The organism is Aquabacterium sp. OR-4 (assembly GCF_025290835.2).
GTDB lineage: Bacteria > Pseudomonadota > Gammaproteobacteria > Burkholderiales > Burkholderiaceae_C > Pseudaquabacterium.
This window is the reverse complement of the sequence record NZ_JAOCQD020000001.1, coordinates 570,029-625,476: the sequence shown is the minus strand read 5'-3', so window position 1 is coordinate 625,476 and position 55,448 is coordinate 570,029. Positions and strand designations below refer to the sequence as shown.

The 55,448-nt window shown below is 72.7% G+C and carries 52 protein-coding genes (2 of these 52 running past the window's edge); 36 read left to right on the top strand and 16 right to left on the bottom strand.

Translation table 11 applies throughout. The annotated features are described in order from the left end of the window. The 5 genes from N4G63_RS02525 to N4G63_RS02505 form a co-directional block, all read left to right on the top strand. Positions 1-246, top strand: partial view of a nucleotidyltransferase family protein gene (locus N4G63_RS02525; protein ID WP_260788921.1) — the final stretch only. 459 nt of this gene lie to the left of the window's left edge; 246 of the gene's 705 nt are visible here — the last part of the coding sequence; its start codon lies off the left edge, out of view; its stop codon occupies positions 244-246. 137 nt (positions 247-383) lie between these two features. Next, positions 384-1,865, top strand: a complete 1,482-nt coding sequence (locus N4G63_RS02520; protein WP_260788922.1) for a sensor histidine kinase — start codon at positions 384-386, stop codon at positions 1,863-1,865. Continuing rightward, positions 1,862-2,590, top strand: coding sequence for a hypothetical protein (locus N4G63_RS02515; protein ID WP_260788923.1), 729 nt, complete (start codon positions 1,862-1,864; stop codon positions 2,588-2,590). Before N4G63_RS02520 ends, N4G63_RS02515 begins: the two co-directional genes overlap by 4 nt. Continuing rightward, entirely contained in the window at positions 2,587-4,137 is a 1,551-nt protein-coding gene (locus N4G63_RS02510) for a sigma 54-interacting transcriptional regulator (protein WP_260788924.1), read from the top strand. The genes N4G63_RS02515 and N4G63_RS02510 overlap by 4 nt, the downstream gene beginning before the upstream one ends. A 190-nt stretch (positions 4,138-4,327) precedes the next feature. Continuing rightward, complete coding sequence (locus tag N4G63_RS02505; protein ID WP_260788925.1) at positions 4,328-4,675, top strand: BON domain-containing protein; 348 nt, start codon at positions 4,328-4,330, stop codon at positions 4,673-4,675. Positions 4,676-4,726: 51 nt separating this feature from the next. Here the strand turns inward: N4G63_RS02505 and N4G63_RS02500 are convergent, their stop codons facing one another. Continuing rightward, complete coding sequence (locus N4G63_RS02500) at positions 4,727-5,707, bottom strand: potassium channel beta subunit family protein (protein ID WP_260788926.1); 981 nt, start codon at positions 5,705-5,707, stop codon at positions 4,727-4,729. A gap of 256 nt (positions 5,708-5,963) precedes the next feature. On the opposite strand from N4G63_RS02500, the gene N4G63_RS02495 reads away from it, so the two are divergent. Then, positions 5,964-7,193, top strand: a complete 1,230-nt coding sequence (locus tag N4G63_RS02495; RefSeq protein WP_260788927.1) for an FAD-dependent monooxygenase — start codon at positions 5,964-5,966, stop codon at positions 7,191-7,193. A gap of 384 nt (positions 7,194-7,577) precedes the next feature. Here N4G63_RS02495 and N4G63_RS02490 read toward each other — a convergent pair whose 3' ends face one another. Together N4G63_RS02490 and N4G63_RS02485 are read right to left on the bottom strand one after the other, a co-directional pair. Continuing rightward, the gene (locus N4G63_RS02490; protein WP_260788928.1) at positions 7,578-8,741 is read right to left on the bottom strand and encodes a helix-turn-helix domain-containing protein; all 1,164 of its coding nucleotides are present in this window, start codon (positions 8,739-8,741) and stop codon (positions 7,578-7,580) included. Between the two features lie 133 nt (positions 8,742-8,874). Beyond that, positions 8,875-10,014 carry an ROK family transcriptional regulator gene (locus N4G63_RS02485; RefSeq protein WP_314599306.1) on the bottom strand — a complete coding sequence of 380 codons (1,140 nt, stop codon included), beginning with the start codon at positions 10,012-10,014 and terminating at the stop codon, positions 8,875-8,877. Positions 10,015-10,388: 374 nt separating this feature from the next. Here N4G63_RS02485 and N4G63_RS02480 point away from each other — a divergent pair, with 374 nt between their 5' ends. Beyond that, positions 10,389-11,327: a carbohydrate kinase family protein gene (locus tag N4G63_RS02480; RefSeq protein WP_260788929.1), complete on the top strand. Its 939-nt coding sequence runs from the start codon at positions 10,389-10,391 to the stop codon at positions 11,325-11,327. Here N4G63_RS02480 and N4G63_RS02475 read toward each other — a convergent pair. The 4 genes from N4G63_RS02475 to N4G63_RS02460 form a co-directional block, all read right to left on the bottom strand. After that, on the bottom strand, positions 11,275-12,390 hold the full coding sequence (locus N4G63_RS02475; protein WP_260789533.1) for a PEP-CTERM sorting domain-containing protein: 1,116 nt from the start codon (positions 12,388-12,390) through the stop codon (positions 11,275-11,277). The genes N4G63_RS02480 and N4G63_RS02475 overlap by 53 nt on opposite strands. A gap of 89 nt (positions 12,391-12,479) precedes the next feature. Beyond that, on the bottom strand, positions 12,480-14,348 hold the full coding sequence (locus N4G63_RS02470; protein ID WP_260788930.1) for a PAS domain-containing sensor histidine kinase: 1,869 nt from the start codon (positions 14,346-14,348) through the stop codon (positions 12,480-12,482). A 105-nt stretch (positions 14,349-14,453) separates the two neighbouring features. Then, on the bottom strand, positions 14,454-15,272 hold the full coding sequence (locus N4G63_RS02465; RefSeq protein WP_260788931.1) for a carbon-nitrogen hydrolase family protein: 819 nt from the start codon (positions 15,270-15,272) through the stop codon (positions 14,454-14,456). Between the two features lie 77 nt (positions 15,273-15,349). Next, on the bottom strand, positions 15,350-15,784 hold the full coding sequence (locus tag N4G63_RS02460; protein WP_260788932.1) for a hypothetical protein: 435 nt from the start codon (positions 15,782-15,784) through the stop codon (positions 15,350-15,352). Positions 15,785-16,049: 265 nt separating this feature from the next. On the opposite strand from N4G63_RS02460, the gene N4G63_RS02455 reads away from it, so the two are divergent. Next, positions 16,050-16,970 (top strand): MmyB family transcriptional regulator, encoded by a 921-nt coding sequence (locus tag N4G63_RS02455; protein ID WP_260788933.1) that lies wholly within the window; start codon positions 16,050-16,052, stop codon positions 16,968-16,970. Here N4G63_RS02455 and N4G63_RS02450 read toward each other — a convergent pair. Continuing rightward, complete coding sequence (locus tag N4G63_RS02450; RefSeq protein WP_314599305.1) at positions 16,953-21,206, bottom strand: YhdP family protein; 4,254 nt, start codon at positions 21,204-21,206, stop codon at positions 16,953-16,955. The genes N4G63_RS02455 and N4G63_RS02450 overlap by 18 nt on opposite strands. 127 nt (positions 21,207-21,333) lie before the next feature. Between N4G63_RS02450 and glnE the strand changes: the two genes are divergently transcribed. From glnE to N4G63_RS02430, 4 genes are all read left to right on the top strand, one after another. Then, on the top strand, positions 21,334-24,093 hold the full coding sequence (glnE, locus tag N4G63_RS02445; RefSeq protein WP_314599304.1) for a bifunctional [glutamate--ammonia ligase]-adenylyl-L-tyrosine phosphorylase/[glutamate--ammonia-ligase] adenylyltransferase: 2,760 nt from the start codon (positions 21,334-21,336) through the stop codon (positions 24,091-24,093). Next, a complete protein-coding gene (rrtA, locus tag N4G63_RS02440; protein WP_260788935.1) occupies positions 24,086-24,688 on the top strand; it encodes a rhombosortase in 603 nt (200 codons plus the stop codon). The genes glnE and rrtA overlap by 8 nt, the downstream gene beginning before the upstream one ends. Further along, entirely contained in the window at positions 24,685-25,611 is a 927-nt protein-coding gene (locus N4G63_RS02435) for a DMT family transporter (RefSeq protein WP_260788936.1), read from the top strand. Before rrtA ends, N4G63_RS02435 begins: the two co-directional genes overlap by 4 nt. Before the next feature lie 140 nt (positions 25,612-25,751). Next, positions 25,752-26,417 (top strand): glutathione S-transferase, encoded by a 666-nt coding sequence (locus N4G63_RS02430; protein ID WP_260788937.1) that lies wholly within the window; start codon positions 25,752-25,754, stop codon positions 26,415-26,417. Between the two features lie 54 nt (positions 26,418-26,471). Here the strand turns inward: N4G63_RS02430 and N4G63_RS02425 are convergent, their stop codons facing one another. Beyond that, positions 26,472-27,341, bottom strand: a complete 870-nt coding sequence (locus N4G63_RS02425) for a ferritin family protein (RefSeq protein ID WP_260788938.1) — start codon at positions 27,339-27,341, stop codon at positions 26,472-26,474. Positions 27,342-27,403: 62 nt separating this feature from the next. Between N4G63_RS02425 and N4G63_RS02420 the strand changes: the two genes are divergently transcribed. The 9 genes from N4G63_RS02420 (at position 27,404) to N4G63_RS02380 (ending at position 35,715) form a co-directional block, all read left to right on the top strand. Then, a complete protein-coding gene (locus tag N4G63_RS02420) occupies positions 27,404-27,973 on the top strand; it encodes a glutathione peroxidase (RefSeq protein ID WP_314599303.1) in 570 nt (189 codons plus the stop codon). 321 nt (positions 27,974-28,294) lie between these two features. Then, positions 28,295-29,692 (top strand): NAD(P)/FAD-dependent oxidoreductase, encoded by a 1,398-nt coding sequence (locus tag N4G63_RS02415; protein WP_260788939.1) that lies wholly within the window; start codon positions 28,295-28,297, stop codon positions 29,690-29,692. 113 nt (positions 29,693-29,805) lie between these two features. Further along, entirely contained in the window at positions 29,806-30,552 is a 747-nt protein-coding gene (locus tag N4G63_RS02410) for a DUF1365 domain-containing protein (protein WP_260789534.1), read from the top strand. 97 nt (positions 30,553-30,649) lie between these two features. Continuing rightward, the gene (locus N4G63_RS02405) at positions 30,650-31,888 is read left to right on the top strand and encodes a class I SAM-dependent methyltransferase (RefSeq protein ID WP_260788940.1); all 1,239 of its coding nucleotides are present in this window, start codon (positions 30,650-30,652) and stop codon (positions 31,886-31,888) included. 50 nt (positions 31,889-31,938) lie between these two features. Then, positions 31,939-32,496, top strand: coding sequence for a chalcone isomerase family protein (locus tag N4G63_RS02400; protein WP_260788941.1), 558 nt, complete (start codon positions 31,939-31,941; stop codon positions 32,494-32,496). 11 nt (positions 32,497-32,507) lie between these two features. Continuing rightward, positions 32,508-33,824, top strand: a complete 1,317-nt coding sequence (locus tag N4G63_RS02395) for an MFS transporter (protein WP_260788942.1) — start codon at positions 32,508-32,510, stop codon at positions 33,822-33,824. Continuing rightward, complete coding sequence (locus N4G63_RS02390) at positions 33,821-34,405, top strand: DUF3833 domain-containing protein (RefSeq protein ID WP_260788943.1); 585 nt, start codon at positions 33,821-33,823, stop codon at positions 34,403-34,405. Before N4G63_RS02395 ends, N4G63_RS02390 begins: the two co-directional genes overlap by 4 nt. A gap of 10 nt (positions 34,406-34,415) precedes the next feature. Continuing rightward, positions 34,416-35,201 (top strand): SDR family NAD(P)-dependent oxidoreductase, encoded by a 786-nt coding sequence (locus N4G63_RS02385; protein WP_260788944.1) that lies wholly within the window; start codon positions 34,416-34,418, stop codon positions 35,199-35,201. A gap of 97 nt (positions 35,202-35,298) precedes the next feature. Then, complete coding sequence (locus N4G63_RS02380; protein ID WP_260789535.1) at positions 35,299-35,715, top strand: nuclear transport factor 2 family protein; 417 nt, start codon at positions 35,299-35,301, stop codon at positions 35,713-35,715. Positions 35,716-35,734: 19 nt separating this feature from the next. On the opposite strand, the gene N4G63_RS02375 is transcribed toward N4G63_RS02380, so the two are convergent. The 4 genes from N4G63_RS02375 to N4G63_RS02360 all read right to left on the bottom strand — a co-directional run bounded on the left by N4G63_RS02375 (position 35,735) and on the right by N4G63_RS02360 (position 38,465). Beyond that, positions 35,735-36,196 (bottom strand): energy transducer TonB family protein, encoded by a 462-nt coding sequence (locus N4G63_RS02375; protein WP_260788945.1) that lies wholly within the window; start codon positions 36,194-36,196, stop codon positions 35,735-35,737. Between the two features lie 102 nt (positions 36,197-36,298). Next, on the bottom strand, positions 36,299-37,261 hold the full coding sequence (gene corA, locus N4G63_RS02370) for a magnesium/cobalt transporter CorA (protein WP_260788946.1): 963 nt from the start codon (positions 37,259-37,261) through the stop codon (positions 36,299-36,301). Positions 37,262-37,483: 222 nt separating this feature from the next. Then, positions 37,484-37,855, bottom strand: coding sequence for a response regulator transcription factor (locus N4G63_RS02365; RefSeq protein WP_260788947.1), 372 nt, complete (start codon positions 37,853-37,855; stop codon positions 37,484-37,486). 16 nt (positions 37,856-37,871) lie between these two features. Continuing rightward, positions 37,872-38,465, bottom strand: coding sequence for a response regulator (locus N4G63_RS02360; protein WP_260788948.1), 594 nt, complete (start codon positions 38,463-38,465; stop codon positions 37,872-37,874). A gap of 455 nt (positions 38,466-38,920) precedes the next feature. On the opposite strand from N4G63_RS02360, the gene hpf reads away from it, so the two are divergent. The 3 genes from hpf to hprK all read left to right on the top strand — a co-directional run bounded on the left by hpf (position 38,921) and on the right by hprK (position 40,931). Continuing rightward, positions 38,921-39,268, top strand: a complete 348-nt coding sequence (gene hpf / locus N4G63_RS02355; RefSeq protein WP_260788949.1) for a ribosome hibernation-promoting factor, HPF/YfiA family — start codon at positions 38,921-38,923, stop codon at positions 39,266-39,268. 207 nt (positions 39,269-39,475) lie between these two features. Continuing rightward, positions 39,476-39,946 (top strand): PTS sugar transporter subunit IIA, encoded by a 471-nt coding sequence (locus N4G63_RS02350; RefSeq protein WP_260788950.1) that lies wholly within the window; start codon positions 39,476-39,478, stop codon positions 39,944-39,946. 31 nt (positions 39,947-39,977) lie between these two features. Further along, the gene (gene hprK, locus N4G63_RS02345) at positions 39,978-40,931 is read left to right on the top strand and encodes an HPr(Ser) kinase/phosphatase (RefSeq protein ID WP_260788951.1); all 954 of its coding nucleotides are present in this window, start codon (positions 39,978-39,980) and stop codon (positions 40,929-40,931) included. A gap of 7 nt (positions 40,932-40,938) precedes the next feature. Here hprK and fur read toward each other — a convergent pair whose 3' ends face one another. Beyond that, on the bottom strand, positions 40,939-41,391 hold the full coding sequence (fur, locus tag N4G63_RS02340; RefSeq protein ID WP_260788952.1) for a ferric iron uptake transcriptional regulator: 453 nt from the start codon (positions 41,389-41,391) through the stop codon (positions 40,939-40,941). Between the two features lie 78 nt (positions 41,392-41,469). On the opposite strand from fur, the gene N4G63_RS02335 reads away from it, so the two are divergent. The 7 genes from N4G63_RS02335 to holA are packed head-to-tail and all read left to right on the top strand — an operon-like array spanning position 41,470 to position 48,411. Then, positions 41,470-42,045 (top strand): outer membrane protein assembly factor BamE, encoded by a 576-nt coding sequence (locus N4G63_RS02335; protein ID WP_260788953.1) that lies wholly within the window; start codon positions 41,470-41,472, stop codon positions 42,043-42,045. Then, a complete protein-coding gene (dapB, locus tag N4G63_RS02330) occupies positions 42,042-42,878 on the top strand; it encodes a 4-hydroxy-tetrahydrodipicolinate reductase (RefSeq protein WP_260788954.1) in 837 nt (278 codons plus the stop codon). Before N4G63_RS02335 ends, dapB begins: the two co-directional genes overlap by 4 nt. A 4-nt stretch (positions 42,879-42,882) precedes the next feature. Then, entirely contained in the window at positions 42,883-43,524 is a 642-nt protein-coding gene (locus N4G63_RS02325; protein ID WP_260788955.1) for a MotA/TolQ/ExbB proton channel family protein, read from the top strand. A 55-nt stretch (positions 43,525-43,579) separates the two neighbouring features. Continuing rightward, a complete protein-coding gene (locus N4G63_RS02320; RefSeq protein ID WP_260788956.1) occupies positions 43,580-44,002 on the top strand; it encodes an ExbD/TolR family protein in 423 nt (140 codons plus the stop codon). A gap of 50 nt (positions 44,003-44,052) precedes the next feature. Further along, complete coding sequence (leuS, locus tag N4G63_RS02315; protein ID WP_260788957.1) at positions 44,053-46,737, top strand: leucine--tRNA ligase; 2,685 nt, start codon at positions 44,053-44,055, stop codon at positions 46,735-46,737. A 14-nt stretch (positions 46,738-46,751) separates the two neighbouring features. Beyond that, positions 46,752-47,255, top strand: a complete 504-nt coding sequence (locus tag N4G63_RS02310) for an LPS-assembly lipoprotein LptE (protein WP_314599302.1) — start codon at positions 46,752-46,754, stop codon at positions 47,253-47,255. Positions 47,256-47,313: 58 nt separating this feature from the next. After that, the gene (holA, locus tag N4G63_RS02305; protein ID WP_260788958.1) at positions 47,314-48,411 is read left to right on the top strand and encodes a DNA polymerase III subunit delta; all 1,098 of its coding nucleotides are present in this window, start codon (positions 47,314-47,316) and stop codon (positions 48,409-48,411) included. Between the two features lie 9 nt (positions 48,412-48,420). On the opposite strand, the gene N4G63_RS02300 is transcribed toward holA, so the two are convergent. Beyond that, on the bottom strand, positions 48,421-48,978 hold the full coding sequence (locus tag N4G63_RS02300) for a GNAT family N-acetyltransferase (RefSeq protein WP_260788959.1): 558 nt from the start codon (positions 48,976-48,978) through the stop codon (positions 48,421-48,423). A gap of 13 nt (positions 48,979-48,991) precedes the next feature. Further along, entirely contained in the window at positions 48,992-49,426 is a 435-nt protein-coding gene (locus N4G63_RS02295; RefSeq protein ID WP_260788960.1) for an Lrp/AsnC family transcriptional regulator, read from the bottom strand. Positions 49,427-49,568: 142 nt separating this feature from the next. Between N4G63_RS02295 and N4G63_RS02290 the strand changes: the two genes are divergently transcribed. The 5 genes from N4G63_RS02290 to N4G63_RS02270 form a co-directional block, all read left to right on the top strand. Further along, a complete protein-coding gene (locus N4G63_RS02290; protein ID WP_260788961.1) occupies positions 49,569-50,678 on the top strand; it encodes a saccharopine dehydrogenase family protein in 1,110 nt (369 codons plus the stop codon). A gap of 42 nt (positions 50,679-50,720) precedes the next feature. Then, positions 50,721-52,298 carry an L-piperidine-6-carboxylate dehydrogenase gene (amaB, locus tag N4G63_RS02285; RefSeq protein ID WP_260788962.1) on the top strand — a complete coding sequence of 526 codons (1,578 nt, stop codon included), beginning with the start codon at positions 50,721-50,723 and terminating at the stop codon, positions 52,296-52,298. A gap of 247 nt (positions 52,299-52,545) precedes the next feature. Further along, positions 52,546-53,493, top strand: coding sequence for a sugar kinase (locus tag N4G63_RS02280; RefSeq protein ID WP_314599301.1), 948 nt, complete (start codon positions 52,546-52,548; stop codon positions 53,491-53,493). 52 nt (positions 53,494-53,545) lie between these two features. Beyond that, the gene (locus N4G63_RS02275; RefSeq protein WP_260788963.1) at positions 53,546-54,460 is read left to right on the top strand and encodes a DUF3667 domain-containing protein; all 915 of its coding nucleotides are present in this window, start codon (positions 53,546-53,548) and stop codon (positions 54,458-54,460) included. A gap of 93 nt (positions 54,461-54,553) precedes the next feature. Beyond that, positions 54,554-55,448, top strand: the 5' portion of a protein-coding gene (locus N4G63_RS02270; RefSeq protein ID WP_260788964.1) for a YjgN family protein. It continues 311 nt past the right edge of the window; the window shows 895 of its 1,206 coding nt (coding positions 1-895); it begins with the start codon at positions 54,554-54,556; its stop codon lies off the right edge, out of view.

The following is a 55,448-nucleotide window of genomic DNA, read 5'->3' as shown; positions in this document are numbered from 1 at the left end:
GATTTCGCGCTGGATGCGGCCGGCCGCGTGCAGCGCCCGGCCGAGGGCCATCCGACGCCGCTGACCTATGCCAACCTGGCCCTGGTGCGCGCCAGCCTGGTGGCCGGGGTCACGCCCGGCACGCATGCGCCACTGGGCCCGCGCCTGTTTGCCGCCGCCGCGGCCGGGCGCCTGGGCGGCAGCCTGTGGCCCGGCGCCTGGCAGAACGTGGGCACGCCGGCCCAGCTGGCCGCGCTGCAGGGTTGACAGGCTGGGGGTCTGACAGGCCCTCAATCGCATCCAGACGCAAGCTTGCGCTGCAGCTTGCAACAAGTGCAAGCAGGCGCCAGCGCCGGCGCGCGGCAGCGCCGCAGAACGCGCCGTTCGTGGCTTAGGCTGCGGCTGTGTCCGCCGTTCTGCCCAAGTTCTCGCTGCAGCGGCCCACCCTGGGGCCGGCGCCCTGGGGCCGGGGCCTGTCGTTTCGCCAGCTGCTGCTGGCCGCGCTGCTGCTGATCACCGCCCTGATGGGTGGCGCCGCGGTGCAGGCCTTGTCGGCGCTCGACCGCTCGGCCTGGCAGGGCCGCCAGGCGGCGCAGGACGCCGTGGCGCTGACCGCACGCGCCCAGTCGCTGGCCGAGCTCACCGTGGCCATGGAGCGCAGCGCGCGCCAGTACCTGGTGCTGGAGGACCCCGGCCTGCGCCAGCGCTTCGACGCCGCGCTGCGCGAGGCGCGCACCCAGGCCGGCGGCATGGCGGCCGCGCCCGATGCAGCGCTGCAGGCCTGGGGCCAGCAGGCCGACGCGGTGGTGGCCATCCTGCAGCAGCCCGGGCGCCGGCCGCGCGAGGCCCTGGCCCAGCTGGGCCCGCGCTTTGTGCGCCTGCATGCCCTCAACGAGACGCTGGGCGCGCAGGGCCGCCAGGTGCTGCAGCAGCGCCAGCGCGAGCAGCTGGCCGCGCTGGAGCGCCAGCAGCGGCTGATCAGCGCGCTGGTGCTGGGCACCCTCGTGCTGGGCGCCGGCCTGGCCTGGGGCCTGGCGCACTGGCTGGCGCGGCCGATGGCCCAGCTGGTGCAGGCCATCGGCCGGCTGGGCAACAACCAGCTCGAGGCACCGATCCAGGTGCGCGGGCCGGCCGATCTGCGCCAGCTGGGCCGGCAGCTCGACTGGCTGCGCCTGCGCCTGGCCGAGCTGGAGTCGGACCAGGCGCGCTTCGTGCGCCATGTCTCGCACGAGCTCAAGACCCCGCTGGCCGCCATCCGCGAGGGCGTGGCGCTGCTGCAGGACGGCGTGGCCGGCCCGCTGGCGGCCGACCAGGCCGAGATCCTGCGCATCCTGCATGACAACAGCCTGGCCCTGCAGCAGCAGATCGAGGCCTTGCTGCGCTACCAGGCGCTGGCCTTCGAGACGCCGCGCGCGCCGCGCCAGCGCCAGCCGCTGGCGCCGCTGCTGCACGCCGCCGCTGAGGCCCAGCGCCTGCAAAGCGCGGCCAAGGGCCTGCACGTCACGGTGCAGGCCGACGCCAGCGTGACGGCCGCGATCGACCCCGAGACCCTGGGCAGCGCGGTGGCCAATCTGCTGAGCAATGCGCTGCGCTTCAGCCCGGCCGATGGCCAGGTGACGCTGCGCGCCGGCCACACCCCCGAGGGCGTGCAGATCGACTGCATCGACCAGGGCCCCGGCGTGGCCGAGGCCGACGCCGCGCATGTGTTCGAGCCCTTCTTCCAGGGGCGCCCGCCACCACCCGATGCCAGCGGCACGCCACCGGCGCGCCAGGGCAGCGGCGTGGGCCTGGCCATCGTGCGCGAGGTGGCCCAGGCCCATGGCGGCAGCGCCCGCCTGCTGCCCAGCGCCCACGGCGCGCATTTCTGCATCCAGCTGCCCCGATGACCCCGACCGTTCCCCACCCGCCCGCCTGCCGTGGCCCCATCCATGGCCGCGCTCTTGGCCGCGCTCTTGGCCGCGCTCTTGGCCCAGACCTTGGCCCAGACCTTGGCCCCGCCCCTGGCCCTGCCCATGGCGCCCACCGTGGCGCCCACCCGCCGGCCGGGCCGCGCCCGTGGCGGCAGCGCGGCCCGCTCAGCCGGGCCCGGCTGGCCACCCTGGCCACCCTGGCCGCGCTGCTGGGGGCCTGCCAGCTGCTGCCCCCCGCCCCGCCAGCCGCGCCGGCCCTGCCCGCCACCCCGGCCGCCGCGGCCGCCAGCGCGGCGCCAGCGGCCTCGGCCACGCTGGCCAGCGCGCCCTGCACACCGGCGGCCAGTGCCAGCGCCACCGCCGGTGATGAGCGCCAGGCGCTGCTGGCCACGGCCCTGCGCCGCGCCGGCACGGCCAGCCAGTTGCGCGCCGGTGTGCCGGCGCCGGCGGCCGAGCTGGCGGCCGCCCAGCAGCAGCTGGCGGCGGCCAGCGCGCAGCTGCCGGCCGACGACGCGCTGCAGCCGCTGGCGACGCTGATGGCCGCCCGCCTGGCCGACCAGCGCCGCTGGCAGGACAGCCTCGAGCGCCTGAGCAGCCAGCTGCGCGACAGCCAGCGCCGCGGCGAGCAGCTGCAGGACAAGCTCGAGGCGCTGAAGGCGATCGAGCGGGCCCTGCCCGCCGCCGCGGCGGCCAGCCGATGAACACCGCCGCCCGCCCATCCGGCAGCGGCAGCGGCAGCAGCGCCGGCCAGGGCCTGCACGCCGGCGCCAGCGCGGGCGCGGCCGGCAGCGCGGCGCCGCACATCCTGCTGGTGGACGACGATCCCGACCTGCTGCGCCTGCTGACCTTGCGCCTGCGCGCCGCCGGCCATGCGGTGCAGGCGGTGGGCAGCGCCGAGGCCGCGCTGGCCCATCTGGCGCTGCACCGGCCGGCGCTGGTGATCAGCGATGTGCGCCTGCCCGGCCAGGACGGCCTGCAGCTGTTTGACCAGATCCGCAGCCGCCACCCGGTGCTGCCGGTGATCCTGCTCACCGCGCACGGCACCATCCCCGACGCCGTGGCCGCCACCGCGCGCGGCGCCCACGCCTACCTCACCAAGCCCTTTGACGGCCGCGCGCTGCAAGACACCGTGCAGCAGGCCCTGCAATGGGCGGCGCCCGCGGCGGCAGCGCCCGCCGATGGCCCGGCGCGTGGCGGCGCCAACCCGCCCGGCCCGGCCGACGAGCGCGCCGCGCAGGGCGCCTGGCGGCGCGAGCTGATCAGCCGCAGCCCGGTGATGGCCGCCGTGCTGGCCGAGGCGCGGCTGGTGGCCGCCACCGATGCCAGCGTGCTGATCACCGGCGAAAGCGGCACTGGCAAGGAGCTGCTGGCGCGTGCCATCCACCGCGCCAGCCCGCGCGCGGCCAAGCCTTTCGTGGCGGTGAACTGCGCGGCGATTCCCGAGCCGCTGCTCGAATCCGAGCTGTTCGGCCATGCGCGCGGCGCCTTCACCGGCGCGCAGAGCGCACGCAAGGGCCTGTTCGTGGCGGCCGAGGGCGGCACGCTGTTTCTCGACGAGATCGGCGACATGCCGCTGGCGCTGCAGGTCAAGTTGCTGCGCGTGCTGCAGGAGCGCCAGGTGCGCCCGGTGGGCACCGAGCAAAGCCTGGCGGTGGATGTGCGCGTGCTGTCGGCCACCCACCGCCAGCTCGACGCGGCGCTGGCCGCCGGCCAGTTTCGCAGCGACCTGTACTACCGCCTGAACGTCGTGCGCCTGGCGCTGCCGCCGCTGGCCCAGCGCCGCGAAGACATCGTGCTGCTGGCCCAGCACTTTCTGCACAGCCTGGCCAGCCGTTACCGCAAGACCCTGCACGGCTTTGCGCCCGAGGCGCTCGAGGCCCTGGTGCAGGCGCCCTGGCCCGGCAATGTGCGCCAGCTGCACAACGCGGTGGAGCAGGTGTGCGCGCTGGCCACCGGCGCGCTGGTGCCGCTGTCGCTGGTGCAGCGCGCGCTGCATCTGCCCAATGCGCCGGTGCTCGACTACGCCAGCGCACGCCAGCAGTTCGAGCGCGACTACCTGATCGGCCTGCTCAAGCTCACCGCCGGCCAGGTGGCCGACGCGGCGCGGCTGGCCCAGCGCAACCGCACCGAGTTCTATCGCCTGCTGCAGCGCCACGGCCTGCAGCCGCAGCTGTTTCGCGACGGGGCCGACGCGCTGTCGCCATCCGGCGACACGCCCGGGCCCGGCCCATCAAGCACTTGGCGCTGAAGGCCGCCAGGCTGTCGCCACCCGGCGACAAAAAACCCGCCCCAGCCGCCGTCAAGGCGTGCAAAAGCACCGCTTGAGCCGCCAAGTGATTGCTGCGCAAGGGTTTTTTCTGCTGGCACGGCGATTGCCCTTGAGTGCTTGTGGCGCCACCCGGTGCCGCGATCTCAACCCCCCATCGTCGGAGAAGCTCATGACCCACACCCTCACCCTGTCGCGCCTGCTGGCCACCACCGCACTTGGCCTGGGCATCGCGCTGGCCGCACAGGCCGCCGACGTGGCGCAGCAGCCGCAACAACAGCCGCAACAACCGGCCGCCGCCAGCTCGGCCGACGACAGCCAGATCACCGCCCGCGTGAAGGCCGCGCTGATGGAAGACCAGCGCCTGGCCGCGCTGAAGATCAGCGTCAGCACCACCGCTGGCGTGGTGGTGCTCAGCGGCACCGCGCCGAACGCCGAGTCGGCCGACACCGCGCTGAAGCTGGCCGCCGCCGTGCCGGGCGTCAAGGACGTGAAGAGCGAGCTCAAGCTGCAGGGCTGATCGCCCCAGGTGGCACCGGGCCGCGCGCAGCGCGCCCTGGCGCCACCGGCCTCAAGCGGCCAGCGGGCTGGTGATGGCGTCGATGCGCGCCAGCACCTCGGGCGTGAGCTTGTCGGCCATGGCCAGCGCGCCCAGGTTGTCATGCAGCTGCGACAGGCGCGACGCGCCGGTGATCACGCTCGACACGCGCGGGTTCTTGCTGGCCCAGGCAATGGCCAGCTGCGCGGTGCTGCCGCCCAGCTCGGCGGCCAACGGCGCCAGCTGCGCCACCGCGGCGTTCTTGGCGGCATCGGTCAGGCCGTCGCGCAGGAAGGCCAGGTTGTCCATCGCGCCGCGCGAGTCGGCCGGCACGCCGTCGCGGTATTTGCCGGTGAGCAGGCCCGAGGCCAGCGGGCTCCAGGTGGTCAGGCCCAGGCCGATGTCCTCGTACAGCCGGGCGTAGTCCTTTTCGACCCGCTGGCGGTGAAACAGGTGGTACTGCGGCTGCTCGACCACCGGCTTGTGCAGGTGGTGGCGGTCGGCGATCTCCCAGGCGGCGCGGATGTCGCCCGCGCTCCACTCGCTGGTGCCCCAGTACAGCGCCTTGCCGCGGCTGATCATGTCGCTCATGGCCCACACCGTCTCCTCGATCGGCGTGTGCGGATCGGGGCGGTGGCAGTACACCAGGTCGACAAAATCGAGCCCGAAGCGCTGCAGCGAGGCATCGATGGCCTGCATCAGGTACTTGCGGTTGAGCGTGTCCTTGCGGTTGATGGCCGCGCCGGCGCGATCCAGGCCCCAGAAGAACTTGGTGCTCACCACATAGTTCAGCCGCGGCCAGCCCAGGCGCTGCAGGGCCTGACCCATCACCACCTCGCTCTGGCCGCCGGCATAGGCCTCGGCGTTGTCGAAGAAGTTGATGCCGGCGTCGTAGGCGGCGGCCATCATCTCGACGGCGGCCTCCAGGTTCACCTGGTTGTTGTAGGTGACCCAGGAGCCGAGCGACAGCTCGCTGACCTGCAGGCCGCTGCGGCCCAGACGGCGATAACGCATGAAGAGGTGTCCTTGTGCATTGGAGGCAGGTCGCGCGCCGGGCGCACGGCCATTGAGCGCCGCAGCCTAGCGCAAGCGCCACCGCCCCGGCAGGGGCCAGGCGACGGGCCACGGCCTGGCGGGCCTGGATGGCGATCGGCTATCGTCTCGCGTGGCCGGTGCCGCCAGGCCCGGCGTCCGCCGTCACCCCGCCGTCACCCCGCCGTCACCCCGCCGTCACCCTCCACCCCGTGCCCCGCATCCAAGAGCCCTGCCCGTGAGCCATCCCTGGAAGATCGCCGTCATCGGTGCCGGACCGGCCGGCCTGGCGCTGGCCCTGCATGCCGCGCGCCGCCTGCCGGCGGCCGACATCTCGCTGTTCGACGCCCGCCCGCTCGAGCGCGACGTGGCGGCCGATCCGCGCACGCTGGCGCTGTCGCTGGGCAGCGTGATCTGGCTGCGGCGCCTGGGCGCCTGGCCGGCCGCGGCGGCGCAGCCCATCCTCGAGGTGCATGTCTCGCAGGCGCCGCCCACGCTGGCGCTGCTGGGCGCGCCGGCCGAGGTGCGCCTGAGCGCGGCCGACGAAGGCGTCGAGCAGCTCGGCGCGGTGCTCAGCTACGGCGCGCTGGTCAGCCGCCTGCAGCAGGCCTGGCTGGCCCTGGCCGCCGATTCGCCGCGGCTGCACAGCCGCTTCGGCCTGCCGGTGAGCCAGGTGCGTGCCCTGGCGGCCGATGGCCGCGGCCCGGGCGGCGGCGCCGAGGTGGATGCCGGCGTGGCCGAGCGCTTTGACCTGGCGGTGGTGGCCGAGGGCGGCGTGTTTGCCGAGCAGGCGCGCAAGGCCGTGGTGCACGACTACCGCCAGACCGCCTGGGTGGGCACCGCCACGCTGGCCGGCGCCACGCCAGGCCGCGCGGTCGAGCGCTTCACCCGCCATGGCCCGGTGGCCCTGCTGCCGCTGCCACCGGCCCCGCCGCTGGCCGGCGCCGCGGCGGCCCCGCTGCGTGCCGCGCTGGTGTGGTGCGTGCCGGCCGACGATGACCCGGTGGCCGCGCTCGGCGAGGCCCAGCGCGTGGCCGTGCTCAACAGCCTGCTGCCCGAGGCGGCGGGCCGCGTCAGCGCACTGTCGCCACTCAAGCACTTTGCGCTGGGCCTCAATGCCGAGCGCACGCTGGTGGATGGCGCGGTGGTGCGCATCGGCAATGCCGCGCAAACCCTGCACCCGGTGGCCGGCCAGGGCCTCAACCTGGGCCTGCGCGATGCCGCGGTGCTGGTCGAGGCGCTGCGCGAGGCCACGCCCGACGCGCTGCCGCAGGTGCTGCGCCGGCTCGAGTGGCAGCGCGCCCCCGACCGCTGGAGCATGATCGCCGCCACCGATTTTCTGGCACGCAGCTTCACCTGGGCCTGGCCCGGCCTGCCCGCGGCCCGCGGCCTCGGCCTGGCCGCACTGCAGGCACTGCCGCCGCTCAAGCACCTGCTGGCGAGGCAGATGATGTTCGGGCGGCGGTGAATGGTGCACCCGGCCCCGCGGTTACGCGGGGCCACCCGCCGGGCGGGTTGGCGGGCCGGCTTGGGGCGGCCCGGCGCTCGGCCCGCTGGGGCACCCGGCCCCGCGCATACGCAGGGCCACCCGCCGGGCGGGTTGGCGGGCCGGCTTGGGGCGGCCCGGCGCTCGGCCCGCTGGGGCACCCGGCCCCGCGCATACGCAGGGCCACCCGCCGGGCGAGTTGGCGGGCCGGCTTGGGGCGGCCCGGCGCTCGGCCCGCTGGGGCACCCGGCCCCGCGCATACGCAGGGCCACCCGCCGGGCGAGTTGGCGGGCCGGCTTGGGAGCGGCCCGGCGCTCGGCCCGCTGGGGCACCCGGCCCCGCGGGTACGCGGGGGCAGCCGCAGCGTCAATGTCCCGTTGCGGGTGTGCCCAGCCGGCGGTAGATGGTGCTGCGGCTGATGCCCAGGCGCCGCGCGGCGGCCGAGACGTTGCCGCCCTGCGCGTCCAGTGCGGCATGGATGGCGCGCAGCTCCAGGTCGCGCAGGCGTGTTTCGGCCTCGGCCTCGGATGGGGCGCCGGCCGCCGGATGGCCGGGGGCCAGACCGGCCAGGTTGGGCGACGGCGGCGGCGCGGCTGCAGGCGTGCCGCCGCGCGGTGCGCTCTCGAAGCGCGCCATCACCAGCAGGCCGTCGTGGCTGTGCATCTCGACCAGGTCGCCGCCCTGGCGGCGCAGCGAGGCGCCGAACAGCGCGCCCAGGCGCCGGTCGAAGCACTGGGTGAAGGGCCGGCCCAGCAGCGCACCGCGCGGCTGGTTCAGCAGCCGGCAGGCGCTGCGGTTGGCGCCCACTACGCTGCCCGCGGCATCCACCATCAGCAAGGCCTCGTGGGCGGTGTCGACCATCTCGGCGCGCGGGTGGAAGTGCACCACCACGCGTTCGTCGCCAGGCACGAACTGGCGGTTCTCGATGGCCAGCGCGGCATCCTGCACCAGGGTCTGGACATCGAAGCCGGGCACGTTGTCGTAGCAGGTGATGTCGAGGGCGGCCAGACGCTCGCCGCGCGGGCCGTCGACGGGCGCGGCCACGCAGAAAAACGGCCGCAGGTTGGCAAAAAAGTGCGCCTCGCGGCCCACCAGGTAGGGCAGGCCCTCGGCCAGCGCGATGCCCGGCGCGGTGGTGCCCACGCAGCGCTCGGCCACGTTCATGCCCACGCGGGTGGCCAGGCGCAGCACCGGGTGCACGACGCTGTCGTGGGCCATGCGGTCGATGATCACGCCGCGCGGGTTGAACAGCATCACCACGCCGCCCGCGCCGCCCACGGCCGAGGCCAGGCGCTCGGTCTCGGGCCGGGCGCTGCGCACCAGCGGGCCCCATTCGTCGTCCAGCTCGGCCAGCATGGCGCGGCCCACCAGCTCGAAGTTGACCGATTCGTGCTCGCGCATGCCGGCGTCGCGGCAGCGCTGCCACGAGCGCAGCAGCGGCGCCTCGTCGGCGCGCGGCGAGATCCAGGGCGAGACCCGGTAGTGGCTGCGCACGTTGAGCAGCCGGTGTTCGAACTCGGTCGCGATCATGCGCAGGGTTCCTTGCCGGCCGGATGGGCGGCTGCGCGGCACTCTACGCAGGCCCTCCGGCGCCCGCAGCTAGGGAATGTGCGGTGTGGCGGCCCTGCCCGCCCCGGGCCGCCCGGGTGGCCGGGGGCCGGGTTCAGGCGCTCGCCGGCCAGGCGCCGCGCTCGGGCGCGAAGGCCGCGTGCAGCGGCAGCCAGGCACCGCCCAGCGCCCGCGCATCGGCTCCAACGCTGCCGGGCAGCAGCTGCGGCCGGGCCACGCCTTCCCAGCGGTAGGCCTGCAGCGCCTGCGCGCTGCGGGCCAGCAGCGCGGCCAGCAGCGCGCGGTCGAACGCACCGTCGATGAGCACGGTGTCGAGGTCGAGCAGGCAGGCGGCGCTGTGCACGGCCAGCGCGATGGCCGGCGCGGCCTCGTCCAGCCAGGCCTCGGTGTGCCCGCGCCAGGGCGCTTGCAGCGCGCGCGCATCGGCCACCGCCTCGGGCGCCAGGCCGGCCGCGCGGTAGCGGCGCTCCAGGCTCAGCAGCGAGGCCCGGCTGAGCAGCTGCGGTGGCCCATCGGGCGCCGCAGCCGGCCCGGCCATGGCCAGCGACAGCGAGCCGACGGCGCCGGCATTGCCCTGGTCGCCGGCGCGCAGCTGGCCATCGAGCACCAGGCCGCCGCCGATGAAGGTGTCGACAAACAGGTACAGGTAGTTGGGCAGGCCGCGACCGCGCCCGGCCACCAGCTCGGCCACGCAGGCGGCGGCGGTGTCCTTCAGCAGCATCACCGGCAGCTCGGTGCAGCTTGCCAGCGCGGCGCGCAGGTCCAGCGTCTGCCAGCGGGCGGCCAGCTCGGGCGGCATGTCCAGCAGGGTCTGCCAGCCGCCCAGCTGCTGCGGCGCGGCCACACCCACGCCCTGCACCCGCGCCCAAACCGCCGGCGCCAGCTGCCCGCGCAGCGCGCCCAGGCGCTGGCCGATCTCGTGCAGCAGCGCCTGCGGCTCGGGGTGGGTGTAGGCCAGCGACCAGCGCTGGCGCACCGCGCCGTGAAAGTCGACCACCAGCGTGTCGAGGCTGCGGCGGCCCAGCTGGATGCCCACCGACAGCGCGCCATCGGGGTTGAGGGACCAGGGCAGCGCCGGCTGGCCGACCTTGCCGCGCACCGGCTCGCCACGCAGCAGCAGGCCGTCGGCCTCGAGCCGGCGGGTGATCAGCGACACCGCCTGGGCGCTGAGCCCGGTGCAGCGCGCCAGCTCGGCACCGGCCAGCGCGCCCATCTGGCGAATGGCCTGCAGCACCAGACGCTCGCCCGGCTGGCGCGGGCCGGGCGCGCGGGCGCCGGGCAGAGGCTGGCGCGCGACCCGCGCCGACGCCCCGGCGGCCGGGCGGGGGATCGGACGTGGGGTCGGGCGCGGCGGAGCACTGCGGGGCATGGCGGATCGGCTTGGCGCGCGGTTTGGCGTGCAGCTTGGGGCTTGGGTGCCTGGCGGGGCGGCGGGCAGGGCAGTCGGCCGCTGATCCGCCGGGGGACTGGCCAAATTCTGCGGACCATGGTTCAATAAATCAAGCAACTTGATTTATAACCCCCGCGGCCGCGCCGCAGCGCGGCCGGCAGCAGCCCCATCGCCTGGTAGCGCCCCCCCGGCGCCGGGCGGTGACCAGGAGACCCAGCATGTTCATCGTCAGCGGCGAGGCCTTGTTCGACGTGTTCGCCACCGGCGACACCGCCACCGGCATCGGCTTCGACGGCCGCATCGGCGGCTCGCCGTTCAATGTGGCGCTGGGCCTGGCGCGGCTGGGCCAGCCGGTGGGCTTCTTGGGCGGCATCGGCACCGGCTTTGCCGGCGAGCGCCTGCTGCGCGCGCTGCGCGAGGAGGGCATCGACACCCGCTGCACGCCGCTGCTGCAGGCCCCCACCACGATCAGCCTGGTCGGCGTGGACGCGCAAGGCGTGCCCAGCTATGCCTTCTACGGCCACGGCTGCGCCGACCGGCTGCTGCAGCCGGCGCACCTGGCGGCCATTCCGCCCGAGGCACGGGCCTTTCACTTCGGCTCGTTCGCGATGGTGGTGCCGCCCACCGCCGACACCCAGCGCCTGCTGGTCGAGCGTGAAAGCGCGCGCAGCCTGATCAGCTACGACGTCAATGTGCGCACCAATGTGCAGCCCGATCTGGCGGTGTGGCGTGACACCCTGGCCTGGATGCTGCCGCGCACCCAGCTGCTGAAGCTGAGCGACGAAGACCTCGCGCTGCTCTACCCCGGCCGCGCCATCGACGACTTTGCCGCCGAGGCCCTGGCCACCGGCACGCCCTGGCTGGTGGTCACCCGTGGCGGCGAGGGTGCGGTGGCCTTCCACGCCACGGCCGGCCGCGTGGCGCTGCCGGCGCTGCCGCCCGAGCAGGTGAAGCTGGTGGACACGGTGGGCGCGGGCGACACCTTCCAGGCCGCCCTGCTGACCTGGCTGGCCGAGGCCGGCCGGCTCACGCCCGCCGCGGTGGCGGCGCTGGATGCGGCGGCGCTGCGCGAGGCCCTGGGCTTTGCGATGCGCGCGGCCGCCATCACCTGCGGCCGTCGCGGCGCCGATCTGCCGCGCCGCGCCGAGCTCGGCTGAACCAGCCGATCAGCGCCAGGCCCAGCAGCACGCAGGCCAGCGTGCCGGGCTCGGGCACCGACTGCGCCGGCCGATCGTCGGCAAAGGCGAACAGCCCCTCGCCGCCGCCGTCCTCCAGCGCCGCGGGCAGGCGGCGCATGGGGCCGGGCGGTGCCGGCTCGGCCACCGCCAGCAGGCGCGGCGCCCGCTCGCCCTGCTGCGACAGCACCGAGACGTTGCCGCAGACCTCGGGCACCATCACCGCATACACCCGGCCGCCGGCGTCGGCCGCCTCGTACAGCGCGGCCGGCTCCATGTGGCCGGCGGCAAAGTTCACGCGCGCATTCACGCACAAGGTCTGGCCAAAGGTCAGTGCCACGCGGCGCGGGTCAAAACGCCGACCGCTGCCCAGCGCGCGGATGCCCTCGCGCCGGATCTCCAGCCGGTCGGTGGGCGTGCCGGCCGCCACCTGGGCGGCCACCTGGCGCACCACCTCGTCGGGCAGGCGCGCCGACTGCAGCGCCTGCACCACCGTGCCACGGTAGGGGTTGCGGCCGGGCTGGCCCCACACGCAGTGCTGGCGGTAGCTGAGCGCCGGCTCGGCCGGCAGCGCGGCCTGGGCGCCTTGCGCCAGCGCGCTGGCCTGGGCGCCCTGCCGCCACAGCGCGGCCCGCCGCGCCGTGGCCGGCGGCAACCAGGCCTCGCCCGCCGCGCCAGAGGCCGGTGCCGTCAGGGCCGATGCCGCCGCGGCCGGCGGCTGCAGCAGCGCATGCGCGGGCGCCAGCGCCTCGCCCTCGAAATGCACGCCGGGCGCGCCCAGGCGGTAGGGATCGGCCCCGGTGGCGGCCGACCACAGGGTCAGCGCCAGGCTGGCGGCACCGGCCGACAAGGCCAGCAGCAGCAACAGCGGCAGGGCCCGCGCCGCCAGCCGGCCGGCCCAGGCCTCGGCACGAGCGCCTGCCGCACGGCGGCGGCGCACGCGGCGCCGGCGCACCACCGCCACGGCCGGCCCGGCCGATGGGGCGGGCGGTGCCGGCGCAACAGGTGCAGCGGAGGGGGACGGATCGGGCGGTACGGCAGCCATGCTCACGAACGCCTGCCACCGCCATGGCGGCAGGTCGTCCGTGGGCTATCGGCCGCCCGGGGCCGCAGCTTGAGCCCGGGCGCGGTGAATCAGCCGGCGGTGGGGTCGTCCAGCCAGCGCAGCAGCAGCGTGTACAGCTGCGCGGCGTCGATCGGCTTGGTCAGGTGGTCGTCCATGCCGGCCTGCAGGCAGGCGCCGCGCTCGGCGGCAAAGGCGGTGGCGGTCAGCGCCACCACCGGGGTGCGCGGGCAGGCGCTGCGCGCCTCGTGGGCGCGCCACTCGCGCGTGGCGGCCAGGCCGTCCATCACCGGCATCTGCACGTCCATCAGGATCAGCGCCGGCGCCTGGCGCTGGGCCTCGCCGAGCGCCTGCGCGCCGTTGGCGGCCAGGGCCACGCACAGGCCGGCCGCGTGCAGCAGCTCGCTGGCCACCACCTGGTTGATCGGGTTGTCCTCCACCAGCAGCACGCGGCGCCCGGCATGGCGCTGGCGCAGCGCCTGCACAGCGGCGCCCACATCCAGCGGCACCGGTGCCGGCACCTGTGGCGGCGGCAGCACCAGCGTGAACGCGAAGCGCGCACCCTCGCCGGGCCGGCTGTCCACCTCGATGCGCCCGCCCAGCAGGGCCACCACCTCGCGCGAGATGGCCAGGCCCAGGCCACTGCCGCCGTAGCGCCGGGTCATCGAGGCGTCGCCCTGCTCGAAGGGCTGGAACAGCGTGGCCAGGCGCTCGGGTGCGATGCCGGGGCCGGTGTCGGCCACCTCGAAACGCACCCGCCAGCCGGTGGCGGGCGGCTGGCCCGGGTCGGGGCACAGCGCCGCTGTCAATGTGACCTGCCCCTGCTCGGTGAACTTCACCGCGTTGCCGGCCAGGTTCAGCAGCACCTGGGTCAGGCGGGTGGCATCGGCATGCACCCGCACCGGCACATCGCCCACCTGCAGCGCCAGCACCAGGCCCTTGGCGCGCGCACGCTCGGCCAGCAGCGCCTGCACGCGGTCCAGCAGCGCCGGCAGGTCGAAATCGCGCGGCTCCAGCGTGAGCTTGCCGGCCTCCACCCGCGACAGGTCGAGGATGTCGTTGATCAGCGCCAGCAGGTGGCGCGAGGCGTCTTCCACATGCGCCAGCCGGCGTGCCGAGGCCGCGGCCTCGCTGTCCTGGCGCAGCAGCTGCACCAGGCCCAGGATGGCGTTGAGCGGCGTGCGGATCTCGTGGCTCATGTTGGCCAGGAAGGCGCTCTTGGCGCGTGTGGCGGCCTCGGCCCGGGTGAGGGCGGCGGCCAGCTCGCGCTCGCGCGCCTTCTCGGCACTGAGGTCGGTGGCCAGCACCACGAAGCCCACCACCTGCTCGCCACGCCGGTCGGGCACGTAGTGCGCCAGCGAGGTGCAGGGCTGGCCGGCGGGCGTGGTGTCGTCGCGCTCGAAGCGCTGGGCCCGGCCTTCGAGCACCGCCGCCACATGCGGCGCGTTGTGCGCGGCGCGGCGATCCCAGGGCGGGCCCAGATCGGCGATGCGGCGCCCCTGCATCTGCGCCGGCGTCACGCCATGCCAGTCGCAAAAGCCGCGGTTGGCAAAACGGCAGCGGTTGTCGCGGTCCCAGTAGCTCAGGCGCCCGGGCAGGCTGTCGGCCACCAGGCGCAGAAAATCCTCGGTGGCGCTGCGGTCGGCCAGGGCCCGGGCCAGCGCCTGCTGCTGGCACCGGCCTTCGGCAGCGGCCAGCGCCAGTCGCTGCGCACCGCGCGCCTGCTCGCGCTGCCGCGCCAGCACCGCGGCACAGGCCGCCAGGCCCAGGCCGCAGACCACGACCCACGCGGCCCAGCCCGCCGCCGCCCCGGCAAGCGCCGGCGCGCCCGCCCCGGCCGCCAGCACCAGCCGGCGCAGTGCCAGGGCCGCGCCGGCCAGGCACAGGCAGGCCAGGCCCGCCAACAGCCTGGCGTGCCATCGGGACGGGATGCCTGCCATGGCCGCATCCTATCGTGGCCGCTCATCCTGCATGTTGTCACCGGTGACCGGGTATGCCCGCAAACAGGGGCCCGGCAGGCCGCCGGCGGGCCGCTCAGCCCGGGCTCACAGCCGGCGGTGCGCCAGTGCCGGCAGCTGCTGGCGCACCTCGGCCAGGTGGCCGGCCGAGGCTTCGGCCAGCACCACCGCCTCGCCCTCGGGCTGGCAGGCCAGCAGCGTGCCCCAGGGGCTGGCCACCAGGCTGTGGCCCCAGGTGCGGCGACCGTTCTCGTGCAGGCCGCCCTGGGCCGGCGCCAGCACATAGCACTGGTTCTCCACGGCGCGGGCACGCAGCAGCAGCTCCCAGTGCGCCTGCCCGGTGGTGTGGGTGAAGGCCGAGGGCACCACCAGCAGATCGCAGGGCGGCTGCATCAGCGCGCGGTAGAGCTCGGGAAAGCGCAGGTCGTAGCACACCGACAGACCCACCCGCCAGGCCCGCCCGCCCAGCCGGGCCTCGAAGGCCACCGGCGCGGTGCCGGCCTCGAGCACGCGGCCTTCGTCGTAGCGCTCGCGGCCGTTGTCGAACGCGAACAGGTGCATCTTGTCGTAGCGCGCCACGCAGCGCCCGTCGGGCGCGTAGACCAGGCTGGCATTGCGCACATGCTCGGCATCGGCGCCGCGCAAGGGCAGCGTGCCGCCCACCAGGTACAGGCCATGGCGCTGCGCGGCGGCGGCCAGAAAGGCCTGGATCGGGCCGTCGCCCTCGGCCTCGGCCACCAGCAGCTTGTCGCGGTCGCTGCGGCCCAGCAGGCAGAAGTACTCGGGCAGGGCCACCAGCTGCGCCCCGGCGTCGGCGGCCTCGGCGATCAGGCGGCCGGCAGCGGCCAGGTTGCGGCCCACGTCGGGCGTGGACACCATTTGCAGGGCGGCGATGTGGAGCGTCATGCGCCCATCATCGCGCACACGCGGAAGGTGGTTGCGGCACGTGGTTGCGGCCGGTGGTTACGGCAGGCGGCAGCCGCTCACGAGCGCGCCAGGCCGGGTTGCGCCGGTGCCGGCGCCGACCGCTGCAGCCCCGCCAGCTGCAGCGCCGCGAACAGCGACACCGAGGCCAGGTTCATCAGCAGCCAAACCGTGCCCAGCGTGCGGATGCCGGCCAGGCCCAGTGACGGCCCGGCCAGCACGATGGCCAGGCTGGCCGCCGCCCACAGCAGATTGGCCCCCACCACGCCCTGCACCAGCGGCACGGCCAGCCCCCGGCTGCGCGCCAGCAGGGCCAGCACGGCGGCATAGACCAGCATGAACACACCGGTTTCGGTGAGCAGGGCCAGCGGCAGGCCCAGCCAGGCCGCCGCCGTGGCGCCCAGCGCCAGCTGCAGCAGGCCGCTGGCGGCACTGACCACGGCATCGAGAACGAGGGCGCCGCGCAGCAGCGGCGAGGGCAGGACAGAACGCATGGCAAAGCTCCAGGGTGGGTGGTTCAGGCGCGACCGGCTGGGTCCCGCTGGCCCGCATTCTTCGCAACCGCGGTAGGCGGCGCGATTCCCTGGCAGGTAATGGCGGCGCCGCAGGGCGGGCCGCAGAATCGGCCCAAGCCATCCAGCCATCCAGCCATCCAGCCATCCAGCCAGCCGGCCTGCAGGCCAGCCCTTGTCCAGCGATCAAGCAGCGATCAGGCAGCCATCAACCGGCTGCCACCCACCGCCACCCACCCCATCAGCCATGCGCGCCACCGTCCCCACGCCGCCCGCCGCGCCCACCGCGCCCCAGCGCCCTGCCAGCCGGCCCACGCAGGCCGCGGGCGCCGGCGTGGGCCCGCTGCTGCGCGAGTGGCGCAACCGGCGCCGGCGCAGCCAGCTCGATCTGGCACTCGACGTGGGCGTGTCGCCACGCCACCTCAGCTTCATCGAGACCGGCCGCGCGCGGCCCAGCGCGGCCATGGTGCTGGCGCTGGCCGAGCAGCTGGCGCTGCCGCTGCGCGAGCGCAACCGCCTGCTGCTGGCCGCCGGCCATGCGCCGCGCTTCAGCCAGCGCGGCCTCGACGCGCCCGAGATGGCCGCCGTGCGCAGCGCGCTGCAGCGCCTGCTCGATGCCCACCACCCCTACCCCGGCGTGGTGCTCGACCGCCACTGGAACGTGCTGCTGGCCAATGACGCAGCGCGTGCGCTGATCCATCTGCTGCCGCCGGCGCTGCTGGCCCCGCCGCTGAACATGCTGCGCGTGAGCCTGCACCCGCAGGGCTTTGCCGCGGCCACCGCCAACTTTGCCGAGTGGGGCGGCTACCTGATCGACGAACTGCAGCGCGCCGTGGCCCAGGGCGCCGACCCGGTGCTGGTGGCGCTGCAGCAGGAGCTGCTGGCCCTGCCCAACGTGGCGGCGCTGCGCGCCGAACTGGCGGCCCACGGCGGGCGCGCCGCCGACGAGGGCCCGACCCTGCTGCTGCCCTGCGTGATGGACCTGCCGCTCGACGGCCCCGGCAGCGCGCCGCAGCGCGTGTCGCTGTTCACCACGCTCACCGCCTTTGGCACGCCACGCGACATCACGCTGGACGAGCTGGCGGTGGAGCTGTTCTACCCGGCCGATGCCGCCAGCCAGGCGCTGCTGCGTGCGGCGGCCGCGCGCGCCTCAGCGCCCGGCGCCTGAGGCAGCTGCGGCCGGCGCGGTGGCGCCCGCGGCGGCGGGCTCGAGAAAGCGGCGCTCCAGGCGTTCGACCTTGGGGTCGTCCCAGGCCCCGCTGATGCGGAACTCGCGCAGGCTGGCCTGGCGCAGCGGCTCGCGCAGCAGCCACTGGCCCAGAAACGCGCCCAGGCCGATGGCCGGGTTCACCGCCACATAGGCCAGCGAGGCACTGGCGGTGTTGAGCTCGGGCACCACCACCACGTGCAGATCCTGCGTGGCGCGCGCGATGTCGGCCGAGCCCTCCATCAGCACCGCGGCCTGCAGGCCACGCATGCGCAGGTTGTGGGTTTCGGCCACGCCGCGCCGAACCCGCACCTCGCCGCCCACGTCGTCGAAGCCGAAGCCCTCGGCAAACACGTCGCTGAAGTCCAGCAGCAGCCGGCGCGGCAGGGCCTGCAGGTTGAGCACGCCCAGCAGGCGGCCGGCGCCGGCATCGGCCTTGAGGAACTGGCCACCCTCCAGCGCCACCTGGAAGCCGCCCTCCAGCGTGGGCAGGTGCAGCGCCAGCGGCGAGCCGTCCCAGCCCAGCGTGCCCTGCAGCCGCCCCTTGGCGCCGCGCACCACGCGGCCGAAGCCCAGGCGTTCGAGCAGCGCGCCGCCGTCGGCGATGTCGAGCTTGAAGTCCAGCGCCATGCGCCGCCGCGCCGCGTCGCCCGGCACCGCCTGCCACTGGCCGCTGGCGCTCAGGCGCGCGTCGGGGTTGTCGAGCACCAGCCGGTCGAGCCGCCACTGGGCGCGCGGCGCGCCGTCGGCCCCCGGTGCCCCCCGGTTCACCGCTTCCACCGCCAAGTGGCCCAGGGCCTTGCCGCTGAGCTCGAAGTTGGCGATGTCGATGTCCAGCGCCGGCACGCTGGCCGGCACGCGATCGAGCAGGCCGGCCATGCCGTCGGCCTCGGACGGCGGCACCGACAGCCGCGCCAGCCGCGCCTTGATGCGCCCGGCCGACAAGCTGCCGCGCGCGTCGCGCCACTCCACCGTGCCGCTGGTCTGGTCGGCCGCCACCTGGGCGCGCCAGCCCTCCTCGCCCGGCTGGCCCATGCGCTGCAGGTCCAGCGTCAGGCCGGTCAGGCGCCGGCCCTCGGCCAGCAGCTCGGGGGTCTGCAGGCGGATGCTGTGCGGCAGCAGCGTGGCCAGGCCGGCGCTGCTGCCGGCCACCGCCGCGCTGGCCGCCAGCGGCGCGCCGGGCGCCCACAGCGCGCGCCAGGCGTCCAGGTCCAGCGCCGGCAGCACCAGCGTGGCGCGGCCACCGGCGGCCGGCTCGGGCAGCGGCGCGGCCCAGGCCCAGGCCGAGCGCAGCAGCTGCGGCTCGGGCCCGCTCAAATCTCGCAGCAGCGTGGCCTGCAGCGGGCCCAGCTCCAGGCGCAGCAGGTCGCGGCTGGCTGCTGCGCCTTGGCCCTGGGTCTGGGTTTGAGCCTGGGTCTGGGCGGGTGCCGGGGCCGCCGCCGCGGCGCCGCGTGGCTCGGGCTGCGGCGTGGTGCTCAGCCGCAAGGCCATGGTCTCGCCGGCCTGTTTGCGCAGCGGCGGCGGCAGGTCGATGCTCACGCCCTGCAGCGTGCTGCTCAGCTGCAGCTCGGTCTGGCCGCGCTGCACCTGCACCTGCAGGCGGTAGGGCGCCTGGCCCTGCACGCGGCCCTGCCACTGCGTGGCGGCACGCGCCACGGCGCCCAGCTCGGTGGCGCGGCGCAGGCCGTCCAGGCTGGCCGTGCCGGTGGCGCCGAGGCGCAGGCTGCCATCGGCCTGGGTGCCGCCGTCGATCTGCAGCTCGCCGCCCAGCGCCTGGGCCTGCAGGCCCGGCACCTGCACGCCGCGGTGGGTGAAGTCGACGCGGCCGCGGGCCTGGGCCAGCAGCGGCAGGTCGGTGCGCAGGCGCACATCGTTGCCGGGCAGCAGCACGCTGCCGCGCAGCACCGTGTCCACCGAGTGCTCGAGCGGGATGTTCAGCGCCAGGCGCAGCTCGGCCTGGCCGCTGGCGGTGGTGGGCGCCAGCGCGTCGTCGATCCAGCCGCCGATGGGCGTGGTGGCCACGTAGCGCAGCAGGTCGGAGGCCGGGCCGCGCGCCACGCCCTCCAGCTCGAGCACGGCCTGGGGCGAGAGGTCGCGGATGCGGCCCTGCACGTCGGTCAGCTCCACGCCCCACAGCCGGCCGCGGGTCTTCTGGAACTGCATGCTGTTGCGCTCGAACACCAGCTCGCCGCTCACCTGGCCAAAGGCCGGCCAGGTTTCGCCGGGGCCCGGCGGCACCGGCGCCAGCGTGACATTGCGCAGCTCGCCGGCAATGCGGAACTCGCCGTCGCGGCGGTTGACGAACGGAAAGTCCCACAGGTCGCCCTTGACCCGAAAGCTCACGTTGTGCAGCTCGCCACCCTCGACCGCGCGGGTCACCCAGGCGCGGGTGTCGGGGCCGATGCCGGTGGGCAGGTAGCGCGCCACCGCGGTGGCCCGGGCGCTGGTCAGCCGGCCGCTGAGCTCGAGCACGCCGGGCAGGCGGCCGCCCTTGGCGAAATCGGGGCCGCTGCCGGTGCGCCAGGTGGCACTGGCCTCGCCCTGGGCGTCGTCGTTGGCGAAGCGCACCTTGTCGAGCTTGAGCTCGATGCGCGGCGCGGCCTCGGGCGTGGCGGCGGCGGCAATGCGCCACTGCAGCTGCGCCGAGAAGCTGTTGAGCGGCACCACCGCCTGGCTGAACACGCCGGGAAACTCGAGCGCGCCCTGCTTCAGCGTCAGCGTGGCCTGGCCGCCGGACTCGCCGGCGACGAAGTCCAGATCGGCGCCGCGCCAGCCGGGCCGCCCCACGCCGTCGGGGCCCGGTGCGCTCGCCGCCGCAATCGCCATGCCGCGCACCGCGGCGCGCACCTGGTAGCTGGCCGGCGCGTCCAGCGGCCCGCTCCAGCGCGCATGCAGCTGCTGCACCGTGCCCTGCGGCGACAGCTGCTGCAGCAGCTCGCGCACGCTGCGGCCCAGCGGCAGGCGCTCGGCCAGCTCGGCCAGCGGCGCCAGATCGAGCCGGTCGGCGCTGAGCTCGCCGCCGGTCACTGGCGCGGCCGCGGCCGGGGCGGCCGCCGAGGCGGCGCCGGCCGCAGGCGGCGCGGCCAGCGTCTGGCGCTGCTGCACGCGCAGCGCCAGCGTGCTGGGCGCCCAGCGGTGACCGTCAGCGGTGTCGAAGGCCAGGCCGCTGGCGGCCACGCGCAGGCCGGCCTCGTCGCGGTCGGCGCTCAGGCGGCCGCTGATGCGCTGAAAGGCCAGCGGCTCGAGCCCGGCGCCCAGGCGCAGCGACACATCGGCCAGCGCCACGTCCACCGTGGCCGCGCGCGGCTGGGCCTGGTCCCAGTCGAGCCAGGCGCGCAGCGCGCCATGGCCCTGGGTCAGGTCCATCGGCAGGTCGACATGGCGGCGCAGCTGCGAGACATCGGCATGCGGCAGGTGGGCAAAGAGGCTGCCCTTCCAGCGCCGCCAGTCGCCGGCCCGGGTGAAACCCGTGCGCAGCAGGCCGCTGCCGGTGAGCAGCGGCTGGCGCGCCTGCGCGATCAGCGTGAAGCGCTGGCCCCAGTCGGGCGGCGGCGTGGCATCCAGCCGCATGGCATGGCGCAGGCCGCGGTTGCGCAGCACCAGCTGCACATCGGCCAGGGCCAGCGGCGGCGCGGCGCGCAGCTCGTCCACCCAGCGCAGCTCGCCACCGCGGATGACGAACTCGTGCTGCTCGAAGAACCAGTCGGCCGAGGCGCTGCCATCCAGCGTTGCGCCGCTGCCGCCCTCCACGTCCAGCCCGCCCACATGCCAGCGGCCGCGCGCGTCGCGCCGCACCTCGAGCCGGGCGCCGTCGATCAGCAGCTGATCAAAGCGCAGGTGCAGGCCCAGCAGCGAGGGCACCGACAGCGCGGCGGCCACGCGCGGCAGGCGCAGCGCCTCGCGGCCGCGGGCGTCGCGCAAGACGACATCGCTCAATTCGAAGGCCGGCACCCAGCTGCCGCTGCGCACCGTGATGCGGCCGATGCTCACGGGAGCCCCGATGGCGCGGCTGGCTTCACGTTCCACCCGGGGGCGCCATTCGTCGATGCGGGGCAGAATCCCCCAGTGCAGGGTCAGCCAAGCCACCACGGCTAAGCTGGCAAGCAACAACAAGGCACCGAAGGCCAGGCGCCAGATCCGCCCCAGCAGCCGCCACAGGGCAGTGCCCGAGCGGGCGGCAAGCGACGTAAAGGACATGAATGAGGGACGAGCAGCACGCAGCCGGTAGGCCGACCCGCCGCCGGCCGGCGTTCATGGCACGCCGCGCGCCAGTGATCGGGCGTCCGCAGCGCGGCGCAATCTAGCACAGAGCCCCCAGGCGACCATGGGTTCCGAACTTCACACGGGCGATACAACGCCCCCGGCGCCATCCGCAGCGCCGGCCGATTTCAGCCGCTACGTGCAGCGCATCCGCCGCCGCTATGCGGCCGAGCTGGCGCTGCTGCCACCGGGCCAGCCCGATGCGCCGGCCATCACCGCGCTGGTGCGCCGGCTGCAGGCCGACGGCCGTGCGCTGCCCTCGGCGCTGCGCGTGGCGCGCCAGCTGGTGATGGAGCGCCTGGTGGTGCTGGATGTCGAGCAGCGCGCGCCGCTCGACACCATCACCCACACCATGACCTGGCTGGCCGAGGCCACGCTGGAGATCGCCCTGGCCGAGGCCCGCGCCGAGATGGACGCCAGGCACGGCGCGCCGCGCGACGCCCAGGGCCAGGTGATCGACTTCTGGATCATCGGCATGGGCAAGCTCGGCGCGCGCGAGCTCAATGTCTCGTCCGACATCGACCTGATCTATGTCTACGAAGACGACGGCGAGACCGATGGCGCGCTGAAGGTCTCGGCCCACGAATACTTTGCCCAGCTGGCCAAGCGCCTGTACGCGCTGATCGGCGACACCACCGACGACGGCTTCGTGTTCCGCGTCGACCTGGCGCTGCGGCCCAACGGCAACTCGGGTCCGCCGGTGGTGAGCCTGGGCATGCTCGAAGAGTACTTTCTCGTGCAGGGCCGCGAGTGGGAGCGGTTTGCCTGGCTCAAGAGCCGCGTGGTGGCGCCGGCCGCCAGCGTGGCCAGCGGCCGGCCGCTGCCGCTGCGCAGCCTGGTCACCGCCTTCGTCTACCGCCGCTACCTCGACTACGGCGTGTTCGAGGGCCTGCGCCAGCTGCACCGCAAGATCCGCGAGGAAGCCCAGCGCCGCGCCGCCGGGCGCCCCGAGCGCGCCAACGACGTGAAGCTCTCGCGCGGCGGCATCCGCGAGATCGAGTTCATCGTGCAGCTGCTCCTGGTGGTGCGCGGCGGGCAGTTTCCCGAGATCCGCACCCGCAGCACGCTCAAGAGCCTGCAAAAGGTCAGCGCGCGCGGCCTGATGAGCCCGGCCACCGCCGACAGGCTGGCCGCCGCCTACGTGTTTCTGCGCCAGGTCGAGCACCGCATCCAGTACCTGGACGACCAGCAGACCCACCTGCTGCCCACGCAAGACCATGATCTGGCCTGGATCGCCCAGTCGCTGGGCCTGCGCGACAGCCCGCTGGGCGCCTGCGCGCTGCTCGACCGGCTGTGCGAGATCCGCGAGCTGGTGGCCACCGAGTTCGACGCCCTGCTGCACGACGGCCAGGCACCCGGCGCCGGCAGCAAGAACGGCTGCCGCAACTGCGGCCCCGGCCCGCTGCCGCTGGACAGCGAAGCCCTGCTCGAGCGCCTGCCGCCGGCGCTGGCCGAGCGTGTGGCCCGCTGGGCCCAGCACCCGCGCGTGACCGCGCTGCGCGACGAGGCACGGCTGCGCCTGGGCAAGCTGATGCTGCGCGCCGCCGCCTGCGTCAACGACGGCCTGTGCACCATCGAGGCGGCGCTGCGCTTCATCGACTGGCTCGAGCCGCTGCTGCGCCGCGACAGCTACCTGGCCCTGCTGGCCGAGCGCCCCGAGGTGATGAAGCGCCTGCTGCGCCTGCTGGGCCTGGCGCGCTGGCCGATGCAGTACCTGATGCGCCACCCCGGCGTGATCGACGAGCTGGCCGACCCGCGCCTGCTGCACGAGCGCTTCGACCGCCACGCCTACATCGCGCTGCTGGAAGAACGCCACACCGCCTGGGTGCGCGCTGGCGAGGCCGACGAAGAATCGCTGCTCGACACGCTGCGCCACGCCCACCATGCCGAGGTCTTTCGCAGCCTGGTGCGCGACGTGGAGGGCCTGATCACGGTGGAGCAGGTGGCCGACGATCTCTCGGCGCTGGCCGATGCCACGCTCGAATGCACGCTGCGCTGGGCCTGGCCGCGGCTGCGCCAGCACCACCGCGCGCAGCCGCAGTTTGCGGTCATCGCCTACGGCAAGCTGGGCGGCAAGGAGCTGGGCTACGGCAGCGACCTCGACGTGGTGTTCCTCTACGACGACGCCGACGAAGCCGACGAGTACCGCGCACAGGAGGTCTACGGCCACTTCGTGCGCAAGGTCATCACCTGGCTGACGCTGCGCACCGGCGCCGGCGAGCTGTTCGACATCGACACCGCGCTGCGGCCCAACGGCAGCTCGGGCCTGCTGGTCACCTCGATCAACGCCTTCGAGCGCTACCAGCAGGGCCGTGGCGGCAACACCGCCTGGACCTGGGAGCACCAGGCCGTGACCCGCGCGCGCTTTTGCGCCGGCAGCGCGGTGCTGGGCGGGCGTTTCGAGGCCGTGCGCCGGCATGTGCTGGCCGCCGCGCGTGACCTCGCTGCGCTCAAGCGCGAAGTGATCGAGATGCGCGAGAAGGTGCGCGCGGCGCGGCCCGTGAAGGCCGGGCTGTTTGATGTCAAGCACAGCCCCGGCGGCATGATGGACGCCGAATTCGCGGTGCAGTACCTGGTGCTGGCCCATGCCGAGCAGCACCCCGCGCTGCTCGACAACGTGGGCAACATCGCGCTGCTGCAGCGCGCTGAAGCCATCGGCCTGCTGCCCGAGGGCGTGGGCCAGGCTGCGGCCGATGCCTACCGCGAGCTGCGCCGTGCCCAGCACCGCGCCCGGCTCGACGAGCAGCCCACGCAGGTGCCGCCCGAGCAGATGGCCACCGAGCGCGACGCCGTGCTGGCCGTCTGGCGCGCGGTCTTTGACTGAGCGGCCGGCCTCGCCGCGCGCCTGGCTGGGCCTGAGCGGCCTGGCCGCGCTGGCGGCGCTGCTGCTGGCCGCCGCCGCACCCGGCTGGCAGGCCGCGCTGGACTGGGCGCCCGAGCTGGCCCTGCGCGAGCCCTGGCGCGCCATCACCGCCGCCTGCGTGCACCTCAGCCGCCTGCACCTGCTGGCCAACCTGGCCGGCTGCGCGCTGGTGGCGGCGTTGGGCGTGGCTGCTGGCTGCGGGCCGCGCGCCACAGCCGCCTGGGCCCTGGCCTGGCCGCTCACCCAGCTGGCCCTGCTGGCCCAGCCGGCGCTCACGCGTTATGCCGGCCTGTCGGGCGTGCTGCACGCCGCGGTGGCGGTGGTGGTGGTGCAGCTGCTGGTGGCCGGCCGCGGCCGCCATCGCGCCATCGGCGCTGCGCTGGGTGCCGGCCTGCTGGCCAAGCTGCTGCTCGAAGCCCCGTGGCAGGGCCCGCTGCGCCTGGTGCCCGGCTGGGACATCGCCATCGCCCCGCTGGCCCATAGCGCCGGCGCCGTGGCCGGCGGCGTTTGCGCAGCCGCGCTGGGCGTGGGGCGGCGCCGACAATCCGTGCGATGAGCGCCACCGCCCCCGTGCGCAAGACCCACCTCGACGGCCTGGCCATCGCCAGCCTGGTGCTGTGCTGCGTGCTGTGGGGCCTGAACCAGGTGGCCAGCAAGGTCACGCTGGCCGACATTCCACCGCTGCTGCAGGCCGGCATCCGCTCGCTGGGGGCGGCTGCGCTGGTGGCGCTGTGGTCGTGGCGGCGCGGCATCCGCCTGGCGCCCGCGGCCAATGGCACCGGCACCGCGGGCCTGCTGGCCGGCACGCTGTTCGCGGCCGAGTTCGCCTGCATCTTTCTCGGCCTGCAGCACACCACCGCCTCGCGCATGGTGGTGTTCATCTACCTGTCACCCTTTGTGGTGGCGCTGGGCATGCCCTTCACGGCCCATGCCGAGCGGCTGGGCGGCCTGCAGTGGGCCGGGCTGCTGGCCGCCTTTGCCGGCGTGAGCTGGGCCTTTGCCGAGGGCTTTCATGCACCCAGCGCCGGTGCGCGCCAGTGGTGGGGCGACGCGCTGGGCGTGCTGGCCGCGCTGCTGTGGGGCTGCACCACGCTGGTCATCCGCGGCTCGCGCCTGGCCACCGCGCCGGCCGAGCAGACCCTGTTCTACCAGCTGGCCGTCTCGGGCCTGCTGCTCACCGCGGCCTCGGCGCTCAGCGGCGAGGCCTGGCCGGCGCTGGCCGGGCTGCGCGCGCAGGCGGTGTGGCTGATGGGCTTTCAGACCGTGGTCGTCACCTTCGCCAGCTACCTGCTGTGGTTCTGGCTGATGCGCCACTACCCGGCCACACGCCTGGCCGCCGGCACCCTGCTCACGCCGCTGGCCGGCCTGGCCGCCGGCGTGGCGCTGCTGGGCGAGCCGCTCACCCCGCGCCTGCTGCTGGCCTGCGCCGCGGTGGCCGTGGGCATCGTGCTGGTCAACCGGCCGCCCAAGGCCGGTTGAGCCGGGGCACCCGCCGCCGCGCGGCGCGGCAGCACCCGCCGGGCGGGGGCTCGGACGGCTGTCGCCTGGGTGCCGCGCCGGCACCGGGCAGCCGCCTAGACTGCCGCCCACCCCATCCAACGGATCGAAGGAGACATTCCATGCTCACGCTGTGCGGCTTTGCGGTTTCGAACTACTACAACAAGGTCAAGCTGGCCCTGCTGGAAAAGGGCATCCCGTTCAGCGAGGAGCTGGTGATGACCGGCTCCAGGGACGAGGCGGTGCTGGCCGCCACGCCGCTGGCCAAGGTGCCCTTCCTGAAGACGCCGCAGGGCGCGCTGTGCGAAAGCCAGGTGATCTGCGACTACCTCGAGGCCGCCTACCCGCAGGTGCCATTGATCCCGGCCGACCCGTTTGCCGGCGCCAAGGTGCGCGAGCTGTGCACCTTCGTCGACCTGCACCTCGAGCTGGTGGCGCGCGAGCTGTATGCCGAGGCGTTTTTCGGCGGCAAGGTCAGCGACGACACCAAGGAGCGCGTGCGCAAGCAGCTGGGCAAGGCCATCCCGGCGTTCAAGCGTCTGGCCAGGTTCAGCCCGTACATCGCCGGCGAGCAGTTCACGCTGGCCGACTGCGCCGCCTATGTGAGCCTGCCGCTGGTGGCCGTGGCCACCAAGAAGGTGCTGGGCGAAGACCTGCTGGCCGCCGCCGGCATCGACTGGAAGGCCTATGCCGCCCTGATCGGCCAGCGCCCGCATGCGCAGAAGGTTGACGCCGACAAGAAGGCCGACGTGGCCCGCATGGCCGCAGCGGCCGCGGCCAAGGGCTGAGCCCCTGGCCAAGCGGCCCGGCCAGGCACTGGCCGAGGCCGCACAAGACCCCGCTCAGGCCGGCTGGGCGCCGGGCGCTGCGCCGCCGGCCGCGGCCACGCGGGCGGTGACTTCCTTGCGGAAGCGGTTGAGCTCCTGCACGCTGGCGAAGCTGCGCTCCATCAGCAGGCTCATGTTGTGCAGGATGCGGTCGACGACCTTGTTCTCCCACACCGCATCAAACTGGATCTGCTGGCTCAGCCAGTGCTCCAGCCACTCGGGGTTGGGCAGGCGGCTCTGGATGGTGTCGCGCGGAAACAGCTTCTCGTTGACGTGCAGGTTGGTCGGATGCAGCGCCTGCGCAGTGCGCCGCGCACTGGCCATCAGCACCCCCACCTTGGCGAAGGCGGCCCGCGCCTCGTCGCCAAACTTGACCATCGCGCGCTTCATGTAGCGCAGGTAGGCGCCGCCATGGCGGGCCTCGTCCTTGGCCAGGGTTTCGTAGATCTGCTTGATCACCGGCTCGGTATGCCATTCCGCGGCGCGGCGGTACCAGTGGTTCAGCCGCACCTCGCCGCAAAAGTGCAGCATCAGCGTCTCGAGCGCGGGCGCCGGGTCGAACTCGAAGCGGATCTCGTGCAGTTCCTGCTCGGTGGGCACCAGGTCGGGGCGGAAGCGGCGCAGGTATTCCATCAACACCAGCGAGTGCTTTTGCTCCTCGAAGAACCACACGCTCATGAACGCGGAAAAATCGCTGTCGTCGCGGTTGTCGCGCAAGAACATCTCGGTGGCCGGCAGCGCCGCCCACTCGGTGATGGCGTTCATCTTGATCGTCATCGCCTGTTCGTCGCTCAGCCGGCTGGCATCGAACTGATCCCAGGCGATGTCGGAATCCATGTTCCAGCGCACGGCTTCGAGCTGTTTGAAGAGTTCTGGGTAGAGCATGCAGGGTTCCTGGCCAGGTACACGTCGGGACAACGCGTTGATTTTAGTTTGACGGGGGTCGAATGGCACGTTTGAACGTCCTGATCGCAGGGCTGCTGCTGGCTGGCAGCGCTGCGTCATCTTCAGCCGCACCGGCGGCCTGCCCGGCGCTGCTGCAGCACAAGCTGCCGCGCCTGCAGGATGAAAAGCCGGTGGACCTGTGCACCTGGTCGGGCAAGGTGGTGCTGGTGGTCAACACCGCCAGCTACTGCGGCTTTACCTCGCAGTACAAGTCGCTGGAGGCACTGTCCGACCGCTACCGCGCCCGCGGCCTGGTGGTGTTGGGCTTTCCCAGCAACGACTTCGGCGCGCAAGAGCCGGGCAGCAATGGCGACATCGCCGCCTTCTGCGAAAACACCTTCGGCGTGCGCTTTCCGATGTTCGCCAAATCGGTGGTCAGCGGCCGCGGCGGCGCTGCACCCAATGCGCTCTACGCGCAGCTGGCGCAGCGCACCGGCCAGGCGCCGAAGTGGAACTTCCACAAGTACCTGATCGGCCGCGACGGCACGCAGGTGAGCAGCCACGCGTCGGCGGTCGAGCCCAATGACCCCAAGTTCATCCAGGAAATAGAGAAACTTCTGAAGACAGATTGAGACTGGTCGGTCATGATTGAACTCATCAGTTCATTTCATGGCCTACCGGACTCATTCGATGCACTCGTTCGGCACATCCAGAGCGGAACTTCCGCACGGAAGCACACTCAATGCTCGAACCTGGGCGCCGAAATTCCGCCCATGCGCGTCCCGCCGGTCGCTGTCTGCCGGCGGGTTGTCCAGCCCGCAACCGTTTCTCGCGCCGTGCAGCCTTTCGGATGTCCGAAGTGAAATCCTGAGGCCTTTCTCCTCCTCCTCCCTCCCTCCCTCGTTGGTCTCGGGGCGCTGCACGGCGCTCTTCTCTGCCCGGTGGGGTGCGCCATGAGCGCGCCTCGCCCCCTCCTTCCCGCCACCGCCCCGCGCGCCGCCACCGGCCGGCCGCGCGTGGCCGTGGTTGGCTCGGGCATCTCGGGCCTGGCGGCGGCCTACCACCTCACCGGTCAGGCCGACGTCACGCTGTTCGAGGCCGGCCGGCACTTTGGCGGCCATGCCAACACGGTGGATCTCACGCTCGACGGCGTGACCCATGGCGTCGACACCGGCTTTCTGGTGTTCAACCACGCCACCTACCCGAACCTGGTGCAGCTGTTTGACACGCTGCAGGTGCCCACCGCGGCGTCGGACATGTCGTTCTCGGTGCAGGTGCCGCAGGCCGGGCTGGAGTGGAGCGGCACCAACCTCGACAGCGTGTTCGCCCAGCGCCGCAACCTGCTGCGCCCGCGCTTCGTGCGCATGCTGGCCGACCTGATGCGGTTCAACCGCGCCACCACCGCCATTGCCGAGCGCGGCGACGAGGCGGCCCTGCAGATCACGCTGGGCGACTTTCTGGCCGAAGGCGGCTACAGCACGGCCTTTCGCGACTGGTACCTGCTGCCGATGCTGGGCTGCATCTGGAGCTGCCCCACCGACCAGATGCTGCGCTTTCCGGTGGCCACGATGATCCGCTTCTGCCACAACCACGGGCTGATCCGCGTGGCCAACCGGCCGCAGTGGCACACCGTGGCCGGCGGCTCGCGCGAGTACGTGCGGCGCATGCTGGCGCACCTGGCCGATGCCCGCCTGGCCACGCCGGTGCGCGCGGTGCGGCGCGTGCCGCCCCATGGGCAGGCAGGCAGCGGCGGCGCCGGCGTGTGGCTCGATCTGGACAGCGGCGCCGAGCGCTTTGACGAGGTGGTGCTGGCCACCCACAGCGACCAGAGCCTGGCGCTGCTGGGCAGCCATGCCAGCACCGACGAGCGGGCGGTGCTGGGCGCCATCCGCTACCACCGCAACCGCGCGCTGCTGCACACCGACGCCAGCCTGCTGCCGCAGCGCCGCAAGGCCTGGGCCGCCTGGAACTACGTGCGCGCCCCGGCCGCCCAGGCCGAGCAGAGCGCCGTGTGCCTGCACTACCTGATCAACCGCCTGCAGCCCCTGCCGTGGCAGACGCCGGTGCTGGTGTCGATGAACCCGACGCGCGAGCCCGCTGCGGCGACGGTGCACGCCGAGTTCGATTACGCCCACCCGGTGTTCGACCTGGCGGCCATGGCCGCGCAGGCCCGCGTGCCGCAGCTGCAGGGCGGCGGCCATGTGTGGTTTGCCGGCGCCTGGACGCGTTACGGCTTCCACGAAGACGGCCTGCGCTCGGGCCTGGCCGTGGCCGGCGCCTTGCAGCAGCGCTGGGGCGAGCAAGGCCTGGCCACCGCCCACGCCGGCCGCAGCGCCAGGAGCGCCGCGTGAGCCCCCTGCCGCAGGCCGCCATCGCGCCACCACCCGACGCAGACGCAGACGCAGACGCAGACCCCGGCCGCGGCGCTGCCGCGTGGGGCCGGCCCTGGGGCCAGCGCGCGCAGCTGGCCATCGGCCGCGTGCTGCACCAGCGCCTGCGGCCGGCGCCACACCGGCTCAACGTGCCCACCTGGTTCTTGCTGCTGCCGTTGCGCAGCCTGCGCGCGGCGCCCGATGCCACGCTGCGCCGCAACCGCGCCGGCTGGGTGAGCTTTCACGATGCCGACCACGGCGATGGCCGCGCCGATTGCCTGCAATGGCTGGACGAGCAGCTGCAGCGCGCCGGCATTGCCGACGCCGACGGCGAAGCCTGGCTGCACACCTACCCGCGCGTGCTGGGCTTTTGCTTCAACCCGGTGAGCTTCTGGTACTGCCACCGCCGCGACGGCACGCTGGCCGCGGTGCTGGCCGAGGTCAACAACACCTTTGGCGGTCGCCATTGCTATCTGCTGAGCGGGCCCACGCTGGCCTTCGGCGCCGAGCAGCGCGCCGACAAGGCCTTCCACGTCTCGCCCTTCTGCCAGGTGGAGGGTGCCTACCGCTTCCGCTTCCTGCGCACCGCCGCGGCACACGACGGCGGCGGCCACACGCTGGTGCGCATCGACTACGACGACGCCAGCGGGCCGCTGCTGGCCACCTCGGTGAGCGGCGAGCTGGCCGAGCTGAGCCCCGCCCGCCTGCGCCGCGCGCTGCGCCAATGGCCGCTGCTGACGCTGGGCGTGATGGCCCGCATCCACTGGCACGCGCTGCGCCTGCTGCTCAAGCGCGTGCCCTTCTTCGGCACGGCGCCGGCACGCCAGGCCTCGCATTGAGCCCATGCACTGATCCCACGCACCGAGCCCACGCACGCCGGCCCGCCTGATCGCCCTCACCGCACCCTTTGCCCGACCCCTCGTGAGCCCCACCGCCATGCCCACCTCCGCCACCACCTTCTCCCCGATGCCCACGGTGCCCGGCGGCGCCCCGGCCGCTGCCCGCGCGGTGTTTGCGCTGCTGGCCCGCCTGCAGGTCGGCCGGCTCGACGTGCAGCTGCCCGATGGCGCGCTGGCCCACTTCGGCGCGCCCGGCGCCGGCCACGACGGCCCGCATGCCACGCTGCGGCTGCGCAACTGGAACGTCTGCGCCGCGGCGCTGCGCTCGGGCGACATCGGCGTGGCCGAGACCTACATCGCCGGCGACTGGACCACCACCGACCTGGCCGCGCTGCTGGGCCTGTTCATCGCCAACCGCGCGGCGCTGGAGGAGGTGGTCTACGGCCACTGGTGGGGCAATCTGCTGCACCGCCTGCGCCACTGGACCCATCGCAACTCACGCGCCGGCAGCCGCCGCAACATCCACGCCCACTACGACCTGGGCAATGCCTTCTACCGGCTGTGGCTGGACGGCAGCATGAATTACTCGAGCGCCTGGTTCAACGGCGACCGCCAGCAGCCCATGGCCCAGGCGCAGCAGGCCAAGATGCGGCGCGCCATTGGCGAATGCGGCCTGCAGGACGGCCAGCGCCTGCTGGAGATCGGCTGCGGCTGGGGGGCGCTGGCCGAGTGCGCGGTGCGCGAGTTCGGCGCGCGCGTCACCGGCGTGACCTTGTCGACCGAGCAGCTCGCCTTCGGCCGCCAGCGCCTGGCCGATGGCGGCCTGCTGACCCAGGCCGAGCTGCGCCTGCAGGACTACCGCGACATCGACGACGAGCCCTTCGATGCCATCGTCTCGATCGAGATGTTCGAGGCGGTGGGCCGCGCCTACTGGGCCAGCTGGTTCGACACCGTGCGCCGCAAGCTCAAGCCCGGCGGCCGGGCCTGCGTGCAGACCATCACCATCCGCGACGAGCTGTTCGAGCGCTACGTGGGCGGCACCGACTTCATCCAGCAGTACATCTTTCCCGGCGGCCTGCTGCCCAGCCCCGCCGTGTTTCGCGAGCAGGCCCGCCTGGCCGGGCTGACCGTGGTCAAGGAGCTGGCCTTCGGCGCCGACTACGCCGAAACCCTGCGCCGCTGGCGCGCCGACTTCCTGCGCCAGGAAGACGCGGTGCGCGCGCAGGGCTTCGACACCCGCTTCCTGCGCACCTGGGAGTTCTACCTCGCCTACTGCGAGGCCGCCTTCAGCGCGGGCAGCACCGACGTCATGCAGTTCACCCTGGCCCACGCCTGAGCGGCCCGGCAACCGCTGTCGGCGTCTCGCCATCCACCGCAAGCTCAGCCATGCTGCCGCGCCGCACCGTGCTCTGCGCCCTGGCCTTCGCGCCCGCGGCCGCGCCGCTGCGCGCCCAAGCCACCCAGGGCCCGCCCGAGCCGCCCCCCGAGGTGCAGGCCGAGCTGCCCGCCGCACGCTGGCGTGGCAGCGCCACGATGCGCTGGTTCGGCCTGTCGCTGTACGAGCTGCGGCTGTGGAGCGCGGCGTCCGCTGCCGCGGCCGACCTGCCGACCCAGGCCTTGGCGCTGGAGCTGCAGTACACCCGCGCCCTGGTCGGCCGGCAGATCGCCGAACGGTCGATCAGCGAGATGCGGCGCATCGGCCCCTTCGACGAGGCCCAGGCCACCCGCTGGCTGGCCGCGCTGACCCGGCTGTTTCCCGATGTGCAGGCCGGTGACCGCCTCACCGGCGTGCAGCGCCCGGGCGCCGCCACGCGCTTCTTCCACAACGGCCAGGCGCGCGGCGAGGTGGCCGAGCCGGCGTTCGGGCCGCTGTTCTTCGGCATCTGGCTGTCGCCACGCAGCTCGGAGCCGGGCCTGCGCCAGCAACTGCTGGGCAGCACTTGATGGGCCGGGCGATGGACACCGCCAAGCCGGCCCCCGCGCGGCCAGCCGCCGCCACGCCCTCGGCGCTGGACGGGCTGCGCTATGGCGCCCTGGGCGCACCGCTGGCCTTCGTGGCGCTGCCGCTGTACCTGCTGCTGCCGGGGCACTATGCGGCACAGCTGGGTGTGCCGCTGGCCGGGCTGGGCCTGGTGCTGCTGGCCACCCGTGCGGCCGATGCGCTGGTCGATCCCTGGCTGGGCCGGCTGGCCGACCGGGCTCTGGCCGCCGGCCGCCGCCAGGCGCTGGGCCTGGCCGGGCTGGGCGCGCTGCTGCTGGGCTGCGGCTTCGTGGCGCTGTACTTTCCAGCTGCGGCGGTGGCCGGCGCGGGCGCCAGCGCGCTGCTGGCCTGGTGTGCCGCGGCGCTGGTGATCACCTACGCCGGCTACAGCGCGCTGGGCGTGCTGCACCAGGCCTGGGGCACGCGCCTGGGCGGCGACCTGGCTGCGCAGTCGCGCTGGACCGGCTGGCGCGAGGGCCTGGCACTGGCCGGCGTGATCGGCGGCAGCGTGCTGCCGGGGCTGGCCGGCATCCCGGTGATGGTGGGCGCGGGCCTGCTGCTGCTGGCCCTTGGCCTGGCGGCGCTGGGCACGGCGCCGTACCACGCCGCGCCGCTGCACGCGGTGGCCACCGGCGTGCCGGTGCGGCCAGCCGCGTCGTGGCTGCTGCCCTGGCACAACCGGGCCTTTCGCTGCTTGCTGGCGGTGTTCGTGCTCAACGGCGTGGCCAGCGCGGTGCCGGCCACGCTGGTGCTGTTTTTCGTGCGCGATCGCCTGCAGGCGCCGGCACTGGAGCCGCTGTTTCTGGGCAGCTACTTTGCGGCCGCCGCGCTGGCGCTGCCGCTGTGGGTGCGCGCCGTGGCGCGGTTTGGCGCGGTGCGCTGCTGGGGCGCCGGCATGGCGCTGGCGGTGGCGGTGTTCGCCTGGGCTGCGCGGCTGGGCCCGGGCGACAGCAGCGCCTTTGCCGCGGTGTGCATCGGCAGCGGGCTGGCACTGGGCGCCGACCTGGCGGTGCCCGGTGCGCTGCTGGCCGAGGTGATCCGCCGTGCCGGCCACGGCCAGCGGCACGAGGGCCGCTACATCGGCTGGTGGCATGCCGCCACCAAGCTCAACCTGGCGCTGGCCGCCGGCCTGGCCCTGCCGGCGCTGCAGTGGGCGGGCTACGCGCCCGGCAGCAGCAGCCGCGCCGGGCTCGAGGCCCTGACCCTGGCCTACGCCGCCCTGCCCTGCCTGGTCAAGCTGTGCGCCGCCGCCGCACTGTGGCAATGCCGTCATCTGCTGGAGCCCCGATGAGCCCATCTGCAAACTCCCGCGGCCGCCGCGCCGCCATGGCCTGGCTGCTGGCCGGCACCCTGAGCGCCGTGCTGGGCCTGGGCGGCTGCGCCACGCCGCAGGCCAGCGACTACGCCACCCAGCAGCCGACGCTGGACCTGCGCCGCTACTTCGACGGCGCCTTGATCGGCCACGGCCTGGTCACCGACCGCAGCGGCCGGGCACTGCAGCGCTTCACGGTGCACATCACCGGCACCTGGCAAGGTGACACCGGCACGCTCGACGAGCAGTTCAGCTACGCCGACGGCCGCCGCGAGCAGCGGGTGTGGACGCTGCAGCGCACCGCCGACGGGCGCTGGAGCGGCCGCGCCGCCGACGTGCTGGGCGAGGCCCGCGGCGAATCGGCCGGCCATGCGCTGAACTGGCGCTACACGCTCAAGCTGCCGGTCGATGGCCGGGTGTGGGAGATCAACTTCGACGACTGGATGTTCCTGGTCGACGAGCGGGTGCTGATCAACCGCGCGGTGATGAGCAAGTTCGGCATCCGCGTGGGCGAGGTGTTGCTGTCGTTTCGCAAGCTCGCCCCCGGCGAGACGCTTTGAGGTCACCACCATGGCGCTGAACCCCCGCATCACCGACTGGCAGGGCCGCTGCGTGTGGCTGGTGGGTGCCTCCACCGGCATCGGCGCCGCCACCGCGACCCAACTGCTGCGCCGCGGCGCGCAGGTGGTGGTGTCGGCCCGTCCGACCGAGCGGCTCAGCGCCTTCGGCGCGGCCCATCCCGGCGCGTGGACCTTGCCGCTGGACAGCACCGACATCGGCGCGATGCGCGGCGCCACCGACGCCGTGCTGGCCCGCCATGGCCGCATCGACCTGGTGATGTACTGCGCCGGCCACTACCGCGCCATGCATGCCAAGGGCTTCGACCTGGTCGACGCGCTGCGCCACCAGCAGGTCAACTACGTCGGCGCACTGAACCTGCTGGACGCCACGCTGCCGCTGCTGCTGCGCCAGGCCGAGGATGGCCAGGCTGCGCACCTCAGCCTGGTGGGCAGCGTGGCCGGTTACCGCGGGCTGCCGATGTCGCTGGCCTACGGGCCCACCAAGGCGGCGCTGATCAACCTGGCCGAGTCGCTTTACCTCGACCTGTCGCCGCTGGGCGTGGGCGTCTCGCTGATCAACCCGGGTTTCGTCGACACGCCGCTCACCGCGCAGAATCGCTTCCCGATGCCGGCCCTGATGACCCCCGATGCCGCCGCCACCGCCATCTTGCAAGGCTGGTCGGCCGGCCGCTTCGAGATCCACTTTCCCAAGCGCTTCACGCGGCTGCTGAAGGCGCTGCGCCCCTGGCCCGACGGCCTCTACTTCGGAACCGTGCGCCGTGCCACCGGCCATTGAGCCAGGCCCGGCGTTGCCGCCCCTTGGTGCGCCCGGTACCGGCGGCGATGGCAATGCCGGTGGTGGTGGCGCTGGCGCCGCCGGTGCCGATGCCCGCGTGGCGCGCGTGGTGGCGCTGTTCGAGCAGCTCACGCCGGCATCGCTGGCCCGGCTGGGCGAGGTTTACGCCGACGACGCGCGCTTCATCGATCCGTTCAACGACGTCACCGGTCTGGCGCCGATCCGGCGCATCTTCGAGCACATGTTCGACACCCTGCAGGCGCCGCGCTTCACGGTGCTCACCCGCTTCTCAGCCGGCGACGAGGCCTTTCTGAGCTGGGACTTCCGCTTCCGCCGCCAGGGCGCGCAAGGCGACGAGCTGCTGATCCACGGCGCCAGCCACCTGCGCTTTGACGCCGACGACCGCGTGCTGCTGCACCGCGACTACTGGGATGCCGCGCGCCAGGTCTACGAGCAGGTGCCGCTGCTGGGCGCCGTGCTGCGCTGGCTGCGCCTGCGGCTGGCGGCGCGCTGAGGCAGCGCCCGCCGCGGCCTCAGTTCTGGCCTTCGGTCAGCGTATCGAGCTGGAAGTTGCCGCCCTTGTGCACCAGCCAGATGTCCTGGTAGATGGCCTTGCCCATCTTGGCCGGGGGCGGAAACGGCGCCGCCTTGCGGATCATCTGCACGATCCAGGGGCCGACCTCGGGCGCCGCCGGCGGGCGCCGGATGCGCACGTCGATCAGCTTGCCCTCGGCGTCGATCTCGGTCTCGACGATCGCCACGCCGTACAGCAGCGGCGGCATGCGGCCCTTGTAGATCCGCATCGGGTAGCTGGCGTAGATGTGCTTGGCGGCCTCGGCCCGGTAGTCCTGGTCGCTCTCGGCCTGGCTGGGCTGCAGCACCGGCGGCAGGGGCGACGGCACCATCGCGAACTGGGCATGCGCCGCAGTCGCGGTCAGCCAGGCAGCCGCCAGAGTGAGCAGCGGCAGGCGAAGAAGGCGGGGATGGACGGCCATGGTCGCGAAGTGTAGGAGCCGCCTGGGCAGCCGCACCGTGAAAGCCGGCACGCTAGCACGCGCGTGCAACTGCTTACATCCGCCAGATGCAGGAGCGTCGTTTCAACGCAACCAACCCTTGCGCCGGAAGTAGATGAACGGTGCCGCCACCGAGGCCACCATCAGGCTCAGTGCAAACGGGTAGCCCCAGCGCTGGCTCAACTCGGGCATGTGCTGGAAGTTCATGCCGTAGATGCTGGCAATCAGCGTGGGCGGCAGCAGCGCGACGCTGGCCACCGAGAAGATCTTGATGATCTTGTTCTGGTTGATGTTGATGAAGCCGACCGTGGCGTCCATCAGGAAGTTGATCTTGTCGAACAGGAAGGCGGTGTGGCTGTCCAGCGAGTCGATGTCGCGCAAGATTTGCCGCGCCTCCTCGAACTGCTCGGCATTGAGCATGCGGCTGCGCATCATGAAGCTCACCGCGCGCCGCGTGTCCATCACGTTGCGGCGGATGCGGCCGTTCAGGTCCTCCTCCTTGGCGATGGCGCTCAGCGCGTCGCCGGCGGCACGGTCGTCCACGTCCTGCTTGAGCACCCGCGCGCTGACCTTCTCGAGGCTGTCGTAGATGCCCTCCAGCGCATCGGCCGAGTACTCGGCGTCGGCGTCGTAGAGCTTGAGCAGCACGTCCTTGGCGTCCTCGATCAGCGCCGGCGTGCGCCGGGCACGCAGGCGCAGCAGGCGAAACACCGGCAGATCTTCGTCATGCACCGAGAACAGCACGCCGTCCTTCAGGATGAAGGCCACCCGCACGTTGCGCGGCGTGATGTCGTCGTCGATCAGGAAGTCGGAGCGGATGTGCAGCTCGCCGTTGTCTTCCTCGTAGAAGCGGGCCGACTCCTCGAGATCGTCGTCGACGATGTTGTCGGGAATGGTCAGCCCGAAGCGGGCACCGATCCAGCCTTTTTCCATCGGCGACGGCGCCTCCAGATCCACCCACACCGGGTGGCCCTTGGCCAGTTCGTCGAGGCTGGTGATCTCGGTCTGCACGAGCCGGCCGCTGGCCAGCGAGAACATGTTGAGCATGGGAGCTGCTCCAGCGCACCGGCCTGGCCTGTGCAGCAGGCGAGACCGGCGTCAATCCGTTGGGGGAAGGTGTTGCGTGGGAACCGCCTCACCCCAGAACGGATCTGGAGTGGACGGTCACCGAGGGTGGCTCGGGTCCAAGGCCGTGCTCCAAAAGCGACGATGCCAAGATTATGGCATCGCGTCCCAGGCCATCCGGCCGCCGCGCGCCCGGGCCGGCACTCAGCCGCCGGGCAGCAGGCGGTCGATGGTTTCGAGCAGCTGCAGCGGGCTGAAGGGCTTGGTCAGGTACTCGTCGGCCCCGGCGGCCTGGCCGGCTGCGCGGTCGCCGCTGTCGGCGCGCGCGCTCAGCAGCACCACGCGGATGTCAGACGAGCCCGGGTCGGCACGCACCGAGGCGCAGACCTGCAGGCCGTCGAAGCGGCCCGGCATCATCACATCCAGCAGGATCAGGTCAGGCCGCCAGCTGGCCACGGCGGCCAGCGCCTGCTCGCCATTGGCGGCCTCCTGCACCTCGAAGGGTTCGTCCTCGAGCGTCATGCGGATCAGGCGCCGGATGTCAGGCTGGTCGTCGACGATCAGCACCCGCGCCATGCCAGACCCGCCGCGCTCAGGCTGCGGCGGCCAGACCGCCCAGGCGGTCGCGCACCAGCTGCTCGATGTGGTCGTAGGGCACCGGCTTGTAGAACACCCGCACGCCCTCGGGCAGGCCGCCGCGCTGGGCGATCTCGGCCTCGGTGAGCGCGGTGACCACCACGATGTCCATGGCCCCGAAGTCGGCGCCCTGGGCGCGCAGCGAGGCAATCATCTTGAAGCCGTCCATGCCCGGCATGTTCAGGTCGGTGATCAGCAGGTCGGGGCAGCTGCGGCCCATCTGCAGCAGCGCATCGAAACCGTCGCGCGCGCCGCTGACCTCGAGCGGCAGCTCCCAGCCCTTGATCACCATGATCAGCAGCTGCAGCAGCTGCGGCTCGTCCTCGACCACCATCACCTTGAACTGCGACGGCGCGTCAGCCGGCTCGGCACGCTCATCGCCGGCCAGCGCATTGCGCCGCTCCTCGATCAGGCGCTCGACAGCCGTGCGCGAGATGCGGCGGTGTCCGCCAGCGGTCTTCCAGGCCGGCAGCACCCCGCTCTCGACCCACAGCTGGACAGTGCGCAGCGCCACCCCCAGCCGTTCAGCGGCCTCCCGGGTGGACAGCACATCTTCATTGGTGGCGCTCTTACGCATCGGGCTGCCGCCGCTCACGGCTCCTGGGTAGGACTGGAATGGAATCTGCCGGGCCGGCGATCTCAACGCTCGGTCTCAGACAGCGGAAACGCAAAAACCGACAGTGCCCGCCGGGTGCTCCCGACGCTGCGATGCAGATCTGTGCCACCGTTTTTGCCACTTTACCCCGATTGACACCCGGCCTGCCCGGCGTACTCGTGGTTAGTGCGGATGGAAACTCTGCCAGTGTGTAACAAGAGGCGACCAAAACAAGCCGATCCTGAACGTGCACGAACTGGCAAACCGGTCAATCCTACACCGCGGCATGGTCTTGTCAGGCGGCGCGAAACGGGCGCACACTGGATTCGGACGGGCGCTGTAAGACAGGTGGTTCGGCCCCCTGTGATGGCCCGTCTTGCGCACTGGAACCCATTTGAAAGGACGCTTCGATGAACCTGACGATCAGCGGTCACCACTTGGAAGTGACCCCGGCGCTGCGTGAGTACGTGCTCACAAAGCTGGATCGGGTGACGCGACATTTTGACCAGGTGGTCGATGTCGCCGTTTTGCTGACGGTTGAGAAGCTGAAGGAGAAGGAACGCCGACAGAAGGCTGAGGTGACTTTGCATGTGAAGGGCCGCGATATCTTCGTCGAACAGTCCCACGAGGACATGTACGCCGCGATCGACCAGCTGATGGACAAGCTGGATCGTCAAGTCGTCCGCCACAAGGATCGCCTGCAGGATCACCACCACGCCACCACCAAGCGCAATCTGCTGGACGCCGAAGCGCCCTGACACGCGCCGCGCAGCCTTCTGGCACGCAACGGCCCTTCGGGGCCGTTTTTCATCGCCGCCCAGCGGCAGTTCATCACGATGACAACATCCCGTACCTGCGGGTGAAGTCCACACTGCAGTGCAGCAAGCCGTTTCTATAATGCGTCGCTCTGTCACACATCCCGTGCTTGCGCCCCTCGACGCGTGGCGCTGCGTGGGGTCAAAGCCATGAACCGTCTCGCCGCCATCCTGCCGGCCAGCAATGTGCTGGTGGATGTGGATGCAACCAGCAAGAAGCGCGCCTTTGAACAGGCAGGGCTGTTGTTTGAAAACCAGCACGCGATCGCGCGTGCCACGGTCACCGACAACCTGTTTGCGCGAGAACGCCTGGGCTCCACCGGCCTGGGCCATGGCGTGGCCATTCCGCACGGCCGCATCAAGGGCCTGAAAAATCCGCTGGCAGCCGTGATCCGCGTGCTGCAGCCGATCCCGTTTGATGCCCCCGACGACGAGCCGGTGAGCCTGCTGATCTTTCTGCTGGTGCCCGAGGCCGCCACGCAGCGGCACCTGGAGATCCTGTCCGAGATCGCCGAAATGCTGTCCGACCGCGGCCTGCGCGAGCAGCTGAAGACCGCCGAGGACGCCGCCGCGCTGCACAAGCTGATTGCCGACTGGGCGCCGCTGAAGTCGGTGGCCTGAGCCCCAGCCGCCCACCGCCAGCCGCCCGCCCGTGAAACCCACATCCATCAGCGCCGAGGCGCTGTTCGAGGCGCAGCGCGAACTGCTGCGCTGGGAGTGGATTGCCGGCCACGCCCACCCGGAGCGCCGCTTTGACGATGCCGCGGTGCGCGACGCCCAGAGCGCGGCCGACCTGGTGGGCTACCTGAACTACATCCACCCCTACCGGGTGCAGATCGTCGGCCGCCGCGAGGTGGCCTACCTGTCGCAATCAGCGCCCGAAGACCAGGAGCGCCGCATTGCCCGCATCGTGACGCTGGAGCCGCCTGTCTTGATCGGCGCCGACGGCGTGACCCCGCCCGACCGCCTGGTGGCGATGTGCGACCGCGCCGAGATCCCGCTGTTCGTGACTACCGAGTCGGCCGGCCAGGTGATCGACATCGTGCGCGCCTATCTGGCGCACCTGTTTGCCGACCGCATCACCCGCCACGGCGTGTTCATGGATATCCTGGGCCTGGGCGTGCTGCTCACCGGTGAATCAGGCCTGGGCAAGAGCGAACTGGGCCTCGAGCTGATCAGCCGCGGCCATGGCCTGGTGGCCGACGACGCGGTGGATCTTTACAAGATCAGCCAGAGCGCACTGGAAGGGCGCTGCCCCGAGCTGCTGCAGAACCTGCTCGAGGTGCGCGGCATCGGCCTGCTCGACATCAAGGCGATCTTTGGCGAGACCGCCGTGCGCCGCAAGATGCGGCTCAAGCTGATCGTCCACCTGGTGCGCAAGGAGACGATGGAGCGCGAGTTCGAACGCCTGCCCTACGAGCCGCTGTACGAAGAGATCCTGGGCATGCCGGTGCGCAAGGTGGTGATCGCGGTGGATGCCGGGCGCAACCTGGCGGTGCTGGTGGAGGCGGCGGTGCGCAACACCATCCTGCAATTGCGCGGCATCGACACCTATCAGGAATTCATCCAGCGCCATCAGCGCGCGATGCAGCAGGCCGAAGACTGATCCGGCCTTACTTGCTGCGGTGCGGGCAGTCGGTCTTGTTGCAGACGGCGTACAGCGACAGCGCGTGATCCTGCAGATCGAAGCCGTGGCGCTGCGCGATGGCGCGCTGGCGCTGCTCGATCTCGGCGTCGAAAAACTCCTCGACACGGCCGCAGGTCAGGCACACCAGGTGGTCGTGGTGGCGGCCTTCGTTCAGCTCGAACACCGACTTGCCGGATTCGAAGTGGCTGCGCGACAGCAGACCGGCCTGCTCGAACTGCATCAGCACGCGGTAGACGGTGGCCAGGCCGATGTCGGCGCCCTCCATCAGCAGCGCCTTGTAGACATCTTCGGCTGTCATGTGCCGTTCGGTCGTGCGCTGGAAGACCTCAAGGATCTTGATGCGCGGCAGCGTGGCCTTCAGGCCACTGCTCTTGAGCTCGTCAACGCGGGCTTGCGGGGAGTCTTCGGTTTGCGGCATGTTGGCGTCGCTAGAATCCTGGGATCATATCCAGCCGCGGGTGCTGCGCAATGCAGTGCCCTTTCGCACCCCTACCGCATGGCAGGCCTCTTGCGCAGATCGCTCACCGTTCGCTTTGCCGCCCCGCGCTGCTGGCTGGCCCCGCTGCTGGCCACCGGCCTGGCCGGATGCTCCTACCTGCCCTCGCTGCCTTCCATCAGCCAGAGCGACAGTTTTCTCGGCGTGATCACCCCCTACCGCATGGACATCGTGCAGGGCAACGTGGTCACCAAGGAGCAGGTGGCGCTGATCAAGCCGGGCATGGGCCGCAACCAGGTGCGCGACATCCTGGGCTCGCCGATGCTCACCGACGTGTTCCACGCCAACCGCTGGGATTACGTGTTCACGATCCGCCGCCCCGGCACCGAGCCGCAGCGCCGGGCCGTGGTGGCCTGGTTCAAGGACGACAAGCTGGACAAGCTCGAGGCGCCCGACTTGCCCAGCGAGCAGGAGTTCGTCAGCTCGATCACGCGCACCCGCGCCGACGGCAAGAAGCCGGTGCTCGAGCTCACGCCCGAGGAAAAGCAGGCCCTGCCGCGTCCGCCCAAGGTGGATGCGCCGCCGGCCGACACCCCGCCGCCGCAGCGCAGCTACCCGCCGCTCGAAGCGACATGAGCGCGATGGGCAGTCCGGTGGGCGCGCCGCTGCGCGTGGCGGTGGCCGGCGCCTCCGGCCGCATGGGCCGCATGCTGGTAGAGGCCGTGCTGGCGGCGCCCGATTGCCTGCTGGCCGGCGCACTTGATCAGCCCGGCAGCCCGGCGCTGGGCCAGGATGCAGGCGCCTTTGCCGGCCGTGACACCGGCGTGGCCATCACCGCCGATCTGGCGGCGGGCCTGGCCGGCGCCCAGGTGCTGATCGACTTCACCCGCCCCGAAGGCACGCTGGCCCATGCCGCGGCCTGCCGCACCGCCGGCGTCAAGCTGGTCATCGGCACCACCGGCTTCAGCGAGGCCCAGAAGGCCGAGCTGCGCGACCATGCCGAGCACATCGCCATCCTGCTGGCGCCGAACATGAGCGTGGGCGTGAACGTGGTGATGCGCCTGCTCGACCAGGCCGCGCGCGCGCTCAGCCAGGGCTACGACATCGAGATCGTCGAAGCCCACCACCGCCACAAGGTGGATGCGCCCAGCGGCACCGCGCTGGCCATGGGCGAGACGGTGGCCGCCGCACTGGGGCGCGAGCTGAAGGATTGCGCGGTGTACGGCCGCGAGGGCGTCACCGGCGAGCGCGATCCGTCGACCATCGGCTTTGCCACCATCCGCGGCGGCGACATCATCGGCGACCACACCGTGCTGTTTGCCGGCACCGGCGAGCGCATCGAGATCTCGCACAAGGCCTCCAGCCGCGCCGGCTATGCCCAGGGCAGCCTGCGCGCCGCACGCTACCTGGCCACGCGCGCCAACGGCCTGTACGACATGGCCGACGTGCTCGGCTTCAAGGCGGCCTGACGGCATGCAGGGCCTGGCGCAGTTCTGGGGCGAAAGCGATGCCATCGGCCGCGCGGTGGCGGTGCTGCTGCTGGCGATGTCGGTCAGTGCCTGGGTGCTGATCCTGTGGAAGGGTTTCGGCCTGAACCGCGCGCGGCGCGATCTGGCGCTGGCGATCGCCGCGTTCTGGGGCGCCGATTCGCTCGACAACGGCCGCCAGCGGCTGGCCAGCCTGGACCGCGAGACGGTGCTGCTGCCGCTGCTGGACGCCGCCATCGCGCGCGAGGCGGCCGGCACGCTGGCCACGCAGGCCGACCGCAGCAGCCAGCTCACCCGGCGCCTGCGCGATGCCATGCACCGCAGCCTGCAGCGCCTGCAGCATGGCCAGGTGCTGCTGGCCTCGATCGGCAGCACGGCACCCTTCATCGGCCTGTTCGGCACGGTGTGGGGCATCTACCACGCGCTGCTGAGCATCTCGACCGCCGGCGCGATCACCATCGACAAGGTGGCCGGCCCGGTGGGCGAGGCGCTGATCATGACCGCCGCCGGCCTGGCGGTGGCCATTCCGGCGGTGCTGGCCTACAACCTGTTCGGCAAGTGGGTGGCCGGCTGCGAGGCCGAGCTCGAAGGCTTTGCCCACGACCTGCGCGAGATGGCGCTGAAATGAGCCAGCCCCGCAGCGCGTGCAGCGTGCGCCGCTCCAGCCCGCCCGGGACGCCGCTGTGAGCTTTGGCCGGCTCGAGCGCGCGTCGGCCTCGCAGCCGATGAGCGACATCAACATGACGCCGCTGATCGACGTGATGCTGGTGCTGCTGGTGATCTTCATCATCACCGCGCCGTTGATGAGCACCAGCCTGCGGCTCGATCTGCCCAAGGCCGCTGGCGCCACACCCAGCGCCGCGCCCAGCGCGGTGGCCGTGGCGGTGGACGGCCAGGGCCAGTTCTTCTGGGGTGACGAGCCGGTCAAGGCCGAGCAGCTGCAGGCCCGCGTGCGCGAGGCCGCCAGCCGCGACCCCGGCACCGAGGTGCAGCTGCGTGCCGACCAGGCCGTGCCCTATGGCCGCATTGCCGAGCTGATCGGCCTGGTGCAGCAGGCCGGACTGGTGCGCATCGGCTTCGTCACCGAAGGCCAGCCGCCACGCTGAAGCGCCGGCACGGGCTGGTCGCGCCAGACCCCCCTCCTACAATCGGCGGGATGAACGAGAAATACGCCCCCACCGAGGTCGAAGCGGCCGCCCAGTCGCACTGGAACGCGACCGATGCCTACCGTGTGGTCGAGGATCACACGCGGCCCAAGTTCTACGCCTGCTCGATGCTGCCCTACCCCAGCGGCAAGCTGCACATGGGCCATGTGCGCAACTACACCATCAACGACATGCTCGCGCGCCAGCTGCGCATGAAGGGCATGAACGTGCTGATGCCGATGGGCTGGGACGCCTTCGGCCTGCCGGCCGAGAACGCGGCCATGAAGAACAAGGTGCCGCCGGCGCAGTGGACCTACTCGAACATCGCCCACATGAAGGGCCAGATGGCCGCCATGGGCCTGGCCATCGACTGGAGCCGCGAGGTCGCCACCTGCCAGCCGCAGTACTACCGCTGGAACCAGTGGCTGTTTCTGAAGATGCTGGAAAAGGGCATCGCCGAGCGCCGCACCCAGGTGGTGAACTGGGACCCGGTCGACCAGACCGTGCTGGCCAACGAGCAGGTGATCGACGGCCGCGGCTGGCGCAGCGGCGCGCCGGTGGAAAAGCGCGAGATCCCGGGCTACTACCTGAAGATCACCGACTACGCCGACGAGCTGCTGTCGGCAGTGAACAACCCGCAAGACCCGAACTACCTGTCGGGCTGGCCCGAGCGCGTGCGGCTGATGCAGGAGAACTGGATCGGCAAGAGCGAGGGCGTGCGCTTCGCCTTCCCGCACGACATCCGCGATGCCGCCGGTGCGCTGATCGGTGACGGCCGCATGTGGGTGTTCACCACCCGCGCCGACACCATCATGGGCGTGAGCTTCTGCGCCGTGGCGCCCGAGCACCCGCTGGCCACGCATGCCGCCGCCAGCAACCCGGCGCTGGCCGCGTTCATCGAGACCTGCAAGGCCGGCGGCACCACCGAGGCCGAGCTGGCCACCAAGGAGAAGGAAGGCCTGGCCACGGGCCTGTTCGTCACCCACCCGCTCACCGGCGCGCAGGTGGAGGTGTGGGTCGGCAACTATGTGCTGATGAGCTATGGCGACGGCGCCGTGATGGGCGTGCCGGCGCACGACGAGCGCGACTTCGCGTTTGCCAAGAAGTACGCGCTGCCGATCCAGCAGGTGATCGCGGTGGACGGCGAGCACTTCTCCACCGAGGCCTGGGCCGACTGGTATGGCGACAAGCCGCGCGCGCGCTGCGTCCACAGCGGCCTGCTCGACGGCCTGGGCCACAAGGACGCCGTGGCCAAGGTGGCCGAGCTGCTCGGCGCCAAGGGCCTGGGCGAGAAGAAGACCACCTGGCGCCTGCGCGACTGGGGCGTGAGCCGCCAGCGCTACTGGGGCACGCCGATCCCGATCATCCACTGCGCCGAGCATGGTGCGGTGCCGGTGCCCGAGCAGGACCTGCCGGTGGTGCTGCCCGAGGATTGCATCCCCGACGGCAGCGGCAACCCGCTGGCCAGGCGCGAGGACTTCCTCAACGCGCCCTGCCCGGTGTGCGGCCAGCCGGGCCGCCGCGAGACCGACACGATGGACACCTTCGTCGACAGTTCGTGGTACTTCATGCGCTACTGCGATCCGGCCAACCCGCAGGCCATGGTGGCCGACGGCACGCGCTACTGGATGCCGCCCAGCACCAGCGCGGCCGGTGGCGCCGGCATGGACCAGTACATCGGCGGCATCGAGCACGCCATCCTGCACCTGCTGTACGCGCGCTTCTGGACCAAGGCGATGCGCGACCTGGGCCTGGTGGCCATGAGCGAGCCCTTCACCAAGCTGCTGACCCAGGGCATGGTGCTCAACCACATCTACAGCCGGCGCACCGCGCAGGGCGGCATCGAGTACTTCTGGCCGCACGAGGTCGAGAACGTCACCGATGCCGGCGGCAAGGTGGTGGGCGCCAAGCTCAAGAGCGACGGCTCGGCGGTGGACTACGGCGGCGTCGGCACGATGTCGAAGTCGAAGAACAACGGCGTCGACCCGCAGGAGCTGATCGACCGCTACGGCGCCGACACCGCGCGCCTGTTCGTGATGTTCGCCAGCCCGCCCGAGCAGACGCTGGAGTGGAACGACGCCGGCGTCGAGGGCGCGCACCGCTTCCTCAAGCGCGTGTGGGCCTTCGGTGCCAAACACCACGAGGCGCTGCAGCGCGCCACCGCCAGCGATCTGTCGAAGGCCGGGTTGCGCGCCGAGGCCAAGGCGCTGCGCCGCGAGGTGCATCTGGTGCTGCGCCAGATGAGCCACGACTACGAGCGCATGCAGTACAACACCGTGGTCTCGGGTTGCATGAAGCTGCTCAACGCGCTGGAGGCCTTCAAGCCCGACGGCAGTGACGGTGACACCGCCACGCTGTGCGAGGCCGTCTCGGTGCTGCTGCGCGCGCTGTACCCGGCCTGCCCGCACATCAGCCACGGCCTGTGGGTCGAACTGGGCTATGCCGCGGCCATCGGCGGGCTGCTGGATGCGCCCTGGCCCGCGGTGGACGAATCGGCCCTGGTGCAGGACGAGGTCGAGCTGGTGCTGCAGATCAACGGCAAGACCCGCGGCGCCGTGACGGTGCCGGCCGCTGCCGACAAGGCCGCCATCGAGGCGGCCGCGCTGGCCTCGGCCGAGTTCGCCAAGTTCAGCGAAGGCAAGGCGGCCAAGAAGGTGATCGTGGTGCCGGGTCGCCTGGTCAACGTGGTGGTGTGAGCGGCGTGGCGATGATGCTCCGCCGCCGGCAGCTGGGTGCCGTCGCCTTGGCGGCGGCCGCCGCCGGCGCGCTGGGCGGCTGCGGCTTTGCGCTGCGCAGCGAGCCGCCGCTGCCCTTTGCACGCATTGCGCTGCTGGGCCTGGCTGCCGATTCGCCGCTGGGCGAGGAGCTGCAGCGCCGCCTGAGCGGCCAGGTGCAGGTGCTGCCGGCGCCGGCCCAGGCCGAGGTGGTGCTGCGCGTGCTGGAAGACCGGCGCCAGAAGGTGGTGGCCGCGTCCACCGCGGCCGGCCAGGTGCGCGAGCTGACGCTGCGCGTGCGCCTGGTGTTTCGCGCCGAGACGCCGGGCGGCCGCGAACTGATCCCCGACACCGAGCTGATGCTCAGCCGCGACATGAGCTACAGCGAGACCTCGGCCCTGGCCAAGGAGCAGGAAGAAGGCGAGCTTTACGCCGCGATGCAGACCGACATCGTGCTGCAGGTGCTGCGCCGCCTGGCCCGGGTGAGCCCGGCACGCTGACGGCGCCCGTGGCAGCGACCCTTGACCGGCCAAAGCCGCGCCACAATCCACGCCCAAGATGCAACTGCGCAGCGATCAGCTCGACGCCCACCTCGCCCGCGGCCTGAAGCCGGTCTACACCGTGCACGGCGACGAGCCGCTGCTCGCCCAGGAAGCCGGCGACGCGGTGCGCAACGCCGCCCGTGCGGCCGGCTACAGCGAACGCAAGGTGTTCACCGTGAGCGGCGCGCACTTCGACTGGTCGGGCGTGCTCGGCGCGGCCCAGGCCATGAGCCTGTTTGCCGAGCGCCAGCTGATCGAGCTGCGCATACCCGGCGGCAAGCCGGGCAAGGACGGCTCCGAGGCCCTGCAGCGCTACTGCGCCGCGGTGGGCGACGACGTGCTGACCATCGTGCACCTGCCCCGGCTCGACCGCCAGCAGCAGCAGTCGGCCTGGTTCATCGCGCTGGACGCCGCGGGCGTGAGCGTGCGCGTCGATCCGGTTGAACGCCGCGCGCTGCCGCAGTGGATCGCCCAGCGCCTGGCGCGCCAGGGCCAGCGCGTGGCCGAAGGCGATGTGGGCGTGCAGACCCTGGCCTTTTTTGCCGATCGCGTGGAAGGCAACCTGCTCGCCGCGCACCAAGAGCTGCAGAAGCTGGCGCTGCTGTACCCGGCCGGCGAGCTGGCCTACGAGCAGGTGGAAGCCGCGGTGCTGAACGTGGCGCGCTACGACGTGTTCAAGCTCAGCGAGGCGGTGCTGGCCGGCCAGACGGCCCGCGTGCTGCGCATGGTGGACGGCCTGCGCGCCGAGGGCGAAGCCACGGTGCTGGTGCACTGGACCCTGGCCGAGGACATCCGCGCACTCAAGCGCGTGAAGGACGCCATGGCCCACGGCAAGCCGCTGCCGATGGCGCTGCGCGAGAACCGCGTGTGGGGCAACAAGGAGCGCCTGTTCGAGCGCGTGCTGCCGCTGCTGGCCGAGCACCAGCTGGCCCACCTGGTGGAGGCCGCCAGCACCTGCGACGGCATCGTCAAGGGCTTGAAGCACCCGCAATGGCCGCTCGAGCCCTGGGATGCGCTCAAGCGCCTGGCGCTGATGCTGGTGCAGGCCGTGGCCGCCCCGCCGGCGCCGCGCGGGCGTGCGGCGGTGCGCGTGCGGCTGGCGCTGGAAGCCTGAGCCGCGCGCTCAGGCGGCCGGCCGCGCGTCGCTGTCCAGCAGGCCGTACAGGTTCGTGTCGTAGCTGCGGCCCTTGGCCGTCCAGCGCTGGCGCAGCCGGCCTTCGAGCGTGAAGCCCAGGCGCGCCAGCAGCGCGCACGAGGCGGCGTTGTCGGGGTTCACCTCGGCCTCGATGCGGCGCAGCTGCAGCACGCCGAAGGCATGGGCGCAGGCGGCCTGCACGGCCTCGCGCATCCAGCCCTGGCCCCAGCAGTCGCGCGCCAGCGCATAGCCCAGCTCGATGCGGCGGCTGCCTTCGTCGTGCTTGAACAGCAGCAGGCTGCCGATCACCCGGCCATCGGCGCGGCGCTGCAGCACCCGCTGCTGGGCACCGCCGGTGGCCTGCAGCGCCTGCATGCGCGCCAGCCAGGCCTCGCCATCGGCGCGTGTGGCCCAGGTGGCGTAGGGCAGGTACTGCGTCACCGCGTCGTCGCCGTTCATGCGCAGCAGGTCGTCCAGGTGGGCCTCGGCCACCGGCGACAGTTGCAGGCGCGGGGTGCTCAGGGTCTCGAAGCAGGGCAGGGGCATGGCAGGTCTGCGGTCAACCGCGGTCGACGCGCACCGCCAGCACCACCGAGGTGGTGGTCTTGCGCACGCCGTCGGTCTCGCCGATCTCGTCGAGCAGCGCGTCCAGCCGCGCCGTGCTGTCGGCGCGCAGCACGGCCAGCAGATCGCTCTCGCCGCTCACCGTGTACAGCTGGGTCAGCTCGGGGATGGCCTGCAGGCGCAGCACCACCTCGCGCGAGCGCTTGGGCTCCACCGAGATGCCCACCTGGGCCATCACGCGCGGGCGCTCGTCGCCCTGGCCCAGGCGCACCGTGTAGCCCACGATCACGCCGCTGCGCTCCAGCCGCTGCAGCCGCGCCACCACCGTGGTGCGGGCAATGCCCAGCTGGCGCGCCAGGTCGGCGGTGGGTGTGCGGGCATTGGCCTGCAGCCGTGCGATCAGCGCGCGATCGGTGTCGTCTTGAATCATTGTGGCGAACTGTATCGACGAATCGTCCGAATCAGTAATCGTTCTGACGAATTGCCGCTTTCAATCGCCCGGGCGCCAGATCAGACTCCAGGCCATCGGCCATGCGGCCCGCCCCCCCTGCCACCGTCTCCAGGAGCCTTCCATGCACATCGCCCTGCTCGGCGCCGGCCACATCGGCCAGACCATCGCCCGCCTGCTGGCCACCAGCGGCGACTACACCGTCACCGTGATCGACCGCGACGCCGCCGCGCTGGCCCGCGTGGCCGCGGCCATGCCGGCCGGCACCACGGTGGCCACCGCGCAGGTGGACACCGACGAGCCGCACGCGCTGCTGGCGGCGGTGCGCGGCCATGCCGCGGTGGTCAACGCCCTGCCCTACCACCTGGCCATTGCGGCCGCCGGTGCGGCGCGCGAGGCCGGCTGCCACTACTTCGACCTGACCGAGGACGTGGCCGCCACCAAGGCCATCCAGGCGCTGGCCGAGGGCGCGCCCACCGCCTTCATGCCGCAGTGCGGGCTGGCGCCGGGCTTCATCGGCATCGTGGCCCACCACCTGGCCAGCCAGTTCGAGACGGTGCGCGACGTGCAGATGCGCGTGGGCGCGCTGCCCGCGTTTCCGACCAACCAGCTCAAGTACAACCTGACCTGGAGCGTGGACGGCCTGATCAACGAGTACTGCCACCCCTGCGAGGCCATCCATGGCGGCCAGTTCATCCAGGCCCTGCCGCTGGAAGGGCTGGAGCACTTCAGCCTGGACGGCGTGGAGTACGAAGCCTTCAACACCTCGGGCGGGCTGGGCACGCTGTGCGAGACCTGGGGCGGCCGCGTGCGCCACCTCGACTACAAGACCGTGCGCTACCCCGGCCACCGCGAGCGCATGAAGTTCCTGCTGGACGACCTGGGCCTGGCCGGCGACCAGGAGCTGCTCAAGAGCATCCTGCGCAAGAGCATGCCGGCCACCATGCAGGACGTGGTGCTGGTGTTCGTCACCGTCTCGGGCGTCAAGCGCGGCGCCTTCGTGCAGGAGGTGTTCGCGCGCAAGATCTTTGCCGACCGGGATGTGACGAATCCGCTGTCGGCGATCCAGATCACCACCGCCGCCGGCATCTGCGCCGCGGTCGATCTGTTCCGCGAGGGCCGGCTGCCGCGCAGCGGCTTCGTGCGGCAGGAGCAGGTAGAGTTGCCCGCCTTCCTGGCCAACCGCTTCGGCAGCGCCTACCAGCAGTCGCGCCAGGTGGAGTCGATCGCCTGAGCGCCCCAGCCCCAGCCCGAGCCCGAGCCTGAAGTCCCTGCCATGACCACGCCCCACACCACCACCGCCGCCGCCGCCACCAGCGCCACCAGCACCGCGGCCACCACCGCCACCGCCGCCGATCTGCTGGCCCGCCTGGGCGTGCCCGCGGCGCTCACCACCGGCGGCCCGCTGGCCGCGCGCTCGCCCATCGACGGCGGCCTCACCGGCCAGGTGCCGCTGGCCGGCGCCGCCGACATGCAGGCCGCCATCGGCCGCGCGCAGCAGGCCTTTGAGGCCTGGCGTGCGGTACCGGCGCCGCGCCGCGGCGAGCTGGTGCGCCTGTTCGGCGAAACCCTGCGCACGCACAAGGCCGCGCTGGCGGCGCTGGTCACGCTGGAAGCCGGCAAGGTGAGCAGCGAGGGCGAGGGCGAGGTGCAGGAGATGATCGACATCTGCGACTTCGCCGTCGGCCTGTCGCGCCAGCTGCATGGCCTGACGATTGCCAGCGAGCGCCCCGGCCACCGCATGATGGAGCAGTGGCATCCGCTGGGCGTGGTGGGCGTGATCTCGGCCTTCAACTTTCCGGTGGCCGTGTGGGCCTGGAATGCCACGCTGGCCCTGGTGTGCGGCAACAGCGTGGTGTGGAAACCTAGCGAGAAGACGCCGCTCACCGCGCTGGCCACGCAGGCGCTGTTCGAGCAGGCGCTGGCGCGCTACACCGCCGCCGGCGGCGAGGCGCCTGCGCACCTGAGCCAGGTGCTCAACGGCCGCGCCGATGTGGGCGAGGCGCTGGTCGACGATGCCCGCGTGGCCCTGCTCTCGGCCACCGGCTCCACCCGCATGGGCCGCGCGGTGGGCCCGCGCGTGGCGCAGCGCTTTGGCCGCTGCCTGCTCGAGCTGGGCGGCAACAACGCCATCATCGTGGCCCCCACGGCCGACCTCGACCTGGCGGTGCGCGGCATCGCCTTTGGCGCCTGGGGCACGGCCGGCCAGCGCTGCACCACCACGCGCCGCGTCATCGCCCATGCCAGCGTGCACGACGAGCTGGTGGCGCGCCTGGAGCGCGCACGCGCCAGCCTGCAGGTGGGCGACCCGCGCGAGGCCGGCGTGCTGGTGGGCCCGCTGGTCGACCAGGCCGCCTTCGACACCATGCAGACCGCGCTGGCCGAGGCCCGGGCCCAGGGCGGCGAGCTGCGCGGCGGTGCCCGCGTGACGGTGGGCGGCCATGCCGATGCCTGGTATGCCGCACCGGCCCTGGTGACGATGCCGGCGCAAACGGCCGTGGTGTGCCACGAAACCTTCGCGCCCATCCTCTATGTGCTGAAGTACGCGACGCTCGACGAGGCCATCGCGCTGCAGAACGGCGTGCCGCAAGGCCTGTCGTCGGCGATCTTCACCAACGACCTGCGCGAGGCCGAGGCCTTCATGTCGGCCACCGGCAGCGACTGCGGCATCGCCAACGTCAACATCGGCACCTCGGGCGCCGAGATCGGCGGCGCCTTCGGCGGCGAGAAAGAAACCGGCGGCGGCCGCGAATCGGGCAGCGACGCCTGGAAGAACTACATGCGCCGCGCCACCAACACGGTGAACTACTCGCGCGCCCTGCCGCTCGCCCAAGGCGTCAGGTTCGATTTCTGACAGCACCCGGCTTCGCGGGTACGCGAAGCCACCCGCCGGGCGGGTTGGCGGGCCGGCTTGGGGCGGCCCGGCGCTCGGCTCTCCGTGACAGCACCCGGCTTCGCGGGTACGCGAAGCCACCCGCCGGGCGGGTTGGCGGGCCGGCTTGGGGCGGCCCGGCGCTCGGCCCGCTGTGACAGCAACCGGCTTCGCGGCGACGCGGGGCCGGACTTTCCAAGCGCGGCGGTTTCGGCGCATCATCGCGCCCATGTCCGACGCCCTGTACGACATCGTTGCCATCGGCGAAGGCCTGGTCGAGTTCAACCAGCGCGACCCGGCCCGGCCCGAGTTCCATCGCGGCTACGGTGGCGACACCAGCAATGCGGTGATCGCAGCAGCCCGCCTGGGTGCGCGCTGCGCCTACATCAGCCAGGTCGGTGACGACGCCTTCGGCCATGAGCTGCTGGCGCTGTGGCAGCGCGAGAAGATCGATACCGAAGGCGTGCGCGTGGTCCATGGCGGCCAGACCGGGCTCTACTTCGTCACCCACCACGCCAGCGGCGCCGAGGGCGGCCACCAGTTCAGCTACCGCCGCGCCAACAGCCCGGCCACCCAGCTGACGCCCGGCCACCTGCCACGCGCCCTGCTGGCGCGCACGCAGTGGCTGCATGTGTCGGGCATCTCGCTGGCCATCAGCCCCAGCGCCTGCGACGCGGTGCTCGATGCCGTGGCCCTGGCCCGCGCCGAGGGCGCGCAGGTCAGCTTCGACCTCAACCACCGCGCGCGGCTGAGCTCGGGTGCGCGGGCGCTGGCGCTGGCCCGCGCGGTGCTGCAGCAGTGCGACCTGTTCCTGCCCAGCCTGGACGAGATCCATGCGCTCACCGGCATCGGCCAGCCCGATGCGGTGATCGACTGGGCCCACGCCCAGGGCGCCAGCCGCGTGGCGCTGAAGCTGGGCGCGCAGGGCTGCCGCGTCAGCGATGGCCTGGGCCGCGAGTCGCTGCCCGCCCACCCGGTGCAGGCGCTCGACGCCACCGGCGCCGGCGACTGCTTTGCCGGCGCCTGTCTGGTGCAGCTGGCGCGCGGCCTGCCGCTGGCCCAGGCGGCCCGCGCCGCCAACGTGGCCGCGGCGCTCAGCACGCGCGGCTGGGGCGCGGTGGCGCCCTTGCCGCGCGCCGCCGACATGGCCGCTGCCGGCATCGCCTGGCCGTACTGAGGCGCTGCGGCGTGCGCTGCGGCGGCATGGCCGGCATGCCATCATTGCCGCCATGCCCGACGTGACGCCCGAGACGGCACGCCCCGATTCCGCGCCCTGCCACGCCGGCCCTCCCGGCACCCGATGCGCCAACTGCGGCCAGCCGCTGCCGCAGCCCTGCCCGGCCTTTTGCGGCCACTGCGGCCAGGAGACGCGGCTGCGCCCGCCCACGGTGCTGGAGATGCTGCAGCAGTTCGGCGGCGCCTACCTGTCGACCGAAGGCGCGCTGTGGCGCACGCTGCGCCTGCTGCTGCTGCGCCCCGGCGAGCTCACCGTGCAATACCTGCGCGGCCGGCGCCGGCACTATGTGCTGCCGCTGCGCCTGTACCTCACGGTGAGCGTGCTGGTGCTGCTGCTGATGCGCACCGTGGCGCAGGTCGATGTCAAGGTGGGCGAGCCGCCGGCCGACACCCCGCGCGTGCCCAATGTGCAGCTGCGCCTGGGCGCGGGCGAGGCAGGCATGAAGGACGGCGCGTTCTACTGCCAGCGCCTGCCGGCCTGGATGTGCAGCAACCTGCAACAGCGGCTCGACCTGGCGCCACAGGCGCTGGCGCGCCAGGTGGGCACGCTGGGCGAACGCTTTCTCGGCAACATCGGCGCGGCCATGTTCGTGCTGCTGCCCAGCTTTGCGCTGTGGCTGCAGCTGGCCTACCGCAACCGCCGCCTGCACTACACCGAGCACCTGGTGTTCGCGCTGCACCTGCATGCCTTCTGGTTTGCCATGCTGGGCCTGATGCTCACCGGCTGGGGCTGGCTGATCGCGCTGGCCATGCTGGCCGTGCCGGTGTACGCCTGGCTGGCACTGGGCCGCGTGTACCGCGACCGGCGCTGGGTGCGGGCGCTGCGCGTGCTGGCCATCGGCCTGGCCCAGGGTCTGGCGCTGCTGCTCGCCACCACGGTGCTGGCGCTCTTCACCTTGCTGGTGTAGCCGCCGCACGGGCCCGGCCCAGGCGTCGCTAGACTGCCTGCACACACGGGGCGTCGACCCCGGTTTTCGGTTGTTTGCGCCAGGGAGGCGTCCATGTTCAATTCAGATTCCGGCCATCAGCCGGCCCGCTACGCCCTGCCCGCCGGGGCCCCGCCGGCGACACCCGCCGCCGTGCCGCGCACGCTGGCGCTGCAGTTCACCGGCTCGGGCAGCGAGTACTTCCGCATCTGGATCGTCAACCTGCTGCTGACGCTGGTGACCTTGACGCTGTACGCCCCCTTTGCCAAGGTGCGGCGCCTGCGCTGGCAGTACGCCAACACCCTGGTCGACGGCCAGCCGATGGGCTTTCATGCCAACCCCTGGAGCATGCTGCGCGGGCACCTGCTGATCCTGGTGTTTGGTGGCCTGTATGCCGTGGCGGGGCGCTTCTCGGTGGCTGCCGGCACGCTGGCGTCGGTGGCGCTGGTGGCGCTGTGGCCGGCCTTGTGGCAGGCCTCGCTGCGCTTCCGGCTGGCCAACAGCAGCTGGCGCGGCGTGCGCCTGCAGTTCACCGGCAGCCTGGGCCAGGCCTATGCGGCCCTGGCGCCGATGCTGCTGCCGGCAGCCATGACGCTGGTGCTGCTGGTGTATCCGCAAGAGCGGGGCGAGCCGCCGCCGCCCTGGTTTCTTGGGCTGGCGCCCTTGCTGGCCGTCTGCATGTGGCCGTGGATCAGCTTTCGCATGAAGCGTTACCAGCACGACCACTACCACTGGGCCGGGCAGACCACCCGGCTGCACGCCGGCGCCTGGGCGTTCTACAAGGTCAACATCCGCGCCGGCCTGGCCGCGGCGCTGCCGGTGCTGGTGGTGGGCCTGCTGGCCGCGCTGGCCATGGGCGCGCTGGCCGCGGGCGGACTGCCGGGCCCCGGCCTGGAAGGCAAGCCGGTGGTCTACGGCCTGGTGCTGGGCTCGCTGGCGCTGGCCTACATGATGGCCGCCATGGTTGGCC

What these genes read in the sequence shown, in the direction of transcription:
- N4G63_RS02515 (WP_260788923.1), top strand. Translation starts at nt 1,862, where the DNA reads ATGACCCCGACCGTTCCCCACCCGCCCGCCTGCCGTGGCCCCATCCAT.
- N4G63_RS02510 (WP_260788924.1), top strand. Translation starts at nt 2,587, where the DNA reads ATGAACACCGCCGCCCGCCCATCCGGCAGCGGCAGCGGCAGCAGCGCC.
- N4G63_RS02505 (WP_260788925.1), top strand. Translation starts at nt 4,328, where the DNA reads ATGACCCACACCCTCACCCTGTCGCGCCTGCTGGCCACCACCGCACTT.
- N4G63_RS02500 (WP_260788926.1), bottom strand. Translation starts at nt 5,707, where the DNA reads ATGCGTTATCGCCGTCTGGGCCGCAGCGGCCTGCAGGTCAGCGAGCTG.
- N4G63_RS02490 (WP_260788928.1), bottom strand. Translation starts at nt 8,741, where the DNA reads ATGATCGCGACCGAGTTCGAACACCGGCTGCTCAACGTGCGCAGCCAC.
- N4G63_RS02480 (WP_260788929.1), top strand. Translation starts at nt 10,389, where the DNA reads ATGTTCATCGTCAGCGGCGAGGCCTTGTTCGACGTGTTCGCCACCGGC.
- N4G63_RS02475 (WP_260789533.1), bottom strand. Translation starts at nt 12,390, where the DNA reads ATGGCTGCCGTACCGCCCGATCCGTCCCCCTCCGCTGCACCTGTTGCG.
- N4G63_RS02470 (WP_260788930.1), bottom strand. Translation starts at nt 14,348, where the DNA reads ATGGCAGGCATCCCGTCCCGATGGCACGCCAGGCTGTTGGCGGGCCTG.
- N4G63_RS02465 (WP_260788931.1), bottom strand. Translation starts at nt 15,272, where the DNA reads ATGACGCTCCACATCGCCGCCCTGCAAATGGTGTCCACGCCCGACGTG.
- N4G63_RS02460 (WP_260788932.1), bottom strand. Translation starts at nt 15,784, where the DNA reads ATGCGTTCTGTCCTGCCCTCGCCGCTGCTGCGCGGCGCCCTCGTTCTC.
- N4G63_RS02455 (WP_260788933.1), top strand. Translation starts at nt 16,050, where the DNA reads ATGCGCGCCACCGTCCCCACGCCGCCCGCCGCGCCCACCGCGCCCCAG.
- N4G63_RS02450 (WP_314599305.1), bottom strand. Translation starts at nt 21,206, where the DNA reads ATGTCCTTTACGTCGCTTGCCGCCCGCTCGGGCACTGCCCTGTGGCGG.
- glnE (WP_314599304.1), top strand. Translation starts at nt 21,334, where the DNA reads ATGGGTTCCGAACTTCACACGGGCGATACAACGCCCCCGGCGCCATCC.
- N4G63_RS02435 (WP_260788936.1), top strand. Translation starts at nt 24,685, where the DNA reads ATGAGCGCCACCGCCCCCGTGCGCAAGACCCACCTCGACGGCCTGGCC.
- N4G63_RS02430 (WP_260788937.1), top strand. Translation starts at nt 25,752, where the DNA reads ATGCTCACGCTGTGCGGCTTTGCGGTTTCGAACTACTACAACAAGGTC.
- N4G63_RS02425 (WP_260788938.1), bottom strand. Translation starts at nt 27,341, where the DNA reads ATGCTCTACCCAGAACTCTTCAAACAGCTCGAAGCCGTGCGCTGGAAC.
- N4G63_RS02420 (WP_314599303.1), top strand. Translation starts at nt 27,404, where the DNA reads ATGGCACGTTTGAACGTCCTGATCGCAGGGCTGCTGCTGGCTGGCAGC.
- N4G63_RS02415 (WP_260788939.1), top strand. Translation starts at nt 28,295, where the DNA reads ATGAGCGCGCCTCGCCCCCTCCTTCCCGCCACCGCCCCGCGCGCCGCC.
- N4G63_RS02405 (WP_260788940.1), top strand. Translation starts at nt 30,650, where the DNA reads ATGCCCACCTCCGCCACCACCTTCTCCCCGATGCCCACGGTGCCCGGC.
- N4G63_RS02400 (WP_260788941.1), top strand. Translation starts at nt 31,939, where the DNA reads ATGCTGCCGCGCCGCACCGTGCTCTGCGCCCTGGCCTTCGCGCCCGCG.
- N4G63_RS02395 (WP_260788942.1), top strand. Translation starts at nt 32,508, where the DNA reads ATGGACACCGCCAAGCCGGCCCCCGCGCGGCCAGCCGCCGCCACGCCC.
- N4G63_RS02390 (WP_260788943.1), top strand. Translation starts at nt 33,821, where the DNA reads ATGAGCCCATCTGCAAACTCCCGCGGCCGCCGCGCCGCCATGGCCTGG.
- N4G63_RS02385 (WP_260788944.1), top strand. Translation starts at nt 34,416, where the DNA reads ATGGCGCTGAACCCCCGCATCACCGACTGGCAGGGCCGCTGCGTGTGG.
- N4G63_RS02375 (WP_260788945.1), bottom strand. Translation starts at nt 36,196, where the DNA reads ATGGCCGTCCATCCCCGCCTTCTTCGCCTGCCGCTGCTCACTCTGGCG.
- corA (WP_260788946.1), bottom strand. Translation starts at nt 37,261, where the DNA reads ATGCTCAACATGTTCTCGCTGGCCAGCGGCCGGCTCGTGCAGACCGAG.
- N4G63_RS02365 (WP_260788947.1), bottom strand. Translation starts at nt 37,855, where the DNA reads ATGGCGCGGGTGCTGATCGTCGACGACCAGCCTGACATCCGGCGCCTG.
- hpf (WP_260788949.1), top strand. Translation starts at nt 38,921, where the DNA reads ATGAACCTGACGATCAGCGGTCACCACTTGGAAGTGACCCCGGCGCTG.
- N4G63_RS02350 (WP_260788950.1), top strand. Translation starts at nt 39,476, where the DNA reads ATGAACCGTCTCGCCGCCATCCTGCCGGCCAGCAATGTGCTGGTGGAT.
- fur (WP_260788952.1), bottom strand. Translation starts at nt 41,391, where the DNA reads ATGCCGCAAACCGAAGACTCCCCGCAAGCCCGCGTTGACGAGCTCAAG.
- N4G63_RS02335 (WP_260788953.1), top strand. Translation starts at nt 41,470, where the DNA reads ATGGCAGGCCTCTTGCGCAGATCGCTCACCGTTCGCTTTGCCGCCCCG.
- dapB (WP_260788954.1), top strand. Translation starts at nt 42,042, where the DNA reads ATGAGCGCGATGGGCAGTCCGGTGGGCGCGCCGCTGCGCGTGGCGGTG.
- N4G63_RS02325 (WP_260788955.1), top strand. Translation starts at nt 42,883, where the DNA reads ATGCAGGGCCTGGCGCAGTTCTGGGGCGAAAGCGATGCCATCGGCCGC.
- leuS (WP_260788957.1), top strand. Translation starts at nt 44,053, where the DNA reads ATGAACGAGAAATACGCCCCCACCGAGGTCGAAGCGGCCGCCCAGTCG.
- N4G63_RS02310 (WP_314599302.1), top strand. Translation starts at nt 46,752, where the DNA reads ATGCTCCGCCGCCGGCAGCTGGGTGCCGTCGCCTTGGCGGCGGCCGCC.
- holA (WP_260788958.1), top strand. Translation starts at nt 47,314, where the DNA reads ATGCAACTGCGCAGCGATCAGCTCGACGCCCACCTCGCCCGCGGCCTG.
- N4G63_RS02300 (WP_260788959.1), bottom strand. Translation starts at nt 48,978, where the DNA reads ATGCCCCTGCCCTGCTTCGAGACCCTGAGCACCCCGCGCCTGCAACTG.
- N4G63_RS02295 (WP_260788960.1), bottom strand. Translation starts at nt 49,426, where the DNA reads ATGATTCAAGACGACACCGATCGCGCGCTGATCGCACGGCTGCAGGCC.
- N4G63_RS02290 (WP_260788961.1), top strand. Translation starts at nt 49,569, where the DNA reads ATGCACATCGCCCTGCTCGGCGCCGGCCACATCGGCCAGACCATCGCC.
- amaB (WP_260788962.1), top strand. Translation starts at nt 50,721, where the DNA reads ATGACCACGCCCCACACCACCACCGCCGCCGCCGCCACCAGCGCCACC.
- N4G63_RS02280 (WP_314599301.1), top strand. Translation starts at nt 52,546, where the DNA reads ATGTCCGACGCCCTGTACGACATCGTTGCCATCGGCGAAGGCCTGGTC.
- N4G63_RS02275 (WP_260788963.1), top strand. Translation starts at nt 53,546, where the DNA reads ATGCCCGACGTGACGCCCGAGACGGCACGCCCCGATTCCGCGCCCTGC.